This window comes from Methanoplanus endosymbiosus, assembly GCF_024662215.1.
Taxonomy (GTDB): domain Archaea; phylum Halobacteriota; class Methanomicrobia; order Methanomicrobiales; family Methanomicrobiaceae; genus Methanoplanus; species Methanoplanus endosymbiosus.
On record NZ_CP096115.1, the window covers coordinates 2360646 to 2418316 of the forward strand.

A 57671-nucleotide genomic window follows, 5' to 3' on the forward strand; every position below is an offset into this window, starting at 1 on the left:
GATCCTATCGCAATTCTAAAGATCCTTTATTTAATATTGTTGGAGATAAGTGAATGTTATTTTAAGTTGTGGGAAGTAATATTTTTCATTTAATCATTAAGTGTTTCGAGATATGCATTCATGGTTTCTTTTGCACATTTTTCCCAGCTGAATTGTTTTGCTCTCTCAAGACCCTTTAGGGCATAATCATTTCTGTAATTATCATCATTAAGTATCTCAGACATAGCTTCTGCTAATAATGCAGGATTGTTGGGATTGATTTGTAATCCAGCATTTCCTACTACTTCTGGCAGAGAAGATATATTGGATGTAATTACCGGACAGCCGCATGCCATAGCTTCCAATGGGGGCAGACCAAATCCCTCGTATTTAGAAGGATAAACAAAAAGATCTGCACAGTTATAACCTGGATTCCCGCCCACTCATAACGATGTGGGTGGTGTCACCCCCAGGTCCCGGTACAGCTGCTCCTGTTTATCGAGTATCTCACCCACTCTGAGAGATTTTCCTGGTTGTTCAAAACACTCGATGACATCCAGTTTGTCCAACATACCAGGCAATGTGTAATTCCTGAAAAGGTTATGATCCTGCATCTGCTTTTTGAGATAAGATAAGTAGATCAGTGCCACAAACTGCACAAACAGTTTCCCATCAAGGCTCTGTTCTGAAGAAACGAGTGTACGGCGCATATTCAGGCGTTCTTTGAGATTTCCAAAGGCCTTTTCAACCACATCTTTGTTGCGGTAGAGTTCAAGAGCAGTTACTGCATCCATCTTTTCATTAGTAATCAGAGCAAAAAACCCAAAATATCGCTTGGCTTTGATGACATTTTCATCAATAATCTGTGCCTTTGTTCCTCTCTTGGGTGTTGTTTTGGTAATGAAGTACTGCTTGTAAAGTTTAGCGTGTCCTGGAACACGCTCTCCTGACTCCAGTTCCTTTTTTAGTGCGATTAGCTTTCGGTCGAAGTTTTTCTCATCTTCGGCTGCCTGGTCAATATTGTAGAAATAGTGGATGTAAAGACGGCGTGATTCCTGAAGAGTATCTCCTTTGTAAGGACGCTCTTTTGTATAATTCCAGGTGGTCCGGACAGTCTGGTAATACAGTTCGTAATTCTCACTGTAACGTTCAAAGCTCCTAAAAGTGTCATAGACTGCATCAAGTTCTCCATAGACAAATTTCAGAGACATTCTGACACCTGCAAGGAACTTCACGTGATTCTTAAACAGGTTGTTGATATTGACCTCACTGTAAAAGCCCCGGTCAAGAACCAGTTTAACTCTTGAGTGATCAAGAATATCCAGCTCTTCAAGCAGGCGTGTAATGGTCTTTGAATCCGGGATATTACCTGCGAGTTTTCTGTAATAGAAAGGGAGATTGGACTCCTGTCCAAAGACCAGAGCAAGATTCAGCTGTGCCAGTTTGTCGTGCTCCTTGTTGCGACCATACTGTACCTGCCTGAGGGTTTCTGAATAGCTGGACAGAGATGTTGTATCATAAGCCCAGAATTCATTATCCATCCTTCTCTTTCCCTGAAGTCTGAAGAACTGTAGTTTATTTGCCTCGGTAATGCTGGAAAACAGTTCACTACTGCGTTGTGAGGTGATGTCTTTGCCATAAGGATGCTTATGCAGGAGTCCCCACTTCTCAAAACGGTATAGCGGAGTGCTGTCTTCAAGGATTAAATAGTACACAACGGATAAGATTTGCTCATATGTGTCGGGGAAACACTGTTTCAGATCCTGAATGAGACCTAATTTCTCACCAATAGCATCCAGTAGATATGTGGCTCCGTAGAATGAACGATGTGCTTCCTCAACCCTCTTTGTATTACGTTTCACAGGCGGATTACCTTCTTTTTTCTTCCTGTTGCGTCCATCGGTGGGGACTATTTTACCTGTCTCTTTGTCTACACGCCCAATAAGGGTACGTTTGGCACGTGACTGTTTCTTTTCCTTGTCCCAGTATGATACAGAGCGGTAAGCATAGGTTATCCCGGATCTTTTGTCTGTTTGGTGAACTATTGCGACCATGTAAACACCTAATCGTTATGTGTGTTATTTAACACATAACGATTATAAAACTATCGGTTTGATCTTGGGGAGTATTTTGGAATATTAAGAAAAATGTGGAGTTAGATTTCAGAGTGGGTTATGTGTTTCCGGGAATGCAGGTTATAAAGGCCTGGAAGATCTGCATATGGAATATAGTCGGTAAAGATAATAGATTTATGCAGATTTTTCTTTTGAATATATTCAAATATTTCCTTATATTTCCAACCTTTCTTACCGACTATAACCAACTTGTAATTAATATTCTTATTAATTATAATTTCGAATGCTTTTATGAGAGCAAATATATTTTTTCTTGGTTCAAGAGTGCCCACGTAAAGAATAAATGGATAATTTAGGTTATATTTATCTGCAATTGTCTGTTTATCCTCTTTATTTAATGGTTTAAAAATGCTATCAGCAGCTTCATAAATGACTGTGATTTTATCTTCTGGTAGATTAAAATATTTGATAAGTTCATATTTTGTATGTTTTGAAACTGCAATTATCTTATCTGCTGTCTTTAGTGTTTTAGGGAATAAGACCTTATGAAGGAGAACACGACTCATAGTATGGGTTTCCGGGTTAGTAAATACAGAGATGTCATGAACCGTGAGAATATACTTTTGTTTAAATTTGAAAAATGTGGGGGTCTGTGTAGGATTATGTACAATATCAATGTCAGATTTTCTGATTTTTCTTGTAACATAGGGGTACCAGGAATAAGTTTTTACTATGGGAAAGTAATTTGGAATAATTAAATCCTGAAATGGAGGAAAGGCAGTTTTATTGTGGTTTATAAGGTATATGCTGTCTTTTTTTGGTACAACATTCTTCAGGTCATTAATCAGATTTTTTGTGTAATTACCTATTCCGGTTGATGGTGTATTTAAAGTCTCTGCAATGATGCCTATTTTCATATTAATATCCTGGTATGTTTACTGTCTAAAAGTATTGTGATTGAAAGCTACAATAATTTCTGATAAATTAATTTGTACTCCATTGCCATTTTATCCAGAGTAAACTTTTTAGTAATACAATTTTGGTTGTATTCAGACATATCTTCCATAAGTTTCTCATCGTCAAAAATTGTTTTGATTTTTGATACAAAATCATCAATATTGTCCATTTCGCAAAGAAAACCCCCTTTTCCATCGACAATCAGCTCAGGCAAAGCTGAACCATTGGTAGTAATCACTGGTTTACCACAGGCCATTGCTTCAGCTACAGTAAGTCCAAATCCCTCGAGACGTGAAGGGAAAATAAGAGCGTCACAAAAATTGTATAAGATAACAAGTTTCTCCAAGCTGACTTTTCCAACGCAGATTATTTTTTTATTTCCGGAAAATAATCCTTCACGCAGTCCGGCGGTCATTAAAAGAACATAAGAGTCATCAAGACGATCCATTATCTTAGGCAACAGGTCTGCACCTTTCCTGTTACTTGGATTTCCGGCAAACAACAACACTTTCTCATTTCCTCTAAGTCCCAGCTGTTTATAGAAGGCTTCACGATTAATTTCAATCGGTCTGAAAATATTTTGATCTACACCATTATAGATGACCTGTGCATCAGAATACCCAAAAGTCTTCTCAAGCATTTTTTTTGTATATTCGCTGACACATGTTACTTTGTCCGCTGCATTGAGGCTTATTTTTTCATATTTATAAATTAATTTGTGAAATCTCTTTTGTCTTGCCGTCTTCATTGGTTCAAATGATGGATCATGAACAACATGGTGCTCTGTTAAAACAAGAGGATTCTCTCCCTTAAAAGCAAAGCCGTTCCATGTATTGCCATGAATAATTGTTCCGTAATCCTCTTTTTTATTTGTAAACCTAGCAAGATATGGCAGGTATCCAACATAATCAGGAAAGTATGAGAGATTTGTTTCTATGCCTTGTCTTTTTAATTCAGATGCAAGTGATTCTGTCCATACATCAACTCCGGAATAACCCCTGACCTGCTTAAAGACAACTTTCATGATTCAACCAGTTTTCTGTATATTTCTTCATTCTTTTTTAGGATGATATCCCAGGAAAAGTTTTCCTTAACGGTAGTATATCCATTTGTAATAAACTTCTCTCTAAGTTCATTATTATCAAGGATAATTTTTATCTTCCCTGCAATAGCTTCCGGATCTTTTTCCGGAACTAAAAAACCATTCCGGCCGTCTTTGATAATATCCGGAATTCCTCCGACATTGCTCCCAATAACAGGAGTTTTACAGGCCATGGCCTCCAGGAGAACAACTCCAAGACCTTCGGTCTGCCCATTCAGGTTAACTGAAGGAAGCACAAAAACATCTGAGAATTTATAATATTCAATTGCTAATTCATGAGATATGAAGCCTTTAAATACAACTTTTTCTGATAATTTAAGTTTCTGCACTAATTGTTCAAGTCTTTCTTTTTCAGGCCCTATTCCTGCAATAATTATAATTATTTCTGGGAAGGCTTTGGTTAAATATATTATAGACTGGATTAAATATTCGGTACCTTTTAAGCCAATCAGCCGACCAATACTTAGTATAACTGGTTTAGAACCCTTTGGCAAATAACTTAAATCATTATACTCTGAATATTGTTGAATATTTTCCCTGTGAATCAGAATATTTTTTTTGTCATTCTGGATATTTTCTATATTGGGATCAAATTTTGTCAAATCAACGCCCATCGGAATGATTTTGCATTTGCTCTCTGCTTGGGGGCATATTGACAATAATTTTTCTTTAGTATAACTGCTGTTTGCAATTACTATATCTGAATATTTTACAATAAATCCGGCAACCTTAATCAGGAATTTTGATTTTGATATTGTATTTATATCACTTCCATGAATATTTGCAACATGCTTAACTCCAATTAATTTTTTGCATATAGCACCTGCAAGACCCTGGGGGAGAAGCCAATGGGTGTGGATAATCTGTATTTTTTTATCCTTGCATAATTTCAGGGCAGATAATACTTCAGATATTAAAAATAAAGGAACCTGTATCTTTGCGAGATGATCTGTATGAAAATTCCCTGCAATTCCGGAGCCATATGCAAGTCTCTGCAATGATGGAATGAAATATCTGAACCTGTGAATTTCAACCCCGTCAAAAAAATCAATTCTTCTGCATTTATGGCAATGGGGTGTAAGTGAATATATAGTATATTGATCTTTATCAAGCCTTTTTGGAATTTCATGCAAAAACCAGCCCATGGTTTCATTATGAACTCTGGGATAATTGCTTGAAATAATCAATATTTTAATTGTCATGTTATCTTCATAAAATATAGAATTTCTTTCTTAAATCAAAAATATGTGGTGTTATTTATGGTCTCTTTCAATTTATACTGGATTAAATGATATTTTGTATTAATCATTTTTTGGTAATTATGTACCATGGACAACATATGTGTGTATAAATGTATGCTGTGTCGATTAATGGATAGTAAATTAATATTTTTTTGAAACTGTACTACAATTAATTATCTATCTTTTAGATAATAAATAATAACTAAGTGACTGCCCTGATTACATCTTCAAACAGTTTAAAGGCTCTTACAGTTATCCGGAGTTTAGGAAAAAAAGGAGTAAATGTAATGTCGGCTGAAAAAAAGAGCGGTTCCCTTGGTTCTTATTCCAAATACTCCGGGAATAATATTACTTATCCTGATCCTGCTATTAAAGAACAGGATTTTGTAAAGAAGTTAATATCTGAATTGAAAAAAAATCATATTGATGTTTTGCTCCCAGTTCATTCGGAAGATACTTATGTAGTTACAAAATATCTCGATAAATTCCGTGAGCATACAGCTGTTCCTTTTATGGATTATAAGACCATTGATTCCGTAAATAATAAGAGTATTTTCTTAAAAAATGCGTATGATATGGGATTTCCTGTTCCGAAAACTTATCATCCTGATGATTTAGAATCATTGAGGAAAATTTCCAAAGAGATTGATTATCCGGCTGTAATAAAACTCAGAAAATCGTCAAGCAGTATTGGTTTGTCGTATGCTAAAAGTCCTGAAGAATTAATACAAACATTTAAAGATACAATTACTAAATTTAATCTGAATAATAAGAATTATCCAATTATTCAGGAATATGTCAAAGGAGATGGCTATGGGGTATCACTTCTATTCAACCATGGTGATCTACGCGCTTTTTTTACCCATAAAAGATTAAGAGAATATCCAATTTCCGGAGGACCCAGTACCTGTCGAGTAAGCGTCAGAAACTCTGGGATGGAGAAAATTGCAGTTGATCTGCTCAAAAGCTATAACTGGCATGGTATAGCCATGGTTGAATTTAAACTAACAGAGGAGGGTAAGCCCGTTATAATGGAAGTAAATCCAAGATTCTGGGGTTCAGTAAATCAGGCAGTATTATCCGGAGTAGATTTTCCTTATCTGTTATATAGGATGTCAGTAGATGGAGATGTAAATCCAGTAATGAGTTATAAAACAGGAATTAAAACCAGAAATGCATTTATTGATATAATTGCCATCTTCCAGGAAATAAAGAGTACAAAAAATCCTGCCTTAATTAAAGAGTTTTTGACCTGCCCCTTCACTGATGATGTTTTGTCTCTGGATGATCCAATGCCTACACTAAACTTTATCAAAATGGGCTTAAAAGAGTTATATTGTAGCAGATATCATTAGCGCAGGCTATTCCATTTTTTGATGGCATAACTCGTTAACATAGCAGACTTTTGAATATAATGCGGAAAACAGGTTGATTCATTGCAAATATTGATATCTTTTCCTCTGAGTAAGAGATCTTTTATATACGCTTCGTCAAATCTGAATTCGACTGAAAATTCAGAATATAATCTGCCAATCTCAAAGGAAAAATGCGCATCTGAACCGGAAACGACTGTTTTATTCAGTTTATCAGCAAGAACCAATGCTTTATAATTTAATTCATATGATGTACGCCCGTTAATCCCTTCGATAATGTCTACTGATTTAAGAGCTATGTCATCTGGAAATTTTTTTCTTCTATATGGATGAGGAAGTAATGCAACACCTCCCTGTCCATGGATTTCATCAACAACTTCTCCGAAAATATTGGATTTAATTTCATCGGTTAAGAATAGGCCAATCAAATCGCCACACTCGGTTGAGATTTCAGAGCCAACTATTACCAGGATTTTATCCTGTGATATCTTCCTGCACTCAATTCCACCTTTTATGGTATCATGATCAGTTATTGCAATAACATTGAGGAAATTCTTTTCAGCTTGTTTCAAAATTTTTTCAGGGGGGAGCAATGAATCATTAGAATATTTGCTATGGATGTGCAGATCAAATTTAATCATTTATGATTTCCTGGCAACTTTGATGCATTTTTTCCCGGAATTAAATACTGAATCAGTAACTTTTGAAATAAATAAACTTCTAATATTATATGCCCATCTTTCAGGATGAACAGTTAAGTAAACATCTGAATCAAAATTATTTTGCAGGTATGAAATAAGATTGTCTGTGGATTTAAGCGAATCCTTATTTCTGAATTCCTGATAAGTCCCTGATAAATTATCTCTCAATGAATTCCTGCCATTCCAGTTTCTTCCTGTATCTGAAAAGTACCTGACGTTAGATATTGATAGATATGCATCTCCAATAACTCCATAATTCTTATAATCATACTTGTCCCAGAGATTCCGGTTATCATAAGGCGATAGGGGACTTCCGTGCATACAGATTGTTTTGATATCGCATATCTCCCTGAAGGCATTCAGCTCTTCCTCAAATAATGTTATTGCTTTATTATAATCTCCTCTTGTTTTACTCAGGGTTTCATAATGATATCCTACTTCATGACCAAGATTTTTAATTTTTATAATTTGATCTTTTTTGAATGTATAAGGGTATCTGAAATAATATGAAGAACGAATTCCCAGTTTGTGCTCGATATCTGCCATTTTAAGCGCACTTTTAACATTTCTGTCAACGTCATGTCTAAGAATACAGATTTTTTCGTCTGATAGTAAGTTTCTATTTTGGGAATTCTGATAATTTGTTACGTATTCAAAAAGAGTAATGATTGAATAATTCTTTTTTAAGGCCAAACATAGTTCACTATATTTTTTGAGGGTAAAATCATGGGCCATATTTCATTCCGTATTTTAAATTAATCTGATTTAGAATTTAATTGTTGTGGAATTTAGTACCATCCACCTGTTCTCTCCTGCTGCATGTCAAAAAGCATTGCAAAGAGAACAAACATCATTCCAAGCATGAATACAAGAAGCGCCAGACCACCATGAACAAAGAGTACATTATTCATAAGTATAAACTTTTCATACAGGCTTACAAGTCCTCCAAGGAATCCAAGAATAGTAAATACAGAACCGAAGAAATAAAAGAATACCAGAGGATGAAAACTCATCAGAACATATTTATTCTTCATCCTCCACAAAAATCCGGAGAAGAGTAGCCATGACACTTTTACAATGTAAGAACTGTATTTAATACCCGATTTTTCAAGCCCGTACCTCGCAGGATGCGGTACATTGATCACCCTGAAACCAAAGACATTCAGTTTAATCAGAAGGTCATTGCAGTAGCCATATCTGGTATATATCTGTGAAAGTGGTATCGTCTCGAGCGCCCTCTTTGATATTGCAGTATAACCATTCTGTGGGTCCATCATCTGCCAGTATCCGGATGCAATCTTTGTCAGAAGTGTCAGTGTTGCATTCCCGGCAAACCTCCACCTGCTCATATTGGCCCTGAATTTTTCATTGATGAGCCTGTTTCCTACAGTATAATCTGCTCTCTCAGTTACGATTGGGTTTAATAATTCCGGCAGAAATGTTGGATCCATCTGGTTGTCTCCGGCCATAACGGCAATAATGTCCATATCATCTGCAAGCGCGGCTTTATATCCGGTTATAATCGAAGCTCCCACTCCTGAATTGGTTTCGTGCCGGATGTTTAATATCCTTGAATCCTTTTGAGCACTCTCATCAATACACTCTGCTGTATTATCTGTAGAGCAGTCATCGACCACATAAATCCGGTCAACAAACTCCGGCATAGTTTCAAGCGTAGGGCCAATTAATAATTCCTCGTTGTATGCCGGAACAACAACTCCGATTTTTCTTTCTTTATACATATCTCTGGACTTATTTCCTTTGGTTCTGTTATATAATGTAATGATAGCGGGTTTATATATGTGTCCGTTCTGTGATTCATCATATTTCTGAGATTTATTTTATCCTTGACTCTTATTTATTGGTTCTATGTTCTGTACTTTATTTTTGTGCTGCTGATATTAATTATAGGCCAGTTCTGACTAAGTCTAATGCCGGATATATCTTATGTAACTTTAGTGAGTATTTGTAATAATAATACCATTTTGACAATATCTCGCTTAATCAGATGCCCTCTTGCTCAATGAAACAACTTATCACCTCCTCACATAAGCAGATATTTGCGATGGGCGGGCGGGTGACTTCTTACCTTTGGCGCATCTGGTCTTTTTTTCTATATCTCTGTATTTTGTTTATTATTTGGAAATTAAAGTCTAGATCGGTTTTTATGAAACCTGGGTTCATTTCATAATCAGGAATTTATATTTGCGATTTTGCGGTAATTCATATTGTCTCGCAGGAGGTATTATATATTGGTTGGCTATTGATTTACCGTAGGGATTATTTCAGCTTGCGTATGATCTGCGGGTGTCCCGCTGACTTGCCATTTGTGGAAATATGGTTTCTTAAATTTCCTTTAGGTCGAAATATTATTTCCCAACATTTGTTTTATTATGTTGATCACGTAAATTTCGGCTCACTATTTTTTTGTTCAATGAAATAAGTTTTTATGCTATGCCGTAATTAATAACTATTGATAGATATTGGAGGGATCCAATAGTCTCTCGAAATGGAATTATAATGGAGGAATAGTAATGTTAAAAATAAGAAATGATGAAGCATTTACCGGTCTTGAGGCCGCAATTGTGCTTATCGCATTCGTTGTCGTCGCCGCAGTATTCTCATATGTAGTGCTCGGCGCCGGTTTCTTCACAACCCAGAAATCACAGGAAGTTGTGTATACGAGTGTCGATCAGGCAAGTTCAAGTATCGAGATAATGGGTGATGTGTATGGTATTTCAGAAACTACTGAAAAAGGTATAGATACCGTTCGTTTTACTGTAGGACTCACTGCTGGCGGTTCACCTGTTGATTTCTCAGATTCAACTATGTCATTTACTACAAAGACGGAGGTCACAAGTCTTGGTAATCCCAGTAGTACAGTAAGTACAACACTGCCTACAGAAGAGGGTGATTGGAAAGTACTTACTGTTAATAACCGTGACTCTGATAAAGATCCAAGTAGTTTGATGCTTGAAGGTAGGGAACAGTTTGTTCTTGGTATAAGGCTTCCTTCTAAAGTAACTGCAAATAATGACTTTATTCTCAGTATTCGTCCTGCTGTAGGTACTGCATATTCAATTGACAGAACTGTGCCTGAGAGGGTAAAAGCTGTTAATGCTCTTTATTAAAGGTGATGTAAATGATGAAAAAAATAATAAAATCAGATGAAGGTTTTACCGGTCTTGAGGCTGCAATTGTTCTGATTGCATTCGTCGTAGTCGCTGCAGTATTCTCATATGTGGTTCTCGGTGCTGGTTTCTTCACAACCCAGAAGTCACAGGAAGTTGTCTATTCCAGTGTTGATATGGCATCTTCAAGTATGGAAGTATTAGGTGATGTTTATGGAATATCTGCTGATACTTCAACGACTAATAAAAGGATAAATGCTGTTCAGTTTATTCTTGGTTTGACCGCAGGTGGTACTCCTGTAGATCTTGCGAAAACTACTCTTGTATTTCAGAATGACAGAACAATTAAAGATTTAACCAGGCTTGGTCAAATTACCAGTACTTCCACGAATGTTGTTAGTGATAAAAGTTCTATTACTGCACTTAAATGGGGTATTATTGAAATAAACAATGCAGATGGTGATGGTGGTGCATTACTCGAAAACCAGAAGCAGTTTACCATTTATGCTCACATTAGTGATGGTCATTCGTCTGAAGATGAGAGAATTGTAGCGAATGAAAATTTCAACCTTGAAATTAAACCATCTGTTGGAGCATCATACGGAATTAAAAGGACTGCTCCGGCTGAAGTAAAAGCTGTAAATGTTCTTTATTAATCCTCTCAGGATTAATAAATAATAAATAACCAATTACTTTTTTTTAAAATTAAGTTTAATTTCTTAGTAGTTATCATTTCAATATTTAGAGGTATTTATGTCAAAACGAAAATCAAAATTGGTTGTCGGAAATAATATTAATCTATCTGAAAAGGATGTCAAGAAATTGGCTGATAATGTCAAAAAATTAGATGGTGATATGGGAGAATTGGATGTAAATACTAAAGTAAACAATTCTGATAAAACGTTTTTTGGCAGAATCTCAGATTTTCTTAATCAGAATATTGTTGTAATTATTGTATTTTTCCTGTCACTTTTCTTCATTATGTCTTTTTCAAATCCTGCTATTTTCATTAATGATGAATGGATTACAGTAAATCAGTTAAATCAGCTTGATGCAGGACAGCAGTTGATAGTGAATGAAGGAAAATATGGGACATATCTGAATGGAACTCCTGGGGCTTACTTTGATTCCAAAGATAACCTTCTTGGCTACACTTTAATGCTCCCAATCCTCTCCCTTCCGGCACTAAAACTCTTCAGCCTCTTTGGTGAACAATTCAGGTTTTTCATAGTTCTGCTCTGGAGTTTAATACCAATTGCAATGGTATTTCTGGTCGAGAAATACAGGCAAAAATGGCTCAGGGTAGGTGAACTGTCTCTAAAATGGCCGTTGATAATTACAGCATTTGCATTTATGCTCCTGAATATACTGCTCTATTATCCATTCAAATTTGGAACGTGGGATTCACCGCAGGAAGTTGCGGCAGTTGTATTTACTAATCACATTTTCTTTGCACTTACAGCGGTGGCAATATTTCTCATCTGCCGATATATGTTTAAAAATGACTGGTACTCAGTATTTGGAACAATTGCCTGCATGTCCTGCTCATCATATATGTTCTGGGCAGCTAATTGCAAGGATCATATGATTACCATTGCATTCACAGCATTTGTTATACTCTTTATGGTTAGATATATAAAATCGGAAAAGGGAATAGATGCATTCTGTGCATTCTTCTTCATGGGTATGCTCGCCTGGGCACGCCCGGAGGTGGGTGCGGCGGTATTTGTGTTCTCGCTGATATACTATCTTGGATATAATCTCTACAAAAAAGAGAACCGCTCTGAATTCTTCAGGCTGAAGATATTTGCACCTATGTTCACAGTTCTCGGTGCAGTTCCGTTCTTCATAAATAATCTCTACGTCACCGGAAACCCGCTTGTACCGACTTTTTACGTATATCTCCAGAAGCATCTCTCAGCAGTGGATGGCAATGGGAATGTAATCGGAAGCAATATTGTCAATAATGTTTCTTATTCAGTCCCGGCACCATCAGGTGGAATTGACAGTTTTGTAAATATCGTCCAGAATCAGATGGGATTTCAGGTTAATACAATTGTCTATGATATATTTGGAGTTCTTCTAAGGCCTGAATCCGGCAACGTCGGTGTTGGTATTGTCTGCCCGCTTCTGTTTATTGGGATTGTGATTCTTCCGGTGTTATACTTCAGGAATAAGTCCATATTCTCAGATACGGACATATCGCTCATAATATTCCTCCTTTTTGCAGTAGCGGCAATATGGGCAGCCTACTTCAATCAGATATATGGCATGAATCACAGCCACGGTGTAATCCCGGACATCCGTTACATGACTCCGGCATACATCCCAATGGGACTTCTTGGTATATTTGGTGTATTTTCGGTTTTCCACAAAAACAGAAATACTGAAACTATCAATGAGAGGAAAACTGCTCTTACAATGATTACATCTGCCCTTACCATAGTTCCGGCTATAATCCTTGCAATGATTTTCATCCAGCCATATGGCGGAGCGTATGCAGGATATACTACCTTCTTCATGCAGCTTGTCTATCTTATGGTGGTCGTAACCATAATTGTCTTCATCCTGGTGGAATTAAAAAAGATATCAGTGAACTGGTTTATTGTATCAGTAGTACTGCTCGTATCAATTCCTCTTGCGTGGCAGTTTGTGATGCTCTTTTTATATTCAACCGTAAAATTCAATGGATATTCATTCTGGATCCCGTTTGTGGAAAATCTCTATGACAACTTTATCATTGTCCATGATGTTTAATATCTATAATATATCTATCCTTTTTTCCGACTTGAAAACAATGTTATATTCAGAAAATAAATGGTTTCAATAATGACTAAGTGCACTACTGTACAACCATAAAGTCAATCTTATCGCCTGACCGGCATCTCATGTGAGAAATTATCTCGATATTAATCATTAATTATACTCTGATTATTTCTCTGTCCAAGAAAATTATCTTATATTATTTCCTCCGGCCACTAACAATAAAGCTTTAAACCATAATAGAAAAATATATTCCTTAGCATGGCAGTTAACCAGTCGCAGGTAGATCACATTCTAAACACAGCCTCGGCGGATGATCCTGAAGTAAAACTACAAAATCTCCAGGATGAGGTTGACCTCCTTAAAAAATCTGTAAAGAAGTTATTAATAGATTTAAGAGAGAGAATGAACGAGCTTGACAACCCCTTCATTCTCAGCAATTACTCTCAGAGTGCAATAGAAAGCCCCCCAAGGCAGAACGAACTCCCGGCAGCAGAAGAGGAAATCCCGGAAGAGACCCTCCCGGCAATCCCTGGTGACGAATTAGTCAGTCCTGCCAGACTTCCGGATAAAAATCTTACAGATTCCCTCTCAGCATCACTAAAAGATGATGATCTCCTCGCGGCACTGCACAGGCAGATAGATGACATTAAGCGGAATGCACCGGAAGTTTCAGAACAGGCAAAGGAGAAGCCGAAACTTCAGAAACTTCACGGAATATTTGAGTGGACTGCCCGCATGGTCAAAAAGTACGGCCATGACAGAATGGAAATAATGATGGAGTCGTACCGCTCAATGGGCTATGTCTCAGATGAATACTGTTCACAGATCAAAGACATTGCCCGCCTCATGCCGCAGTCAATAGGTGAATACCACGAGATCGGTTCTGAAGAATTTGTAGCCGAACTATACGTCTTAAACAGAATATTATATCCTGATGATTCATCCCTTGACAGAGAGATGATAGATGTCATGATGGACAACAAGAGCATTGAAGATCTCGTGAAAACCAAAGGCCGGTCGAAGGAAGAGGCAATTGAAGAGGACTGGATTGATATGCTTGAAGAGATTTAATATATCCGGATACATTAGTACCTGTATCTTCCGGTAGAGATAATGTCAAGCGAAACCTTTGCCACTGCAATATTTCTGATAACAGCAATAGTAGCTGCGGCAGTGCTTGTCAATGCATTCTTTCCGGTAATCTATCAGGCAACATCAACATTCAGTGACTCCTCACAGTCGGCAGATGAACGTATGCGAACCGAAATTAAGATAATCAATACATTTGGCGTAAATCCGACCGCTAAAATCTGGATAAAAAATATCGGTTCTGCAAGAGTGGCCAAATCAAACCTTGATATGTCAGATGTGTTTTTTGGAGAGGAGGGTGATTATGATATCCTCATATTTAATTCGGACGGAACACCTGCCGATGGTGAATGGAGCTATTCAGTTATCGAAACAACAGAGAACAACTACTGGGACCAGAGGGAAACCCTGGAAATAGAGATCAATTCTGCTTCAATTCCTGCCGGTGAAGGCAATTATCTCTACTTTCAGCTGGCCCTTCCAAACGGTGTAACAGTCTCCCGGACATATACCACCAGCGGGTAGATAACAATGGCAGATGTTTCACTTACTGCAGCGCCTTTGAGGCGATCTCTCATAAGATTACGGAGACGATAGATAACAATGGCAAGCGCTTCACTTATTGCAACTGCATTTGCTCTGATAATGCTGATAATTACTGCCTATTTCCTTGTAGGAGTAGTGCTTACCACAGCCCAGATCGTATCATATGCCCAGACAGATCAGGTGAACCAGCAGGAATTACGGCTGAGGACATCACTCTCAATAAATTCAGCCAATATTTCGGAAGGAAATCTCACAATGGAGATTGAAAATACCGGCAGCACAATAATTGAAGATTTTGATTACATTGACATGTACACAGTCAATTCAAGTACAAACCCTCCAATATACTACTCCATGGGCGCGGGCAGCTGGAGTATTGTCACCATAAATCCGGATATAATCAACCCCGGCCTTCTTGACCCGGATGAAGTGATGCAGGTAAACATAACATACACCGGCGATGCTCCCATATGGGCAAAAATGGCAACGCCAAACGGGATTTCAGTGTCAGCATACATATAATGAGGTGGCAGAGATGTTTGAAGATGAAGAAAGGGGATCACTTGGCGATATTATCGGAGGCAGTGACAGGCAGATTCTCTCAACCGGAAATCCGGAGCTTGACAAGAAACTTGCCGATGGTCTGCCGCTTGAATCCCTGACCCTGATTGAAGGTGAAAATGATACAGGAAAGAGCGTGATAACCCAGCAGATCATCTGGGGTGCAATGAAAGCCAGTCTGAGCGTGGACCTCTACACCTCAGAGAACACCTCCAAAAGTTTCCTGAACCAGATGAACTCCATGAGCCTTGACATATCTGACTATTATGCCTGGGGTTACCTGAGGATATATCCTATGCACACAATCGGGTTTGAATGGGGTGAGGAAGAGATGCAGGGAGTACTTAAGAGAATTATCCACAAAATCCAGAGCAGTGATGCAGATGTCATAGTCATTGATTCACTGACCCTCCTGACTGAGTCCACGTCCCAGACAGATCTCCTTGCATTCTTAACAAACTGCAAAAATCTTGTTGACCATGGAAAGACAATCCTGATCACCCTGCATACGTATGCCTTTGAAGAGGATACACTTGTAAGAATCAGGTCTATCTGTGATGCGCACCTGTTCATGAAAAAAGCCCTTGTGGGGGATAAGTATGTCATGGTTATGGAAGTTATTAAAGTCAGGGGTGCGAGAAAAACCACAGGAAATGTTGTATCGTTTGAAGTTCACCCCGGATATGGAATGAAGATAATTCCGATGTCAGTTGCAAGAGTATAAGGCATACATGAAAATAATATGCAAAGGACGGATCTGGAAACCGGAGACGGAGCAGGCATATAATGCATATATGTGGAGGTAATACATGAGTTCACTGAGTGCAAATATTAACCTTCCATTCAAACCGGAAGAAGTGGATGAGGATGATGACATCTATTCAGATTACGAATCATCAGCACTCTACCGGATGCTTCCTGCCAATGCGAAGGAATATGTTGCACAGAGTCCACACCTCCTTGAATATCTCCAGATATTTCCTGTAAATTTATTCGGCATCCCGCTCTTCTTCTCAGAACTAAAAAGAGAACTGAAGGGGATGGACAACCCGAATATCATCTATCCTGTGGATGAATTCACTTTTATTCATATATTTGCAGATCAGGATGATGTACGAAATTATTACATCCCAATTGAACCCTCTTTTATGCATTCAGTTGCCGAAGCAATGCCTCTCATTGAAAAGAAACTGGTTGATATAGTTGATGTCTTAGAAGAGGATCCTGTCACAGAGGAAGAGAGAATAGAGGTATTAACGAGGGTGCTTAAGGAAGTTACCTACATCAAATCTCCGGATGAAAACCTCTCTGCACTGACAGGCGGCGCTCATGGTGAAGCAGAAAGCCTTAAAGATAAGCTAATCGGATTTTTGAATAAAGACTTTTCATCCAAAGATGACATGGTTTCTCTTCTCAAAAGTAAAATTCCGGTAACATCAGACGGAAAGATAATTCTTTCACTTGCTGAGTACCGTTCAATAGAATACCTGATGATAAGGGACAAGATCCAGATGGGTATATTAAAACCATTTCTTTCTGACCCTTATATTGAGGATATCACCTGTGATGGTGTCGGCCCTATATTTATAGAACATAAAATATTTAACGGGCTTAAATCTGCTGTTGAATTCAAGTTTTCTGAGGAAATTGATGATTTTGTTATTAAGATGGCAGAGAGGATAAAAAGGCCGATCACCTACAGAAACCCCATCGTTGATGCCACACTTCCGGATGGCTCACGTATCAATATCGTCTATGGTACTGAAGTATCAAAGCATGGCAGTAATTTTACCATACGTAAATTCTCAGAAGAACCTGCAAGTATTGTTCAGTTAATTGACTGGAAGACGACTGATTACATGGTTGCCGGCTATCTCTGGATCTGCATTGAATTTGGGATGTCCCTCTTCATGAGCGGAGAGACTGCCAGCGGGAAGACGACAAGCCTGAACGCCCTTACCACCTTCATTGCGCCAGAATCCAAGATTGTAACAATTGAGGATACTCCTGAGCTTACGGTCCCGCATAAAAACTGGACCAGAGAAGTCTCCAAAGGAAAAGGAAAGGGCGAAGGGGCAAGCGGTGAGGTTACAATGTTTGACCTTCTGCGTGCAGCTCTTCGTCAGAGGCCTAATTACATCCTCGTCGGTGAGATTCGTGGTTCAGAAGGAGCTGTCGCTTTTGGTGCGATGCAGACCGGCCACCCTGTCATGAGCACTTTCCACGCTTCATCGGTTGAAAAGCTCATACAGCGTCTCTGCAGTGAACCGATAAGCATCCCTATGACGCATGTTGATAATCTTAATCTCGTTATTATTCAGAGTGCAGTCAGAAGATCTGATGGCAGTATGGTAAGGAGAATGCTGAGCGTAAACGAACTTGTGGGTTATGATCCTGAATCCGGTGGTTTCTCCTTTGTCTCAATGTTTATCTGGAACCCGGTAACGGATGAGTTTGAGTTTCCCGGAAAAGGCAGCAGTTATCTCCTTGAAAATAAGATTGCAACTCTTCTTGGAATTCCGGACAACAAAAAATCGGATATGTATTTTGAGGTTGAGAAGAGGGCAAGAATTCTTCAGAGACTAAATAAGGCGGGCTACACCAGATTCTGGGACCTTTATCATATGATGACAAAGGTAAAGAAGCAGGGATTAATTAAAATCGAGGTATAGCCGGCATTATGTTTGAAGATCTCTTTGCGAGCCTTAAGGAGAAGAACGGAGGCAACTTACCTTTTGAGGATACGATAAAGGAGATTAAAAAGAAGATCTCCGATATTGATGACAACAAGAGGATGAGTAATGACCTTCTCTTTATGGTTACATACATGGCCTCAATTACCCATGCAAATGTCTCCAGGCCTGAAATATTCGGATATACTTCCGAGAGGAAGGAGTACATCTCAACAAGGGCCATAAAGAGGGTTGAATGCTTTGTAAAAAGATGGAATTACAGCTATGCCGAAAGCCTCAGGCTGGTTGCGGAGAGGGTCAGAAATGAAATTCTTGAAAGCTTATTAAACCGTTTTGGAAACTCCATTGAGTCCGGAGTTCCGGATGAGGAGTTTCTCCGCTCAGAACTTGCCACAATCAGAAATGTGTACAGAAATAGTTTTGAGCAGGGCATTGAGATGCTTAAAAAATGGGGCGATGCTTATATTGCCCTTATGCTCTCAGCAACAGTTGTAAGCATAATTATCATGATTTCGGTGGCTATTTATGCCCCGGATAATCTTGAATCAACCCTTAACTCCTCCTATTTTCTGACTGTCGGTGTCTCTGCCTTTGGTATTATCACCATGTACAAATCTATTCCTGACGACCAGAAATGTCATGGACTTGAAGGTATGGGTAGTTATGAGCAGCAGATGATTGCCAGGCTTGAGAGGGTAATAGTCCCTATGGCTCTGGTTGCAGGAATTATACTCTATATTCTGGGTATAAATTTTGGCCTTATCTGCATGCTTGTCGGGATAATGCTTGCACCTCTTGGATATCTTGGATGGATCGATGATTCAAATATTATCTCAAGGGATGAGGATTTCACGACATTTATCAGGGGTCTTGGATCAATTATGGGTGGTATGGGGCTTACTGTTGGGCCGGCACTTGCCAGTGTTGACCGGAAATCCATCCATGTACTTGGCCCTTTTATTGATGCAGTGTACTCGAAGATGAATATCGGTCTTGATGAGACTCTGGTGTGGCGTAAATTTATCATGGAGACCGGAAGCAATCTTATTTATAAATATCTCGGAATTTTCAGGGATTCTATCAATCTTGGTGCCGGTGCAAACGAGGTGGCATATATTGTAAGCGGCTCTATGCTTGAACAGACCCTCCTGAGGCAGAAGAGGGAGATGCTCGCAACCGGATTTATTGTACTCCTGATTCCTATGCATGTGGCTATGATCGGAATTTTTGCCTTTTTGTACAATATCCTGATAACCATGTCACACGCCATAAGTTCAGTTCTTGAGACATTTCAGGAAACATCTGCGGCACTCAGTTCAAGTACATCATCTGTCGGAGGAAGCATGGCAGGTTCAATAAATATCTTTACAAATTTTCCGGAGGACAAGATGCAGACCTTCATCATTATCAGCATCATGATTGTGACGGTTTCAAACATCCTTGCCGGAAAAATCGTTAAAGGCGGCCACCGTTATATGTATTATTTTTTCGGTAGTGTTTTATTGACTCTTACAGGAATTATGTACATAGCAGCACCGATTATAGTTGAGATGCTCTTTACAATACCGGGATTTGAGGCAATATAGATGGCAGGTATGAGTGACAGCAGAAGAAGAATGATAATGATGCTGACCATTATCTTTGCCGGGTCAGCATTAACTTTTATTGACTTAAGTCCCCTCCTGGTTCTGGTTATAGCCGTGGTTATGGGCATTGTGATGCTCTTTGCACTCGGAATGGTGACCTTTGGGGAGATTAAGTCCGGTTTTAAGGCATTTGGACAGAGAATAAGGCATCCTCTCTCTTCCGGTAAGAAGAAGGGTGATAAAAAATCCGGAAGGGAAAAATCTCCTGATGAGCCAAAGAAGGATAAAGGGAAGAAAGGCGGTTTATTCTCCGGAAAAGAAAAAGGAGAGAAGGAATCTAAAGTTCCTTTTGCCGGCTTAATTGCAAAACTTCCATTCGGCAAAAAAAAGGGCAGTGAAGATAAAAAGAAGACTGTTCCTGATGATAAAGGCAAAAGTGAATCTACGGGCCTTTTTGCAGGATTTGGCGGATTATTTTCATCCCTGAAATCCGGAAAGAAGTCCAAAAATGATAAGACAAAGAAGATAGACGAACTTCTGGATCAGACTGTAAATGATGTGGTTCCCTCTGCTCCCAGGACTAAAGAGGAGATTTCAGAAGATGAGTCCTCAGCTGATAAATCGGAATCAGATGAGGATGAGGATGACTTTTCAGATTTTGACAGCCTTGATCTTGGAATAGAGGATGATTCGGATGAAGAGTTTGACTCATCTGCCGTAGGTGGTATGATTGGGGCAGAAGAGGAAATTCCTGAGTCAACCATTGCGGAGATTCTTGCAAAAGAGGGAATTGATCTTGAAATTGAGGATGATGAATTTTCCGGCATATCTGATCTTCAGGACGAAACTGCATCCACAGAAGATATTTCAGATGAATTTTCCGGGGCTGAAGAGATCTCCGGTCTTGATGAAGACATCTCCGGTCTTGAGTTTGAAGGCGGGGATGATTTTGATGAACTGGATGATCTCGACGATCTCGATCTCGATGAAATTGAGATCGATGAGGAAGATGAATTTGAACCTGAAGAAGAGATAAGCGTAGAGCTTGGTGATGAATCCGGAGATCAGTACTTTAAACTTAGACGATCATTAATATGTTTAAACCTACAATATTAAATTCAAAATACTCTCTTAAATTACCTAAATCGCAGTATTGGCCCTAAATTCTCCGTTTTTTTGCACCGAGGTCACAAGGCACGTTTTGTAAACCTATTTTGATTAACATCACTCATCCCCATTTAGGCCTCATTACATTCTTCCATTTCTCATCGAGATCAATCTGAAAAGAGTATCTTTGAATTGAAATTGTGTTGTTTCCAGTGAAAAAGTTACAAAATTATAGATAGCTACCGCTAAATCGGTCGCAGCTGCATATTCCGTTCATTGAGATGTCAGAATGTCAGCTTATAGCAATTTCATCAATCCTTAATATACGAAAATGAGTCATACTTTCTTCAAATATGATGGCAAGATAATGATTTAAGGGGAATTTGTCCCTGTATATTACTTTTGGTCCTCTCTGAATCTTTGCAAATCGCTTCCATTTTGTTAAAACCCAAAAATTCTGAATTATGCATGCAATTAGATAATAAAAAAATCTCACCACATGATCCTTGGTGGATGTTCTTACTTTGAATTTATTATTAATGACATATGTTGATTCAATGGCAAATCTATGCCTGTATCGCTCACTAATTGATTGTGGGGAAGTATTAATTTTGTACACAACAAAAGCACGATGAAGAGCACCTTTTTTACCCTTTTTACCTTTCATGTAAATGACACGATCAACAATTTTCACCTTACATTTTAGCTTATTCTTCGATTTGGCGTTTATAACATATTCAAATGATTTTGATTTCTTTCCCTTCAGCTGCCTTTTGAGTTCATCACTGTTCTTCTTAACAGGCACTATGTGAGGAATTTCAGATTCCTTAAGGTAACTGAAGATTTCAGCAGAGTAAAACTCACGGTCAAGCATCAGAGATTTGATCTTGAATCCATATCCATAAATTAAATCAACACAATTCTTTATTGCGGTGAGGTTAGTGGAATCTCTAAACAAAGGAATAACCTGAAGTATAAGGTGCTTATCCATATTTACAACCGAGAATGTCAGGTATCCAACAAAATAATTTGTCGATGCCTTTCTTTTTCCACCTACAATTGGAGATTTAGGATTTTTTTTATCCTTTTTCCCATAATATGGAATTAGCGTTATATCAATTGCAAAATCATACTTCTGACCTTTCTTAAGGATTCCTTTTCCCGCTTTTAAAAGCATTTTTGGAGTATTTAGTGTCAATTCCTCCATATTAAGGCCATGAAGTTTTTTTAGACAAGTCGTATGGGACGGTAGTCCTTCCGTCATTTTTGCAAAACCGGATATTGAGTTATTAGAACATGCCGTAGCGATAGCTCCCCGAATCAACGTTAGACTATCATAGTTTCTGCCACCTGTTAAGGTTACATTCCCCTCAACAAGAGCGCATATCGGTTCAAGGTTTCCAAGCTTATTTTCTTTATTAAGCTCTGATTTGCCTATATTTTGACAATTATTTGCCATATGAGGGGTTTTTGAGAGTATATAAACCCCACCATAAATCAGGCGTACGTCAAAAAAATAAGGTAAATTCGGGCTAAATTCTAAAAGAATTTGGCGATATTGGGGTAAACGCGCAGTATTACGCGCAGTAGTCCATGTGGTTTGTCATTAAAATAGAGAAGTACTTAACTTTCTCAAGTTGGGCAGAAATACTCTGAGCAAAAAATGGGGTTTTTCAGGAAATGTTTAAAGTACTGGAGATGGTGATTCTGTTTCTCCGGATATGTCTGATGAAGAAGAGGACATATTTGCCGCACCCCCAAAAGAGTGGGAGCAGGGCAGTTTTGGGCTGATGTCACAGGATTCGGAGGATGAGGAGTCCTTCACTGCTTCATTTGAAAGCGGTGGTGATGATGGTGATCTCTTTGCAATGCTCAAGTCAGATACCCAAAAGGCAGTAAATATTCAGGAGACCAGTCTTATCAGGGATATGAAAGATGTCCGGGTGTCAAGTGAGGAGCTTATCGAAGGACTTGAGTCATTGATGTTTTCCCTGGGAGGAGAGATCGAAAAGACAAATAGAGCAGGGAATAAAGAGAATAAAGAAGAGTTGTCTGCGGTGCTAAACCAGGGGTCAGAAGAAGAATGAAACAGGTGCCTGTAAAAATTGAATATGGGAATGGCTGGCATGCAATAAAGATCGGAATCTCCGAAAATGCTATCTCTTTTCCTGAACCGATAGGTAAAGAGATAAAGATCAAGGAAATAGATGATGTTGAAGAAAAAAGGAATATACTTATATTAAACACAAAGTCAGGAAATTCCTATAAAATTGCATCTATTCCAAAAGTTCTTCATATCCTGAAAAGAACTGTGATTATGGGCTGTACAGCGTACAGGCTTGTTGCATATTTTATGTCTCCGGCCGTAAGAGGCGGAGTTATGATAAGTTCTGCCAAATGGGATAAAGGTGCTATTGCAGTACTTAAGACATCTATCTGGTTTGTGGGTCGCGATAAGCAGCTCTCTATTCCTCTTGATGAAGTGTCAGGCATTGAAATTACAAAGAGGGAGGTTCAGGGAAAAGAGAGTGATGTTATACACATTGACCATATTGAGAACGGTGAGGTTGTAACCAGTTTTATTTTATGCCCTCTTACGACCCTGGAAATATTATATAATTATCTGAAGGATACAACCAAGGATCTCGATGTTTCAGCAGGTGAACTGGACTCTGTCTCAGGCCAGGTGGCTATGCTTGTGTATAGTGGAATGGATTCACATGCAATAGAGAAGATGGTGAATATCAGCCACAAACAGCTTGAATCGGTCTATGATAAACTGATCGAGAAGCAGATTGTTGATGTTGTACTTACAAGACGTGAGGTGAAACTGACTACCAAGGGAGTCAGGTTTGTGAATGAATCTGTTAAAACCTGATTTTTTCTCTTTTAAAAAATCCGGATATTAACTGTCACCCCGGTTATTTTAAATATATTGTTTCTGTAGTGTTATATGCAATTGTTTATCTGTATCGCTGCCGAGAAATAATCTTTCCTTATTTTGTATTTTATTTCTTATATCTTCACCTTTGTACTGGCTGTTTTTCATGACATTCGATACTCTTAATACCGATTGTAAGAGAATATTAAACGATTAACAATGGGAAGAATTCTTGTCGTGGACGATACGATGTTTATGAGAACATTATTAAAAAATATTCTTTTTTCAGGATCTCATGATATTGTAGGTGAGGCAGAAAACGGTGAGGAGGCCGTTGCTAAGTATAAGTCGCTGAAACCGGATCTTGTCACTATGGATGTCGTTATGCCCAAGATGAATGGAATTGAGGCTTTAAAGGCAATAATGGCAGAAGATCCAGGTGCCCGTGTCGTTATGTGCACTGCTGTCGGCCAGGAGCAGATGGTAAAGCTCGCCATAAAAACCGGTGCCAAGGGTTATATTGTAAAACCATTCCAGGCTCCAAAAGTTCTTGAAGAAGTAAATAATGTGCTAAGTTCCTGATTATATGATTAGAGTCCTTGTAATTGATGATTCCGTATTCATGCGTACAGTCTTATTAGACCTTTTAAAGCATGATTCCTCTATAGAGGTTGTAGGCACAGCAGAGGACGGGAAGGAGGCCCTCAAAAAGATTGAGGATCTGTCTCCTGATGTCATTACCCTTGATATTCAGATGCCGGTTATGAACGGTATAGAGGTTCTGGAAGAGCTTTCCTCTTATGAAAACCCGCCCAAAATACTGATGCTCAGTACCCTTACGTCAAGGGATGCAGAGCTGACAAAAAAAGGGCTTGATCTGGGAGCCGATGACTTCATGCTAAAGCCAAAGAATCTTGGAAAGGTCAGGGGCATTGAGCAGGAATTAATTACTAAAATAAAACATCTGATAACAATTCCTCCGGTCAGAAACAAACCTGTATCAAGGGGAATTCCGGCTGACAATATAGTACTTATCGGATCATCAGCGGGTGGCCCTCCAATGCTGGATTCCCTTGTCTCCTCATTAAAAGGTGACCTTAATGCGGCGGTTGTGATTACCCAGCATATGCCCGGAGGCTTTACAGCATCACTTGCAGAGAGGCTCAACAGGATCTCACAGCTCAATGTCAAGGAATCTGAGAATGGGGACATCCTGCATATCGGGAAGGTATATGTCTCAAAGGGTGGCTACCATACAATAATTTCTGCAAATCCGGATCACAGCGGCAGGATGAGTGGAAAGATTACACATTCAAAATCCCCTCCTGTACATGCGGTCCGGCCGGCTGTTGACAAAACCTTTGCCTCTGCGGCAAAGGTCTTTGGCTCAAGGACAGTCTCTGTTATACTCAGTGGTATGGGAAGTGACGGCGGAGAGGGCATGTCAGTCTTAAAAGAGAGCGGCGGCAGAACTGTTGTTGTAAAAGAGGAAGACTGCCTTGTTTACGGTATGGCAAGATCTGCACTTGAGAGGGACTGCGTTGACAGGGTTCTGCCTCTAAAATCAATACCACGCGAAATAATGAAATCAGTTGCCGCTCTGGAGTAATAATTATGACAGATGAAGAATCCTACAGAAAACTTTTTGTTGCAGAATCTCTTGAAAATCATGAGACTATAGTAAATAATATTCTTATTCTGGAAGAGGGTTCTGACGATACTGCAATAGATGAAATTTTCCGTTCTGCACATACTCTTAAGGGTATGTCTGCATCAATGGGATACTCTGAAATGGAACATCTCTGCCACAAAATGGAGGATGTCTTTCACTGTATAAGGTCCGGAGCTGTTGATATCTCCCCCGAACTCACTGATCTGCTTTTAGCATGTACTGACAGTATTGAGGAGATGATTGATGATGTTGAAAACGGCGGCGATACATCCACTTTTTCAACAGGTGATTTCATATCACAACTTGAGGATATCGAGAGCAGTGCTGAATCATGCAAACCGGAAGGTGTTTCAGCCGTAGGTCAGGGTTCTTTCTCTTCGGAGATTGATGCAATCCTTAACTCTGCCGGCCCCGGAGATTCTGATAAATCCGGTGATGAACCAAAAACTCCTGAACCTTCAGGAGAAAATGATTCTCCTGATGAATTTGACTCAGATCTTAAGGCAGATTATGATGAAGATTCATCCGTATCCAACAGGTACAGAATTGTTGCACGTCTGTCAGAAGACTGCAATATGATGGATGTCCGCTCGATGATAATCCTTCAGAATCTTGAGGATCTCGGCAGAATTATCTCAAGCAAACCAACAGCCGAAGAGCTGGATGAAGGTGTATGTAGTGACATATTTGAGATATGCATTGAGAGTGAGGACAGCGAAGAAGCGCTTTTAAGTGCGGCCAAAGTAACCGATGTCTCTGAAGTTGAGATATTTACCTCTGATAAGAACCCCGCAGCATCAAATCCGGTGTACAGGCTTGATATAATTATATCTCCTGAATGCACAATGAAGGACATCAGGGCAATGATAATCCTTCAGAACCTGGAGAAGGCAGGGGATATTATCTCTTCAAGGCCCACATATGAGGAGATCGATGCAGGCAGTATTGAGGATTTCTTCTCAGTCATAATAATGTCCGAAAAGCCCGGAGATGACCTGATACGGTTATCGTCCGGGCCGGATACCGCATCTGTAAAACTCTTCCGGACAGAAGGAACAGATTACTCTTTAGATAATTCCGGCTGGATTTTCGTATCCGAATCTCTATCCAAAACTCCGGAACAATCTAAAGAAGTCGTTTCTGGTAGTGAAGCTGCATCGGGCAGTGTACCGGATGCAGGCGGACCTGCTGAAGAGCCGGTAATGACTGATGTAACAGAGGATTCAAAGCCTGAACCGGATGTTAAAGTTCCGGATAAGAAAGAGAAGAACGGCAGGAAAAAGAAGGAAGTTAAAAATATCCGTGTTGATATCAGCCGCCTTGATCAGATGATGAATCTTGTTGAGGACCTTGTAATCAACGGCGGCCGCTTAAAGCAGATCTCAAAGGAGTATCAGATAAAAGAGATGGATGAAGCCCTGAGCATGGTCGGCAGGTCAATCTCAGATCTACAGAATCTGATGATGTATATCAGGATGATTCCTCTGAATCAGATATTCAACCGTTTTCCGAGGGTTGTAAGGGATGTGGCTCATCATGACGGAAAAGAGGTTGAGTTCATCATGACCGGCGGAGAGACTGAACTTGACCGCAGTGTCATTGACGGCCTTGGAGATCCTCTTCTTCATCTTATCAGGAACGGTGTCAACCACGGGATCGAAACTCCGGAGGAGAGGCTGAAAGCCGGAAAACCGGCAAAGGGTACTCTTACCCTGTCTGCCTGGCGTGATCAGGGCAATGTTATAATTGAGCTTGCTGATGACGGAGGCGGAATTCCGAGGGAGAAAGTCCTTAAAAAAGCAATAGAGAGAAACCTTATCTCACCTGAGGATGCAGAAGTGCTGCCTGATGAAGAAGTTCCCGGCTTTCTCTTTCAGGCAGGTTTTTCAACTGCGGAGCAGGTTACTGACATCAGTGGACGCGGTGTCGGCCTTGATGTTGTGAAGGGCGCAATAGAATCACTTAAAGGTTCGATAAAGGTCAGTTCAAAAGAGGGCAGGGGAACTTCATTCACACTTACGCTTCCGCCTACAATGGCTATTATTGAGGTTATGATGGTCAGAATCAATAAGAAGAGATGTGCCATACCAATAAATGCCGTTGTCGAGGTTGCGAAGATTGATCCCAGAAGAATTAACAGAATCGGCAGCACTGAGGCAGTACTTTTAAGGGATGAGGTGCTCCAGATAAGCCGCCTTAATGAGATGTTTGGTGTATGCGAAGATAGTGGTATAGTGGTTATTGTTCAGAATCATGGCACAAAGTCATGCATACCTGTTGATGTTGTTGAAGGGCAGCAGGAAGTAGTTGTTAAGCCTGTAAGCAATGTAATAGGTAACTGTCCGGGCGTTGGCGGAATTACTATCCCCGGAGATGGTGATGTGGTGCCGATTCTGGACGTGAATACAATGATAATAATGTAATTTGGAGAGATATTAATGCAGTTAACAGATAAACAGCTGGATGCAATGGCGGAACTTGGAAATATTGGTGCATCACATGCGGCGACATCACTCTCAACAATGTTGATGTCGCAGATAGATATGACAGTGCCTGAGGCAATTATGGTTGATATTGCCAATATTTCCGATTATTTCGGAGATGAGATATCCGCACTGGTTGTATTTGAGATTCAGGGCGAACTGCATCCCGGGGGATATGTGGTGCTTCACCTGCCAAGGGAGTCAGCAATACGTCTTACAAATACCATGCTTGGTTCTACCGATATGGAACGTGAACTGAATGAAATGGATGAGAGTGCCCTTCTTGAGGTGGGCAATATCATGGTTTCACAGTTCCTGGATGCAACAGCTACGCTTCTTGGAATTGTAATGCTTCCTTCCCCTCCGGCAATTGCCATTGATATGGCGCATGCAGCTTTTGCAAGCATAGTTGCACAGATTGCTGTCGATATAGATGAGATCATTCTCTTCAGAACCGAGTTGAAATCCGGGATGCATGATATTCAGAGTACAATAGTGATGCTTCCGGATACAAATACTCTCGATACCATCCTGAAATTACTGGATGAAGTGCTAAATCCACAGTTATAAATATCCAGGTTACAGTAATGACCGAACCTCGTAAACCTGAGATGAAGGGGCAGAATGTCGGTATTGGAGAATACTATACAGGTGATTTCGTAATGACCTCAATTGGTCTTGGATCGTGTGTAGCCTTAATTCTCCACGACAGAAGATGTAAGAAGGGAGCAGTAGCTCATGTCATGCTTCCGGAGAGCAACGGAAAGATGGAGAGACCCGGAAAGTTTGCCGATACAGCAGTGCCTGTTCTTTATGATGAACTGATTTCAGGCGGCAGCAATAAAAGGGATATTGTCGCAAAGATTGCCGGTGGTTCGAGCATGTTTAAGCATTTTAAAGGTAATCTTGATATTGGTTCAAGAAATGTTGCGGCTGTAAAATCTGCTCTCGAAAAGTATCATATTCCATTGGTTGAGGAAGATACAGGCGGTACTGTCGGGAGATCAGTAATTTATTATCCGGAAGATAACGGTAAGGTAATTATCCGAAAGGCAGATGGAAAATGCATAGAATTCTGAGTTCCCGTTCTTTATTTTACTGCATAATTATCTTAATATTATTTTTATCTGCTTCACCCGTCTCCGGTGAAGTTATTCAGTTCTGGCCCGGTTCTGATTCTGTAAGTACTGCTGACATCAGAGGTATGGCTGAAGACAGTAATCAGGTTCTTTATTTTGCAACTTCAAACGGACTTTCTGTATACGATAAGGCTGAATGGGAAATATTCCATGCAGAAAGGGTGCACGGTGGAGGAAACTCTGAGTCGGTGCCGTATGAGGATTATATCACTGATGTAGAATTTGATTCATCCGGAAATCTCTGGCTTGGATATTCTGATGCACTTCAGATATATGACGGATACAGCCGGCCGGTAACAATTTCCGCTCAGGATAAGTTTTTCGTCAGAAATGATGTCAATAAACTTGAATCAGCCGGAGAGGCTATTTTTGTTTCAACCGGAAGTTCGGGTCTGTACAGGTATTATGACGGTGGGTGGTTATGGTTTCAGCCGTACTCTGTGTCAGGGCCTGATGCGAACTTCATCATTGATATGGCGGCTGATTACAGGGATAATTCTCTGTATATTGTCTCACAGTACAGCGGAGCTTTTTTCCTTAACAATTCAACCGGAATAGCTCCCCACTTTGAAAAGACTGATGCCCGTCGTCTTCCGATGGGCTGCGAAGATGTGGTCTCAAATCCTCTGGGCGGAGTAATATTTTTTAACAGTTCTGAAGCAGTTGTGTGCTATGGAGGCGATGATGTCTATAATTATCTGGACCTTGGTATGCTGCCCTCCGGAGTAAGTAAGATTAATGACCTCGCAGTTCTTCATGACGGCAGGATCTCTGTCGCAACCGATTATGGCCTGGTTCTCCTCTATGACGGTGTCGTCGTGGATCATGTCACAAGGTCTGACGGCATTGCTGAGAATAATATAAAGAAAACTTTCCCGGATTCCTATGGGCGGGTCTGGTTTTCAACCAAGAGGACTGTGGGGTATTACTATTCGCCGATCTATACTGAAGTGTCATCGGCAGAACTGGTTCTTAACCGTGAGACTGATGCGGCACTGGCAGTGTCAGAGGAGAGAGATGTTTTTGTCAGTTCAGATGAATCAGACTCCGGAAATATGCCAAAAGGTTCAGATATGACAGATCCGGATGCTGTACGTATGCCGGAAACCAGTGATGTATATTCGGATAAGGGCATTATTGATATAATTATTGGGGTGTTATGGCCTTTTTAGCCGGGATTTTGATTGATTAACCTGTATTTGTAATGGTGTTTCTGCCCCATTGGGCACAGTCGTGTTTTTCGGTGATATGATGTCTGAAGCAGACAATGTCGGCTTAGATCTGATGAAAAACTAATCTATGCTTAAAAATGAGTGGCCATCATCACTTTTTCAGATAGTGCCGACCAGTGTCCACTGCTGTATCAGGGGTCTGATGGTCTTTAAAATGGTCATTTATGAACCTGCGGGTTCACAGATGGCAGATGAAACAAATGTTTCATAGGAGAGTTGTGACTGTTGTATATTGTCGAATAGGGAGGAAGTGTTACCACCTCCCCCCCTTCCAAGAACCAGTACTTGCAGCTTTCACCGCATACGGCTCACGCATTCCACTACCCGTTAGCGGGCGGCAGTGCAAAATAAGATAATTTAGTTTGGATCCATGGCGTTTGTCTTCTCATTCTCTCCTTTCTTTCGAGGAAATATTTCCTGTCAAGATAGGGATTAGCATTAAGCTTTGGGCAAGAATGTCTACGGATGGGAGCTTCCGAGAATTGTATTAACGTATTCTCTTCTGTTTTGAAAACCCATTTTCTTTTGCCTTCCACATGCCAATATTTACTTGCTACCCATTTGCGACCTTTGTTAGTGTGTCGACGTTTACCCCATTTCCAGGTTACTGTCCAGAGATAGTGATCTAATTTCTGGAAAGTTTCCTTGGCTGCATTATGACGATGATAATTTACCCAACCTCGTATGGTTGGATTTAATACCTTTATCAATTCCTCCTGAGACCATGCTCGGGCTTTTTTAACTTTAGTCCTAATTTTATCAGTAATTGACTTGATTGATTTCTCCGATGGTTTAATGAGGAGTTTTCCTTTATATTTCCGGAAATTGTACCCCAAAAAGTCAAAGCCATTGTTGATATGAGTAATCAACGTTTTCTCTTCCGATAATTCCAGGCCTCTTATTGCGAGGAATTCTTTTATTATCTCCTTTGCTTCTTTTGCGATTTCCTCTGTAGGTGCAGTGACCAGAAAGTCATCTGCATAGCGAATAAAGTGAACTTTCATATTTTGGAATTGTTCATCAAGAATATGTTCAATTCCATCGAGTGTCATATTCGCAAGAATTGGAGACACAAGGCCTCCTTGTGGAGTACCTTTATCTGTCGGAAAGAGAACATTATCAAAGACAAATCCCGATTTTAGGAACTGTGTAAGGATTGATTGATCCATAGGTATGTGTTCCTTAAGCCACACATGGTTAATATTATCAAAGCATCCCCGGATGTCTCCTTCCAGAATCCATATGGATGATGTCTTTCTTCCTAAGCACGTAAATGCATATTCTGATGCATCCTGTGCTGATCTGAAAAGTCTAAATCCAAATGAACGTGGGTCTGCTGTTGTTTCTGCGATTGGTTGTAGGGCCAATCCATAGAGAGCCTGCATTGCCCGATCATACATGGATGGAATTGAGATTGGTCGCTTTGTTTTCTTACCAGGTTTAGGGATATAAATACGTCGTAATGGTTTTGCACAGTAATTTTTGTCTGTGAGGCTCAGAACTGCCTGCATCTTTGCAGATGCTGAGTTCCAGATTTCTCCGTCTATGCCGGGTGTACGCTTACCTTTGTTCTGTGTAACAATTCGTACAGCCAGCAATTTTGCTGATCTTGAATGAGTTAACAGGTAAGAAAGACGTTTCACCAAATTCCAATTTTCTTCTTTTGTTGCCTTTGCAATCCGGATCTGTAGCCGGTTAACAGTGTCTCTTGTTTTGTCCCAGTCAATGGAGTTCCATTGCCGGGCAAGATCCCTGTCAGTATGTTTCTCGCAATTATGCGTCGTTGAATGACATACTTTCATAAGTTTACCTTCCTTCATTGCTTAGGAATACCTGTCCCACGTCAGCACCCTTTCAGGTCGAGGCAACAACCCCTATCCTGCCCGTTACGGCAGGCCTTAGCTTTTTAGGACATCCTGTTCCGTCTATACCATTTGTCGGTCTCACGACTTCCATACCCAAATTGGGAGTATATACGGATTACCAAGTTCCATAACATAGATAATATAGATGCTTTAGGAGCCATCTTTAGGCCGGGAACCATCTGTTCGTTTGTTATATTGTCAGCGTTTCCAACATAACCTGATTCCATACCATTTTGGTTCGGGCGTGTCAGTCTAAATACGCCTGTCTCAGTTTACGACCCATACGATGATTCAGCGTTTGCTTCTCCATGGCATCCTTTCTCTGGCAGATTGATCAGGTTAGACTCCTGATTTTCTCCACGTTGTCCCACAGGCTTCACACAATTCCGTTACCAGAAATGCATGCTGCGGTAGAGATATCCCAAACGAAATGGATAGCTTTACGCAATCTATGTTACAGCTTTTCTTGTCGCACACGCCTGAACTGAACACCTGTTCCGGTTAAGGCAGATTTACTGAATTACTCCTGAATTTTTATGACCTGCATTGAATAACGGTCAAGCGAATCAAAGAAGACGTTTTTTGCCGCTTTTTTTCTGTCATTGTCATCGGAGAAGATGTCCTTCATAAGATACTCAATAACTGCAAGGTAGAAATGCAGTGATTTAAATTTCTTTTTTATCAGTTTTAACTGCAAATCCGCTTCATTTTTCTCTTCTCTCATGATGTATATCGCAAGGTCATAGAGCTGAATTAAATAATGCGGTATCCCCTTTTCGAGTGCATCCTTCCTGTACTGGTTGTAGGTATTTTTGCTGTTTGAAAGCAGGGACAGTTTAATCCCGTAATATACAGGTTCAAGATTGTCCGGATTTTGCTGGATCATCTGCTTTACAATGCCTGAAGCACCCATTGCATCGCGTTTTTCCAGTTTGTAGTAGTAATATTCCCTCATGAAGTCAAGGTCATTGGTATATTTTTCAATGGCATATGATAATAGGTCTGATCTCTTTATCTCATTGCCGTCATTCTTTGCCTTGGCAATTCCGATCTTTAAAAACCATCTCTCTGAGGGAAACCATTCCAGAGCTTTATTTATCATAAGCCAGAATGCCTGGTCCATGATCTCGGTATCTCTTATATCGATCTGTTTTAATCTGTTTATCTCCGGCTGTGCCCTTGCAAGTTCAAGCAGAATCTCCCTTGATGCAAGTTCATACTGTGATGGCCTTCCTGCCGGATCGTTTATATTTTTTGATGATTTCTCTTCATCTTCGGAGAGTGCATAATAGCAGAATGCGATGTATATTCCTATTCTCGCATCGTACTTCCAGAGGTCCCCAAAATAACTGATAGCTTCCCAGTATTTTCCGACATCCATCAGTTTTATTCCGGAGAATACCTTTAGGGTTGATTTCTTTGTCTTTTTTCTCTTACAGCGGATTGCATTTCTTATAATCTTCTCAATAAACTCAGTTTTCTTTGCCTCTGCGCTCGATATCATTATCCTGTAGGCCACTGAATCTATAAAATCGTCATGGGTTGCATCATCAATGTCCGGAAAGGCATTTTCAAGTGCAGACATCACATGCCCAAAGAAAACAGGAAGGTTATTTGATATTTTTTCCGGATTGTTGTCAATGTAGAGGAAGAGATCTTTCTTTAGTGATTCAACTTTCTCATATCTGATAGCATCTGTAAGTTTCTCTCCCCTTGGCATAAATCAAAACCCTTTTCACTAAAAGTTTATTTTAACAGATAAAAAATTATGTTTTTGAGATTTCTGCGTAATAATACTCGCCGGCTGACCTCTGCTCACGGTCAAGGTAACTTCCGGGCTTGTTTATTCTTGGCCTTCCGGATTTGTCACGCCTGAATGTTACCTGCAATTCCTTCAGGAAGTGGTTCATTCCGTCTTTCATTGAGAAGGGGCCAAGTGCCCTGCCGTCAATGCCGGGGTTTCCGTCAAAGACTAACAGGCGTTCACTGATCATATCAATGACATAGATGTCGTGGTCAATTACTAATACACCTGACTCTGTGCTCTCGGCATGGCGCTTCAGCACTCTTGCAAGTTTCACACGCTGCTCTACGTCAAGGTGTGCACTCGGTTCGTCAAGGATATATATGTCAGCTTCCTGTGAGAGGCAGAGTGCAATTGCAACCCTCTGTAGTTCTCCGCCGGAGAGCTGATCAACACTATTCTGGAGGAGCGGCTCAAGGGTCAGCGGCTCTAAGATCTCATGTTTATAGAAGTTGGAATCAAACTTGCTGGTAGCTTTCCTAAGAAGCATCTCCACAGAATCTGTTGAGTCTGTCTTTACATACTGAGGTTTGTATGATACTTTTACTGTCTCTGAAATCTCTCCGGAATCAGGTTTTTCAGCACCGGCAAGCAGTTTTGCAAAGGTACTCTTTCCTATACCATTTGCGCCCACAACTCCGAGTACTTCACCATGCCGGATATCTCCGCCATTGATATTTAAGGTGAATTTGCCGTCATAACTCTTTTCCATTGCCGGAAATTTCATCAGAATCTCTCTTGGTGAGTCCCTTGTGTGTGACCTCGTCTCAAAGTCAACTGAGTACTGTCTGAATCTTACATTCTCCTCAGCAAGGAAACCTTCCAGATACTGGTTAATTCCGACCCTCACGCCCTTTGGCCTTGTGAGAATTCCAAATACGGATGGTTTACCATATCCTATGTGGATATTGTCAGCAAGCATGTCAAGTATCGCAAGGTCGTGCTCAACTATCATAACAGGTTTTTTCTCAGCAACTTCCCGTATGAGTTCCGCTGCCACCATTCTCTGATATATGTCAAGATAGGGAGTTATCTCATCAAGGAAGTAAAAATTTACATCCCTTGCGAGACATGCCGTAAGGGCAACTCTCTGCAGTTCTCCGCCGGAGAGCTGGGCAATCTCCCTGTCAAGTATTGGGTCAAGTTTCAGCCTGTCTGTCAGGTGATCCATTATGCCTCTCTCATCGGTGGATTTTAAGAGTTCGCTGACTTTTCCTTTGAATACTTTCGGGATAAAGTCAATGTACTGAGGTTTTACCGAGGCATTCACCTTTCCCTGTGATATGAGCTGAATATAGTCGAAGAGTTCAGTGCCTGCATAGTCGTCAAGGAATTTATCCCAGGTGGGTTCTTCATCAAAGGCTCCTCTGTTGGGGATTAGCTGACCTGACAGTATGCTTACAGCAGTACTCTTTCCTATACCATTGGCTCCGAGGATTCCCATGACCTTCCCCTCAGCCGGCATTGCCATACCATAAAGGGCAAAACCATTCTGCCCGTATCTGTGTGTCGGGTGTTCAAGCTCTTCAGGAAGTGTAATTATATCTATAGCTTCAAAGGGGCATTTTTTAACACATATTCCACACCCGACACAGAGTTCTTCGGATATTACTGCTTTGCCGTTTTCTCCGATAATTACTGTCTCATCGCCTGTTCTGACTCTTGGACAGTACAATATACATTCCTGTCCGCATTTTATAGGGTGGCACCTGTCTTTATGTACAACGGCAATTCGCATATTAATCAACTTGTAAATTTTTTATGAAAAATGTATTTTTAATTTATTGAGAGGAGAATTGTCCATGATATAAACCAGAAGGCAAATGCCATGAAACCCTGATAGAACCAGTCCTTTCCTCCAAGTTCAGAATAATCAATCTTTAATGCCATAAAGGCATGCTTCTGAAATACTATTCCTGCAAGAAGCAAAAGCCAGCCGAGTATTGCTTTTGGTTCACCTGCGGGTGATACAGGGTCACCTATGAATATATATGACAATACTCCGGTTATGATTCCCATGAAACATCCGACGCAGGTCCTTATCATGCGCTGCTGATGAGAAGCAACCTTCTCTTCGGCACTTTTGCTGCTTATTTTCTCTGTTATTGGGTCTGCAGAAATCTCCTCACTCATATAAACATCAGTCATTATTTTTTTGTCTTCAGACAATATGTAGTTTGGTATATAATGGCTGTTAAAAAAGGAATGAGCGGACTTGATCTCAAGGCTGTAATAAGCGAGCTGAATGATCTGATGCCGCTCTGGATTGGAAAGATATACCAATACAACCAGAATGCATTCGGATTCAGGCTTAACGGCGAGGAGAGGCAGAAATATAATTTCATTGCTGAGTCCGGAATCAGGGTTCATCTGACTGAAACACTTCCGAAATCACCGGAGAATCCTTCGGGGTATTCGATGTATCTCAGAAAATATCTCTCCGGCGGAAGAATACTTGAGATAAATCAGCCGGGAATCCAGAGGGTGCTTGATCTTACTATAGGTAAGAGTGAGAGCAGTTATCATCTCATCTTTGAATTTTTTGATGAGGGCAATGCAATACTCTGTGATTCTGAATATACGATTTTAAATGCGCTGAAGAGGCATAGGTTTAAGGATCGGGATATAATTGCGGGGGAGAAGTATGCTGTTACCGGAAAGGACATAACTGACTTTGACGTGGAATCTGCCGGAGCCGTTCTCGCTGAATCGGATAGGGATATTGTAAGAACGCTTGCTTCTTCATTCATGCTTGGGGGAAAGTATGCAGAGGAGATCTGCCGGATCTCCGGCATTCCCAAAGAAAGTCCTGCACCTGAGGCTGACCCTGCACAAATACTTGCGGCGTTTGACACTTTATCTGAAAATCTTGATTTAAGAAGAACTCCTGCCATCACAAAGAGTGGTTGCTGGCCGTTAATCTTTGAGGGCGAGATTCCGGACGATAAATTTGAGACCTACAACCAGGCACTGGACTCATATTTCGGCCTTTTGAAGATCTCTGAGGCTGAAGGGAAGAAAAAGCTTTCCAAGGCTGAAATTATCAGAAAAAGGCAGCAGGAAGCCATAGTTAAATTTGAGGAGAAAGTTGCCATTGCCAGTGATAAAGTTGAGATAATCTATGCAAATTACCAGACAATTGCAGATATAGTCAGGACCCTCTCAGATGCTTCAGAGAAGATGTCGTGGCAGGAGATTGAGAAGATACTGAAAAACGCCGATAATACAATGGCTAAGATGATAAAGCGGGTTTATCCTTCAGAGTCGGCTGTTGATATCCTCCTTGACGGAAAAACGATAAAACTCTATGCTGCTGAGAGTGTTGAGGGAAATGCCGGCAGGTACTACTCCGAGATTAAGAAGTTTAAGAAGAAGAAGGCCGGGGCACTCGTTGCTATGGAGAAATTTAAGCCACGGGAGAGGCCGGAGAAGAAGAGGACCGATATTAAATTCTTAAAGCCGAAGTGGTTTCATAAATTCAGGTGGTTTTACACATCTGACGATGTCCTTGTCATCGGCGGGCGTGATGCCGGTACAAATGAGGATATTGTGAAGAAATATCTTGAGGGTAAGGATACCTTCTTCCATGCTGACATCCACGGCGGAAGTGCAGTGGCCGTAAAGGGTGAGACTGGTTGTATGGATGAGGCGGCAGTATTTGCAGTCTCCTATTCCAATGCCTGGAAGTCCGGTTTTTACAGCGCTGATGTATATGCAGTGCCAAGGGATCAGGTGAGCAAGACTGCCGAGTCAGGTGAGTCATTAAAACGCGGTGCTTTTGTCATCAGAGGTGAGAGGAAATACTACAGAAATGTCTCACCCGGAATTTCAATCGGGCTTCAGACATCGCCGGAGTATGGTATTATTGGCGGGCCGTCTTCTGCCATTGAGAAGAGGAAAGGATATTTTGTGCGTATTCTCCCCGGCACGTACGAGCCGAATGATATCGCAAGGAAGATCCTTAAGGTCTTAAAGGAGAAGATTCCGGAGAGTGAACAGAAGAACCTGAAGAAGGTCTTAAACACCGAGAATATTGCGGCATTTGTCCCGCCCGGCGGGTCGGATATAGCGGAGTGATCAGTTGAAGTCTGAATTCTGCGGCCTTAAGAGAAATTTCGGGGAGATTAAACTCTTTCCGGAGACCCTTGACGACTTATGGCACTTAAAGCACCTGATAGCTCCGGGCGATCTCGTCTTTGCAACAACCTTCAGAAGTATTGACTCCGCCACTGACAAGGCACGGCCTGAGAAGACGGAGAAGAAGCCTGTGCGCCTTGGCATACGCATTGAGAAGGTTGAGTTCCATCAGAATTCCGGGCGGCTCAGAGCGGGCGGTTTGATTGAGCACGGCCCTGATACAGGCTTTCACCATTCCTTAAATCTGGAATCCGGGCATGAAATTTCGGTGATAAAAAACTGGACTTCCTATGATCTCGAAAGAATTGACAGGGCGGTTAAGGCATCCTCACTTGGTCTTATTCATATTCTGACAGTCGAGGAGGGTGAGGCAGAACTCTTCAGGCTGAGGCAGTTTGGCCCTGAGCAGGTTACTGCAATTCTTGGCGGGTCAGGCAAGCGTGAGGGTCTTGACAGCCGGAAGGAATTTTTCCTTGAGGTGTACGGTTTTCTGTCAGCAATTACCGGGCCGGTTGTTGTTGCAGGGCCCGGTTTTGTCAAGGATGATTTCATCTCCTTTCTGAAGTCAAAGGATGCTGAGCTTGCTGAGAGGTGCATCACTGCCGAGACGAGGCGTATAGGCAGGGGTGCCGTGCAGGAGGTTATCGGGCTTGGCATCACAGGCCGGATAAATGAGGACATTCAGCTTGCAAGGGAGGTTAAGGCCGTTGATGAGCTGTTAAAGAGGATTTCTACCGGAGGGGCCGTTGCGTACGGAGTATCTGAGGTCAGACAGGCTATTGACTACGGCGCTGTGGATGAGGTGCTTGTCTGCGACAGCCTGCTTCGGGACAATAACATATCGGCACTTCTTGAAACTGCTGAAAATATGAGGGCGGGTATAGTTGTTCTCTCGACTGAGTTTGAACCCGGAAGCCGTCTTGAAGCGCTTGGCGGCATTGCGGCTCTTCTAAGATTTAAAATATGAATCACTTTTTTCGCCGGAATTTCTGATATTTCCGGTGTAAAACATACCCGATATTCACTCTGTTCATTCACGATAAAAATCGGAAAAACTCTGATCAATTTCCTTAGAAGAGAACTTTTTTTACGAAAAAACCATGTGGTTTTTTGATAATTTGAATTTTGGTTTTAAAAAATATTTTTGCTGAAAATCCGGGTTTATTCTTCGGATGCTTCAGCTGTCTCTTCTTTAACTTCAGAAACTTCTGTTTCAGCTGCAACCTCTGTTGCCTCAGTTACTTCAGCAGTTTCTTCATTGTATATTTCTGGTTTCTTGAAGGACTCTTTGAGAATGACTTCCTCTACTCCTTCAACGTACTCAAAGATCTGGTATATTGCTGATCCCTTGCCGTACATGTAATTCTTGTCATATGTGGTTCCGGGCGGGAGTATTACTGTAAGAATTCCGTCTGCAAGGTCCATCTCCATATCTTTTCCGCAGAAGAGTTTGAAGAGTGCTGCTGCCTGATCCTTTGGCTCTTCGATTACACTCTCGATTGTGTAATTGTAAGTGATCGTTTTTCCGGCGAGCATGTGGTTGAAGTCAATCACTACGCGCTTTCCGACTACGTTTACAACAACTCCCTGTCTCTCTTCTGCCCGTACACGCATTCCGACTGTTGGTTTTTCCTTAAAGTCCTTTGTGAATGCTGAGCGGACGAGTTCCTGGTTTCTCTCTCCGTATGCTTTGTCAGGTGAGATTTCTATTGTGTACTCTGTTCCTGTCTCTTTGCCGATTAGATCTTCGTCAAGACCTGGGATGAGGTGGTTTCCGCCTACACGAACAACCATTGGCTCATAAATCTTCTCTTCTGAAAATGTTTTGTCTTCTTTTGCAACCTCTTCATAGGTTGTGTCAAAGATAATACCGTCGCTTTTGCCGGTATAACTGAGTCTGATGAAATCTCCTTCTTTGATTGTCATTTTACACCTGTCTATATTTATTAGCAACCGTACCTAATATAAGGTGACATAATGTTGTATGAGGTAGAGTCGAAAAACCGTGTGGAATCCATAGATGGCATTAAACAAATTCTTGAGATGAACAATGCAGGATATCTCGGTGTCAGCATGCAGGATGATATGTATTACAATTCCCTGATAAGGGACTATGCTAAGACTGATGAAGCTCTCAGGATTAGAAATACAGGTGAATCTGCGGAACTGACATACAAAGGGCCGAAGGTTAAAACTGCGGGTGTGAAAGCAAGGGAGGAGTATAATGTCACCATCTCGTCTGCCGTGGATATGGAGAAGATACTCACGAGAACCGGATTTTTCATATCAAGGGGTGTTCAGAAGAGAAGGGAGGAGTACTCATTCATGGGCGCGACTATTGCACTTGATATCGTTGAAGGGCTTGGACACTTTGTCGAGATAGAAATAATTTCGGAGGATAAGGACTCCGCTGCTTTGGAGATAAATAAAATCAAAGAATTTCTTGGAATTGACAGTGATAACATATCCACGTCATACCTTGAGATGATTATAAATAAAGAGGGTAATTTCTGAATATAGCCGGATATTTTTCAGTTATCTCCCGTGAAATATTCACATTCAATCACCTGAATGTTTCATCTGTTATCTGTGTGCAGGCAGAAATGCCGGTACATGGGTGACTTTTTTTGCAGAATATCTGCTTTTTTGTCCTTTAAAGGCTGTAGAGTTCAACCCTGATGTCTTTTGCATCCTCACCGAGTGTAATCATGGCGCATCTGCCGTCTGATGCAGGGCCTGGGTTTACAACGACGGTACCGTCAATCTCCTTAACGCCATGGTCATCATGGATATGCCCGCAGCATATCAGGTCATAATTTTTCATATGCTCTTTGAGAGCAGTACTTCCAACCGGATTTCCGCCTACATTATCCAGTGTACCAAAGGGCGGTGCGTGGGATATGAGAATATTGTGCACATTCTTTCTCATTCTCTTCTCGGCTGTAAAGAGAAGCTCCTCAATTTCCTCTTCCTGAAGTTCAAAGGGTGTGCAGAATGGTGTCGGGTTTGAACCTCCAAGGCCGACAAAAGTTATATTGCCGATATCAAGTGCATTGCCGTGCATTGAGACAGCAGAAGAATCCTCCAGCTGCTCCAGGATGTCTTTCGGGTCGCAGTTTCCGGGAACTACAAAACAGGGTACGTCAATTGATTCCAGCATGCCAATGGCCGGTTCTACAGGCCCCATCTCAGTCAGATCTCCTGAGATTAGGACAAAATCCGGGTCCAGTCCGAGGAATGCCTCCATCTTTCCGTAGTTGCCGTGCAGATCGGTCAATACGAGTATTTTCTTCATATTATCTGATCATTTCTCCTGATTAAAAAACCTTGACCCGCTCTCACTCCAGTACCCGGTGACTTTGCCGTTGAGAGAGAGTTTTCCGAGTGTTTTGTTTACATCCGGAATCAGAGGCGCAGGGTTTTTGTATTCAAAGGGCGTTCCTGCAAGAGGGGTGAAGTAGTGTGAATGAACCTTGCCGTATCTGCATACCCATTTTATCTGTTCAAGTGTTAGTACCTGATCCTCCTTCTCTTCGCCCGGAAGGCCAATTATGTAGTCCACAACCGGAGTAAACCCAAATTCACGGCATAGTTCAACTGCTGATATAACATCTTCGGCAGTATGTCCCCTCCTTATCTTCTTAAGCATTCTGTTGCTGCCCGACTGTGCGCCAAAATGGATCTTTTTATTGGAGCAGTAATCCGATATAAGTTCAAGAGACTTTTCTGTGACAAATTCCGGTCTCACCTCGCTTGGGAATGTTCCGAGATAGACATTCTGGTCCTTCCTGAATGAAGATAGGAGTTTTTCCAGTTTTTCATAGTCAGGTGATGTGCCGGTTTTTGAACCGTACGCAAGTGAGTTCGGGCTGATAAACCTGACATCCCTGTACCCTGATGCAGCTTTAACAATACAGCCAATGCTCCTGTGCCTGATGCTCTGCCCGAAGAGCCGTGGTGTCTGGCAGTAGGCGCAGCCATACGGACAGCCACGGCTTATCTCGACATAACCCTTAATCTTTGTAAAAGGTGGGTAGGCATCCGGAATTACACAGTAATCCTTCTCCCTGTAGCTGTCACCCGCTGCAACTCCTGCCGGCAGGGTTTTTGCCGGACTGTCGGGGTCAAGATACTTAAGCAGTGCCGGCAGGGAGTATTCTGCCTCTCCGACAACTACATAATCGGCAATCCCTGTGAATTTTTTATAGTCAGCACTCGGATGAGGGCCGCCGATGATGGTTATGCAGTCCGCATCCCGGATTTCACCTGAAAAATGGTCTGCATTTACAGAGTTTAAGCTGTACAGTGTTATATCATCTTCAGGTTTTTCAACCGGAATCAGATCATAACCTGCCAGTTCGCAGGCAGCATACAGTGCGGCATATGAATTTCCGGCCCATTTTATATTTCTCCAGTTGATCTTCATAACTTAAGCCTGATTTTTCCGGAATTAAGGAACAATTCTGTTTTAATTCAGTTATATAATAATATTCTGCATTTGTCAGTAATTTCCGGCATCCGGCAGACAATAATCTCCTATGAAACATTTGTTTCATCTGCCATCTATGAACCCGTAGGTTCGTGAATGACTATTTTAAAACCGGACTTATAACCGGACTGTACAGATAATTCTGATAACTCACGGAATTATCTCACAGCCGTTGTACTTCTCATAGTCAAAATCCCCCTCAGATATTATACCCTTCTCTGTCAGCTCTTTTATCTCCGGAATTTTGCTCTCAATACATTCTTTGAGATGTCTTACCGAACTTTTTACAATCTCTCTTCCCTCCACTGGCCAGGGTTTTATTATATTGGAATAGAGGCATCTTCCGCCGCAGAAATCCTTTATGTCACAGTCTGTACAGTCCCCTTTTATCTCTGATTTAAGAATGTCAGCGGGGTCTGTATCATAGATATTTCCGCAGTAATAGTCCTCAAGCCCGGCCATACAGGGACATGGTGCAATATTTCCGTCCGTTAAAATGGCGTAATTGTATATGCCGGCTCCGCATCTGATTGGATTTACCTGATTACCTTTCAGGATCTCCCCTGTTGTTGCAGCAAATGGGTACCACCTCATAAACTCGCCCTCTTTAAGTTTTCTGAGCCAGTAAGCGGTAAGTTTTGATATTCCCGGATTGTATGAATTGTCCATCCAGTCCTGAAATCCCGGTCTTAAACTGTAATCATACCAGAAATTTGCGTCAAGCTGCCAGTGGATGGAGTCAAACCTGAAGTTATCCTGGTTCTGAAGGTGAAGGACGGATTTGCAGATGTCTGTCCTTTCAGCAACCGTCATTCTTGCGATAATCTCTCCTTTAAATCCTCTCTCTCTTATATCCTTCAGATTTTCAGAGATCTTCCTGTACACTCCCCTGCCTCTGTATCCGTCTGTAGTCTCCTCATCGCCGTCTATTGATAGGAAGATGTATGATATTTTACTTAAATACTCATCTTTCAGCCGGTCAAGAAAGATTCCGTTTGTATAAATCAGAAAAGATGAATTTTCTGCCCTGTCCATAATCTCTTCAATCAGGTTTATCCTGAGAAGAGGCTCTCCTCCGTAGAAGAGAATACTGGCATTTTTGTCTTTGGACAGGAAATTACAGAGTGTCTCAATGCTGTATTCAATTTCCGGCGGCGTATCTGACATTTTAAAACTGTCATAGTCGCTGTCCGGAACAATGAATGCCTTATCCCTGCAGTATGTGCAGCAGAGGTTACACTCATCAGTTAAAATAAGATGATAATACAAGATAGCACCGCGAATTTTTTTACTCTTCGATAAAAATTATGCCTTTATCGCCGTCAACTTCTGCTGTCATGCCATCCTTTAGTACACTGATATCCTGTGAGGGTCTGTCCACCATCGGGATGTCGGCTATTATTGCACCTGTGGCAATTATCGTCTCTGCTTCGTTGTTTATGATTGCAGCCGGTGCTTTGCCATTTTTTTTCAGGGCATATACTATATATGATCCGACTGTGGAGCCTTTTCCGTAAGGGAAGATGAGCACTTTTCCGGCTATGGACCTGCCTTCAATTGCATGCCCTTTCTCCATAACCACTCCTGTCTCCGGATCAACCCCTGACAGGAATGAAATCGGGTCTTTACTTACAATAATCTCGCCTTTAGCTTTCCCTTTGGAAATACCCCTGCACTGGATTGTAAAAGACATATCTAATAAATGTTGTAAGATTAAGATATAAAGTAATCATGGATGAATCAGTCTGCAACAATTCCGGAGATAATTTTTCAAAACCGGGACTACAGGAACTAAATGAACAGTTGCAGGATTTAAGGGTTAAGCTTGATATCCTCAACAGGGAGATTAACAATCTCCAAAAGGAAAATACACTGCTGAAAAGGGAGAATGAGCAGTTAAAGCGCCCTCCCCTCTTTGTGGCAACTGTTATAGACATTCTTGACAGTGGTGAGGTTTATCTGCGCCAGCAGGGCAATAATCAGGAATATATTACGCAGGCCATTGATAGTCTAAATGGGCAGATAAAAGCCGGAATGAAGGTTGCTGTCAATAATGCGCTCTCTATTGTCAGGATTGTCGGCAATACCTTTGACACCCGCGTGCGTGTAATGGAGCTTGAAGAATCCCCGAATGTCAGTTTTGATATGATCGGGGGACTCAGGAATGAGATTGAGGAAGTCAGGGAGGCGGTGGAATACCCACTGACGCGCCCTGAAGTCTTTGAGAAGATAGGTGTTGAACCTCCGAAGGGAATTTTACTGTTCGGGCCTCCCGGAACAGGTAAGACAATGATTGCAAAGGCTGTGGCAAACCGTGCCAATGCCACCTTTATACGGATGTCCGGCAGTGAACTTGTCCATAAATTCATAGGTGAGGGTGCCCAGATGGTCAGGGATCTCTTCTTACTTGCAAGGGAGAGGTCGCCATCCATTGTATTCATAGATGAAATTGACTCCATCGGAAGCATGAGAACCCAGGACGGGACTTCAGGAAGTGCTGAGGTGCAGAGGACACTTATGCAGCTTTTAGCCGAGATGGACGGGTTTGACAACCGTGGCAATGTCAGGATAATGGCAGCCACCAACAGAGTGGATATGCTTGACCCGGCACTCCTCCGCCCCGGACGTTTTGACAGGATTCTTGAGGTGTCACTTCCGGATGAGACCGCCAGATATGACATCTTAAAGATCCACTCATCCAGAATGAATGTAAATGATGTATCACTTGACAAACTGGTTGACCTGACTGAGAATATGACCGGGGCTGAACTCCAGTCCATATGCCGTGAGGCAGGTATGAATGCTGTCAGGAACAATGCCGAATATGTAACATTTGATGACTTCATCTATTCCATTGACAAGGTCACTAAGAAGACCGGTTCAACGGATATAATGTATATGTGATTGGAATGAATCTTCTGCTCATTCAGAAGGAGGGTATAGATCTTTATCAGACCCTTCTTGCATCAGAGACGAGCAGGGACATTCTCAGATTTTACCGGCCGGAACGGGTGGATTGCGGTGTTATTATCCCAAACTCCACTCTTGGCGGCTCTTTATCCTTATTAGCTGAGATCAGGTGGTATATCCGGCGCTATGTCGTCTCTGTTCTCTTTGAAGTATCTCCTGATATATACTGCTCTGAAATTTTTGCAGGGGAGTTATATGGCAGAAATTTAAAGCTCAGTGATGCCAGTGAAAATGCAGGGCTTATAGGGATTAAGGACGGTTTTATCTATAGGAAAATGAGGATGGAAACTAATTCCAAAAAAGAGGACTACCCTGATTTCTGTGGGGGCTGTGACCGCGTTCTTGAGGTCAGATACAGCAGATCAGAGGATTAGTTTTGGACTTTTCAGGCGGAAGATCGTCTGCATCGTCAGTTGCCGGATTTCAGGCAAACATCACTCCGTCATTGGTGCTCTTCATGTGGTTCTTTATCTCGCTTCCCACTTTATCTGTCGCCTGGATGAAATCGTCCATTCCCACATGATCCTTCTCATTTCTCAGAGCAAACATACCGGCTTCAGTGCATATGGCTCTCAGTTCTGAACCGTTCATCCCCTCTGTAAGTTTTGATATATTTTCAAGCGACAGTTTATTTGATATATTCATCCCGTCTGTATGAATTTTTAGGATTGAAAGCCTTCCTTCGTAGTCAGGCAGGGGTATCTCAATAATCCGGTCAAAACGTCCGGGACGGAGGAGTGCCGGGTCAAGTATGTCAATCCTGTTGGTTGCACCGATAATTTTGACATCCCCTCTTGCCTCAAAGCCGTCAAGGTCAGCTAAGAGCTGCATGAGTGTTCTCTGGACTTCCCGGTCACCTGATGTTATTCCTTCTGTTCTGTGTGCGCCTACTGCGTCTATCTCATCTATGAATATTATTGACGGTGCTGATTTTCTTGCAAGTTCAAAAAGCTCCCTTACAAGCCTTGCGCCCTCTCCGATATATTTCTGGACCAGTTCAGAACCGACAACCCTCAGGAATTTTGCCTCGGTATGGTGTGCCACAGCCTTTGCAAGAAGGGTTTTTCCGGTCCCCGGAGGGCCGTACAGCAGCACACCTTTGGGCGGAGTAATTCCGATTCTGGCAAATATTTCCGGTTTTGTCAGAGGAAGTTCAACAGCTTCCCTAATCTCGGTTATCTGATATTCAAGTCCTCCCACGTCATCGTAGGTCTCCTCCGGAATATTACTTATTTCCATTCCATAGACCTGATTGTCAAAGGATTCCGGCAGAATATCAACTATTGTTAATGACTGCTGGTTTAGTGTACATCGTACACCCTGTTTTAAGTCCTTACTGTCTATAAAACCAGATGCACGCACCATGAATTTAGGCCCTGCGCTTGACTGGACGACATATCTGTTGTCGCCCGCAATGTCGGTAATTGTGCCGATTATCAGCGGCGGGCTTCTTAATTTTTCGACCTCCCCTTTCAGTTTCCGGATCTCGCGTTCAAACCTGATCTTCTGCGTCTCAATAAAGCGCTTCTCTGACTCAAGCTGCCTTAATTCCTCGCGAATTTCAAGGTTTCTCTTCTCAAGACCGGAAATCCTGTCAAGAAGGTACCTTGTTACATCCTCCTCATTCAGTGATTCAGATTTTTTTGTCTGGCTGTCTGCCATCCGTTTCCTCAAATAGGTATATAGGTTTTGTTTGATATATAGATGTTTAGATTTTTATGACAGAGTGTGAGGTTTGCGGAGAAACGATCCGGGGAAAACCCGTTCTCGTCCAGATTGGCGGTGCCAGAATGCGTGTGTGCAGTAAATGCTCTAAGCTTGGCACAGTTCTGGAGAGGCCTGGTGCAGAAGCACTGGCAAAGCAGGCCGGCAAAATTAAGTCTATAAGGCCGGGTGCTTCTTCAGGCACGTCAGCACCAAGGAGACGTCCCAGAGATGTCTTCGACATGATGGATGGTGATATTGTGGATGATTTCTCTTCAAGAGTCAGAGAGGGAAGGGAGGCGCTCGGCCTCTCTCAGAAGGAACTTGCCCTGAATATTAAAGAGAAGGAGGGCCTGATAAAGAAGATTGAGAAGGGAATGATTCCGGAAGACGGTGTCAGAAAGAAGATTGAGAATGCCCTTAATATTAAGCTCATTGAGTCCTCAGATACGGATGTCAGGTCTGAGAAATCCGGCCCTGTTACCCCGACTCTTGGCGATATGATGAAGCTTAAGAGATCAAAATAAGGGGGAAGGATATTATGGCAAAGAGATTTCCTGAGATAATTATTAATTTCAAGATCTATACTGAAGGATTTGGCAAAGCAGGACACAGCATTGCCAAAGCGGCTGAGATGGTGATGAATGAGACCGGAGTTATCATCGGTATTGCTCCGGGCTACATGGATCTCCACCCGATGTCAGTGCACTACTCCCTGCCTGTATATGCACAGCATATAGATCCTGTAAAACCCGGCGCGGGCACAGGTCATATACTTGCGGATGCTGTTGTCTCAGCCGGTGCATGCGGCACTCTAATCAACCATTCGGAAAAGAGGCTTACACTTGCTGATGTCTCGCTTGCTGTGGAGATTGCAAAGTCTGTTCATCTTGAGACAATTGTCTGTACCAATGATGTATTTACAAGTGCTGCGGCAGCAGCGTTCTCTCCGGAATTCATTGCAATCGAGCCGCCTGAGCTGATAGGGTCAGGTGTTTCAGTATCGACAGCTGATCCCGGAATAATTAACAATTCTGTCTCTGCTGTAAAGAATATCAGCGGGGATACAAAGGTTCTTGCAGGTGCGGGCATCCATTCCGGAAACTGTGTTAAGACAGCTATGGAACTTGGTGCAGACGGAGTTCTGCTGGCATCCGGGGTTGTAAAGGCAAAGGACCCCTATGCAGTCCTCACCGATCTTGCAGGCGGGGTTATCTGACCGGAATTTTAAAATAATTGTATTATATTCTTTTTTTAATGTTTTTTCATGGTCTCTTTGCTATAAGGTCATGCTTTGTAATGACACCTTTGACAGTGCCCTTTTCAAGGACAAGCACTGCGTGATGGCTGTGCAGAAGGTGCATAATGGTATCCGGATCGGTTGAGGGGCCGACAACCGGGAAACAGTCCTCCATCAGGTCTTTAGCCAGGTGTTTTCCAATCTCCTTTATGCGCCCGTCTTCCATTGCATTGATGATGGCGGACTCAGATATGCAGCCTATCGGCACACCATTGTCAATTACCGGTAGTTGTGAGATCCCTTTATCTCCCATAATTGAGACCGCCTTTGCAAGACTTTCACCGGATTCAACAGATATGACCGGTGAAAACATCAGGTCAACTGCTGTGAGTGCTGACTTCTCTGCATCCTGAAGTACAGACAGAATCTTTCTGAGTGTGCTCACTCTCGGATCGACACTTCCGGATTCTATTCTGGCGATCATCGACTGGCTAAGCCCTGATTTGCGGGCAGTCTCTGACTGTGTCATGCCGAGTTTAACCCTTTTTTCCCTGATTTCCCCCGGTGTAGGAATTATCATGATTATTATTGTGGGTCATCATAGGGTATAATGATTACTGTCAGTAATTGTGATCTGTTAAATGACAGCCATGAAAAAGTCTATAAAAGTGTGCGAGTGGGAGGAGTAAGCCCCATTATGTTTCTGCGGCATTCAGCTGTGCGCCGTACCCGGGACCAGTCCGAAAATACTGTTGATGTCCCTGTTCGGCTTGCTCCTGAAGGGATTCACCGTTCCATCGTTTCCCTCTCCCTCAAAGCGCCTCAGCAGTTTGTTCCTGCCTCATAAGCTAAGCAGAAGGCCGTATCGTTTCTGTGCCAGAGCCATGACTCTCGCCACCTGCACTTGCATGCAGCATCATTTCCGGTCGGAGTGGGGACTTTCCTCAGCAGTAAATAGATACTGCCGTCGGCCGCACTCTCCCTCTCTTCTTATTATTACCTGCCACCAATATATTTAGGTAATGGAACTGCTGGATGAGGATGAAGGAAAAACCGCACTCTGCATTGCAAGAAGTGTGATAAATGAAGTGGTGTCCGGAAAAAAAAGCACCTTTCCGGAGCTTACTCCGGTTTTTAATGATAAGCGCGGAGTTTTTGTAACCCTGAACAAATACGGAGATCTAAGGGGATGTATCGGCATTCCTTACCCTGTGATGCCACTTAAGGATGCGCTCAGGGAGGCCGCAGCTTCATCCGCAACAGCAGATCCACGTTTTGAAAGGTTAAAACCAGACGAGCTGAGTGAAGTTACGATAGATATTACAGTCCTTACTCCGCCTGAGACCGTCTCCGGAGATCCGCTTAAAAGGCCGGAAAAGATAGAGGTCGGTAAGCATGGTCTGATAATTTCCGGATTTGGAAGAAGTGGTCTTCTTCTCCCACAGGTTGCGACTGAATATGAATGGGATGCAGAAGAATTTCTGGACCATACATGCCGGAAGGCTGGTTTTATTCCGGGATTCTGGAAGAACCCGGAGATAGAACTGAAGAGATTTGAAGGACAGATATTTTCAGAAATCGGAGTGATTTAGGTGTCAATTAGTTTTGAGGTAATTCATAAGGATATAATGGGCAGGACCGGGAAACTGAAGGTTGGTGACAAGACAGCAAAGACACCACTCCTTCTTCCGGTGATAAACCCGCATATACAGATAATAAAACCTGAAGAGATGGAAAAACTCGGAGTTGAGGCACTCATTACAAATGCCTACATCTTCAGCAAGAGCGAGGAGTTCAGGGAGAGGGCGCTTAAGGAGGGCCTGCATGAAATCCTGAACTTTTCAGGTATAATCATGACAGATTCCGGTGCTTTTCAGCAGTCTGTCTATGGTGATGTGAGCTTTACCAATACTGAGACTGTAAGGTTTCAGAGAGCTATTGGAAGTGAGATAATAGTCCCGATGGACATTGCGACATCACCTGACAGAGATCATGATGAGGCTGATGAGGAGCTGTCTGTGACAACCGAAAGGATACGTGAGGCTCTCACAGTCATTGACGACGGTCATCTTGCCGCGCCGGTTCAGGGCGGCATTCATGAGGATCTGAGGCTTAAAGCCGCAGAGTCTGTCCGTGATATGGGCGTTGTATTCTGCCCTGTCGGTGCGGTTGTGCCGCTGATGGAGAATTACCGTTACAGAGATCTGGTCCGTGTCGTTATGGCGGCAAAGGAGGGACTGTCACCGTCATCCTGTATCCATCTCTTCGGTGCCGGACATCCGTCCATGTTTGCACTTGCAACTGCAATGGGGTGTGATGTCTTTGACTCCGCTGCCTATGCCCTCTATGCCCGTGAGGGGCGTTACATGACTGCAAGGGGCAGTATGAAACTGGATGAACTGAACGAACTTCCATGCGCCTGTGATGTCTGCCGGAAACATACTGCGGCTGAACTGAAAAAATCACCTGACAGGGAGAAGCTCCTTGCGCTTCACAATCTCTATGTGACACTTGCGGAGATCTCAACGATCAGGCAGGCTATCCTTGACGGAACATTATGGGAGCTTGTGGATGAGAGATGCAGAGGCCATCCACGCCTGCTTGAAGGCTACCGCGAACTGTTAAAGTATAAAGAGAGGCTTGAGGAGTCGGATAATGCTGTCAAGAGGAGATTCTTCTACAGGGGTTCTGAGTCCTGTGAGAGAACCGAGGTGCTGAGATATCACAGAATGGTGAACCGGTTTGAAGCAGGGGATATATCCCTGATTAAGATCTCAGGCACTGTGCCTGCTGACCTCCCTCATTTTGATTCTGTATTTCTTTTCAGGCCACCCTTCGGGCCGTACCCGCCTGAGCTGTCAGAGACGTTTCCTGTCGGGCAGGCTGAAGTTCCCGGATGGGACGATGATATGATGAAGTCCGGATTTAAAGGTCTGTATGAACTTATCAGATCAAACCCTGCGACCGAATTTTATATCTGCATGGACAGGGAATTTGAGAATATAGCAGCAGTTTGCCTGAAAGATTTTGAGGAGAGAATCAGATATGTTTGAAGTTAAAATTAGGGATGGGCCGGCAAGAACCGGTATTTTTATCGAAGGTGAACTGAAATCAGAGACACCTCTTGTAGCAGATTCAGAATTTATAGGTAACCTGATTCCGGGACTTGAGAGATCCCGGCATTCAAATGTTCCATTATTTGCGGGAGCTGAATTTACTGAAAAGTATCTGAAAAACCCTGAAGGGGCAGTCTCTGTTCACCCTGCATCAGAAAATAAGGCGGAGTCCGGTGATGTGGTGCTGGTGTCAAACTGGCATACGGTCATCGAAAATCCGGTTTACTGCGCCAGGTGGATTATGCAGATGAAGAGGAATAATCCCGGTGATACTCTCTGGTATGCACCTGCGTCTGCCCTGCCGTCAAATGCCGGCACACTCATTGCCTCAGGTTTTGATCTCTTCGACTACACCGCAGTGGATCTGAAGGCAGTCAAAGGTATATTCTGCACATCTGACGGTGAATATCCTGCTGATGAATGGATGAACTCTGGTGCATGTACCTGTGAGGGCTGCCGGACAGGTGATCTTAAACTGCATAACCGCCTTGCCCTTCAGGCTGAAATTTCGGTTGTGAAAAACCACATAAAAGCCGGAATCTTACGTGAACACCTTGAGAAGAGATGCAGGAATTCCGCATGGCAGGTCTCTCTCCTGAGGCTTTTTGACAGTGAATATAAGTTTACTGAAGAGAGTATTCCGGTTGTAAGAAGCATAACTCTCTCTGCAAATTCCGGTGAATCCTTAAAGCGCCCTGAAGTAATCAGGTTTGAGAAGCGTGTCATTGAGAGATTTGTTCCGAAGAGGTCTGATGTGGCCGTTCTTCTGCCATGTTCGGCAAGAAAGCCCTATTCTCAGTCCCAGTCACATAAGAAATTCCAGAATGCGATTCAGAACCGTGCCCATGAGATCATCATCACATCGCCTCTTGGCGTTGTGCCAAGAGAGCTTGAGAGGATCTACCCTGCCGGCCATTATGATGTGCCGGTAACGGGCTACTGGGACGGGGAGGAGAGAAAGATAATCGGATCACTCATCGAGAGGTATTTTGCCAAAAACCATTATGACAGGATTATTCTGCACCTTGACGGTGATGCACTTGATATTGCAAAGGAGTCGCTTGAAAGGCTTGGAATTGATTATGAGATAACTGTCGCTGAAGATCGCCCCACTTCATACGATTCGCTTAAAAAACTTGATGAGGCACTATCGGGCTGTAGAAAGAAGAGGCCGGATATCATCTCCGGAACTATAAACTGGCAGTTTGGAAAGGATGCCGATACCTCCGGACTTATTATCAAGGGAAGATTCGGACGCGAAAAAGTTCTGAAAGGAAAGACTCAGTTCTTCAGCATTGATAATGACACCGGTCTTTTCCGTCCTACATTCAACGGCTGGCAGCTTCTTGGCGGCATTTACCGGATCAGAATTGACAATTTCATTCCTCAGGGGGATATTCTCGCACCCGGAGTTATATCCTGTGATCCTGAGATCCGTCCCGGTGATGAGGTTTTAGTCTCCGGAGAGAGCGCCCTTGCAACCGGAAGAGCGGTTATGGGGCCGGCTGAGATGGAAAATTCCCGGCGCGGAGTTGCTGTCAGGGTGCGTAAGGTAAAGAAGCTAAGCGAATAAATAATATACACAAATTTTTACTCCGGAGTGAATCTATTGGGATATACAATTGAGAAGGCGACTGAGATCGCAGATAATATTTTTGAGTTCTGGATAAATGCGCCTCATGTTACGAAAAATGCGCAGGCAGGACAGTTTGTAGTAATAAGAATAAATGATTTGGGTGAGAGAATACCTCTTACAATTTCAGAGACTGACGGCAGTCTTGTAAGAATTGTCTTTATGGCAGTCGGAAAGACGACAACATATCTCTCAACCCTTAAAGCCGGAGATGAGATCAGGGATATTGCAGGCCCTCTCGGGCATCCGAGTGAGATGGGCAGTTTTGGAAACTGTGTGGTAATAGGCGGCGGAGTCGGTATTGCCTGCCTGCCTATTCTTGCAAGGGCGCTCAAAGCAGCTGGGAATAATGTTACGGGAATTATCGGTGCAAGAAATGAATCCCTTCTGCTCTTAAAGGACGAACTGGCAACTCACTGTGATGAACTTGTTGTCTGCACCGATGACGGCAGTTTTGGTTTCCACGGATTTCCGGCTGACATCCTCAAGAAGAAGCTTGGAGACGGTGAGAAGATTGACTGCGTATGGATAATCGGCCCCGGCATTATGATGAAGATCACATCAATGGCAACCATTCCGTACAAGGTCAGAACCTATGTCAGCCTCAATCCTATCATGGTGGACGGCACAGGCATGTGCGGTTCATGCCGTGTTACAGTCGGCGGTGAGACTAAATTTGCCTGTGTTGACGGTCCTGAATTTGATGCCCACCTTGTGGACTGGGATGAACTGATGGCCAGGCAGAGGACATACACTGATCAGGAGAGGGAGTCGCTTAAACTTTTCCGGGATCACCAGTGCTCATGCGGAGGAGACCACCATGAGTAAGAGATCAGGCGATGAGAGAATTGCTGATTTTAAAGAGGTCAATGAGGGTATCTCTGAGCAGAATGCCGTACTTGAAGCACTCAGGTGTATGGACTGTGTGCGTCCTCAGTGCACAAAGGGATGTCCGGTAAATATTGATATTCCTGCATTTATCAGGGCAATTGCTGAAGAGGATTTTAAAGGCGCTGCTGCGATTATAAAAAAGGACAATATGCTTCCTGCAATATGCGGAAGGGTATGTCCGCAGGAGAACCAGTGCGAGGGTCTCTGTGTTCTTGGCAATAAGGAGAAGCCTGTCAGAATAGGTGCACTTGAGAGATTTGTTGCTGACAGGGAGAGGAAAGCCGGAACTACTCTTCCGGAAATTATGCCGCCAACCGGAAAGAGGGTTGCAGTTGTCGGTTCAGGGCCTGCCGGAATTACGGCAGCAGCCGAACTTGCAAGGTACGGCCATTCTGTGACTGTTTTTGAATCCCTGCACGAGGCCGGCGGTGTGCTGACATATGGTATCCCTGAATTCCGCCTGCCAAAGGAGATTGTTAAGGCTGAGATCCAGCAGATTCTGGATATGGGTGTTGAACTGAAGCTCAATCACATCGCCGGAAGGACAGTATCTGTAGAGGAACTCCTGGAATTTGATGCAGTATTCCTCGGAACCGGAGCAGGACTTCCTTCCTTCATGGGCATTGAGGGCGAGAATTTCAATGGTGTCTATTCTGCAAATGAATTCCTGACCCGTGTCAATCTCATGCATGCCAATGCCTTCCCGGAGTATGATACTCCGGTGATGAAGGGCAGCCGTGTTGCAGTTGTCGGCGGCGGAAATGTTGCAATGGACTCTGCAAGGGTATCAAGAAGGATGGGTGCGGAGGTATATCTCATCTATCGCAGGCGTGAGGAAGATCTTCCTGCAAGGGACGAAGAGGTACGCAATGCAGTTGAGGAGGGTGTTGAATTTCTCTGCTGTGCAAACCCTGTGAAAATTCTCGGCGGGCCTGTCGTAACCGGTATTGAGTGCGTCAGAATGGAGATGTGCAAACCCGATGAGAGCGGAAGGCCATGCCCTGTTCCTCTGAAAGGTGATGATGCAGTGTTTACGCTTGATGTGGACGTTGTTATCGAAGCAATAGGGCAGAGTCCCAATCCACTGCTTGTATCCCTTATAGAGGGGCTTGAGAGAGGCAGGAGGGGCAATGTGGTTGTGGATGGGTCCGGCCTTACATCAGTTGACAGGATCTATGCCGGCGGGGATATCGCCACCGGAGCGGCAACTGTCATTGAGGCGATGGGTACTGCCAGAAAAGCTGCACAAAGCATCAATGAGATGCTGATGAAAGAATAGGGTTATCCCAGTCTATTTTTTATTTTTCTCATGAAACATTCACATTAAATCACCTGAATGTTTCATCTATTATCTGTGTGCAGGCAGAAATGCTGGCACATGAGTGACTTTTTTTATTGAGTATTGCCAAAATAAATTCGTAAAAAAAGATTATTTCTGATGAGGAGATTATTTTTATCTCCCTTTAAATAAAGTATAGCCGGATGGGTTGTATGAAATAAAATACTTTTAAATTTTTAAAATTATGTATTTAATTATCCAAGCTCATCCCATGATGAATATCTTCTGTATATCAGAATGCCTGCCACACCAATTATTACCACAGCAATAATTACAAATATTATCGTCAGACCGCCAAGGTCCGGAACAAAGCCTTTTGAAACCTCTGCATAGACTTCTTTTGCGGATGTCAGGGCTTCCTGTGACTTGCTTCTTGATGTCTCTGCAATGGTATATGCCTGAGCGTAGTTCTGGTCATTCATCAGTGACTTTGCAGAGTTCAGTGATGACTGTGCGGATTCAATCTTGGTCTCAATGTTGATGACGCGGGCATCATTTGTCATGGACCTGTTGACCTTAAAGTCAGTCAGATAGAAGTCAATGGCTGTAATTGAACTCTGTGCATCATCTATTGCCTTCTGTGCCCATGCACGGTTGAGTTCAACCTCAGCTTCATCAATAAGTTTGAGGGCATCATTTAACATTGTGTTTGCATTGGAGTATGATGCAGTGACTGAAGCCTCATATTTGTCCTGAGCCTGGGTAAAGAGGTTCTGAGCACCTGTAACGTCCACACCGGAGTTCTGTTTGGTCTGGATCTGGTTTTCAAGGGTGTCAAGCTCTTCTTTGACAATGCCTCTCAGTTTTGAGATGTCTTCGGGATTTAAAATTGTCCTTTTAACAATACGATTGTCCTCATCCATACCTGGCACCAGTCCTCCGCTTGCATCGATCTGGCTGAGATCAAAGAATGTCTTTTCGCCGGTTGTCGGTACCTCCGGAATGTCAGCCTCAAGTCTGTACCGGACTGTAACTTCATTATCATCTGCCGGGTATTCCAGAATATATCCGGATATTATCAGGTTCTTCTTTGTTGACTCCTGCTCCTCTCCATGGCCATTGATCAGAATTGTGTAATACCATTTTGGATCGTCAAGCTCAGTATATGCCTCAAGTGAATGAGCCTGAGGAAATGTTGAATCACTTGTACTTGAAAGTTTCACTTCCGCAGCTACCGAGATGCTGTCCCCCGGAGTATAGGCTGCCTGATCAGGCTTAAGGGTAATTACCGGTTCGTCAAAACTTACTGCTGCTGATGCTGCCGGCACTGAGATAATAAGTGCCAGTATAAGTGCCAGAAAAATAAAGATTTTTGTTCTCATATAATCATCACTCAAATAGCGGATCAACCGAGTCGTCATCAAACATGGTAACACGTCTCTCCTTTGATCTGATAACGTCCTCTTTTGTCTCCTTTGCAATCTCAAGAAGTTCGCGTATGCGTGGCGCGTCTCCGATAGATGCAAGGACAACCACTGCTGCAATTTTTGAACTCTCAAGCGGATAGTCACCACCACGGACCTCAACGCCCGCGATGTTCTCCTCAACCCATGACTTGGACTTCTCAACACCTTTTCTGTCCATCTCATCAGAAGGTCCGGCTATGAGAACAAGCGCCCTTTCAGCGGTTGTATAGTCACACGGCAGAGTCAGGCGGCCAAGCATTGCTCTTCTGACAAGGCCGATGATCTTGGCGGATTTGTCCTCCCCTGTGAGTACTTCTTCGGCGTTATCCTTCTTCTTAACCGAAAATCCACCCAGAAAGCCTTTCTTCTGCTTTGCGCTCTTGGTTACCTTCTCGCTGATTGCATATCCTATTGAACTGACTCCTCCGCCACGAAGTGTGTTGATGATCTCACTTGAGTCAACAACCATCTCACCGACACCTGTCTTGCCGACTTCTCCGGCGCGGAACAGAACACCAAAACGTCTGACTATCTCATCATTGAGGCGTTCATATGCCATCCTTACGCTCTCTCCCTCGTTCTTCCAGGCGCTGTTATCAAAGATAAAAGTATTATCGGCCTCGTTGACAAGGGTTGAAAGACTTCTTGCTGCATTGTAGGAGTAAAGTCTGCCCTCTTCAGGAGCAGGGAGTATTCCTACTGCATATACAGGCTCACGGTAAATTCTCTTTAAGTGGCGGCAGAGTACCGGAGTTCCTCCGGA

General features: G+C 42.3%; 55 protein-coding genes and 1 other RNA gene (2 of these 56 cut by a window edge). 33 read left to right on the forward strand and 23 right to left on the reverse strand.

Annotated elements, in window-relative coordinates:
• Positions 1 to 53, forward strand: partial view of a glycosyltransferase family 2 protein gene (locus L6E24_RS10640; RefSeq protein WP_257741956.1) — the 3' portion only. Its footprint begins 970 nt before the window's first position; only the last 53 of its 1023 coding nucleotides appear in the window; the start codon falls outside the window, past its left edge; its stop codon occupies positions 51 to 53.
• Between the two features lie 36 nt (positions 54 to 89).
• On the opposite strand, the gene L6E24_RS10645 is transcribed toward L6E24_RS10640, so the two are convergent.
• From L6E24_RS10645 to L6E24_RS10665, 5 genes are all read right to left on the reverse strand, one after another.
• Positions 90 to 422, reverse strand: a complete 333-nt coding sequence (locus L6E24_RS10645) for a glycosyltransferase family 4 protein (protein ID WP_308219121.1) — start codon at positions 420 to 422, stop codon at positions 90 to 92.
• On the reverse strand, positions 423 to 2033 hold the full coding sequence (locus L6E24_RS10650) for an IS1634 family transposase (protein WP_257741957.1): 1611 nt from the start codon (positions 2031 to 2033) through the stop codon (positions 423 to 425).
• Between the two features lie 101 nt (positions 2034 to 2134).
• Entirely contained in the window at positions 2135 to 2971 is an 837-nt protein-coding gene (locus L6E24_RS10655; protein ID WP_257741958.1) for a glycosyltransferase family 4 protein, read from the reverse strand.
• 47 nt (positions 2972 to 3018) lie between these two features.
• A complete protein-coding gene (locus L6E24_RS10660) occupies positions 3019 to 4035 on the reverse strand; it encodes a glycosyltransferase family 4 protein (RefSeq protein ID WP_257741959.1) in 1017 nt (338 codons plus the stop codon).
• Complete coding sequence (locus L6E24_RS10665) at positions 4032 to 5315, reverse strand: glycosyltransferase (RefSeq protein ID WP_257741960.1); 1284 nt, start codon at positions 5313 to 5315, stop codon at positions 4032 to 4034. The genes L6E24_RS10660 and L6E24_RS10665 overlap by 4 nt, the downstream gene beginning before the upstream one ends.
• Positions 5316 to 5641: 326 nt before the next feature.
• Between L6E24_RS10665 and L6E24_RS10670 the strand changes: the two genes are divergently transcribed.
• Positions 5642 to 6709, forward strand: a complete 1068-nt coding sequence (locus L6E24_RS10670; RefSeq protein ID WP_257741961.1) for a carboxylate--amine ligase — start codon at positions 5642 to 5644, stop codon at positions 6707 to 6709.
• On the opposite strand, the gene L6E24_RS10675 is transcribed toward L6E24_RS10670, so the two are convergent.
• From L6E24_RS10675 to L6E24_RS10685, 3 genes are read right to left on the reverse strand one after another with little or no spacing between them, the layout of a single operon-like run.
• Positions 6706 to 7368 (reverse strand): PHP domain-containing protein, encoded by a 663-nt coding sequence (locus L6E24_RS10675; RefSeq protein ID WP_257741962.1) that lies wholly within the window; start codon positions 7366 to 7368, stop codon positions 6706 to 6708. The genes L6E24_RS10670 and L6E24_RS10675 overlap by 4 nt on opposite strands.
• Positions 7369 to 8163 carry a hypothetical protein gene (locus L6E24_RS10680; RefSeq protein WP_257741963.1) on the reverse strand — a complete coding sequence of 265 codons (795 nt, stop codon included), beginning with the start codon at positions 8161 to 8163 and terminating at the stop codon, positions 7369 to 7371.
• A gap of 53 nt (positions 8164 to 8216) precedes the next feature.
• Positions 8217 to 9170, reverse strand: coding sequence for a glycosyltransferase family 2 protein (locus L6E24_RS10685; protein WP_257741964.1), 954 nt, complete (start codon positions 9168 to 9170; stop codon positions 8217 to 8219).
• A 792-nt stretch (positions 9171 to 9962) separates the two neighbouring features.
• Here L6E24_RS10685 and L6E24_RS10690 point away from each other — a divergent pair.
• From L6E24_RS10690 to L6E24_RS10735, 10 genes are all read left to right on the forward strand, one after another.
• On the forward strand, positions 9963 to 10559 hold the full coding sequence (locus L6E24_RS10690; protein ID WP_257741965.1) for a flagellin: 597 nt from the start codon (positions 9963 to 9965) through the stop codon (positions 10557 to 10559).
• An 11-nt stretch (positions 10560 to 10570) separates the two neighbouring features.
• Positions 10571 to 11215 (forward strand): flagellin, encoded by a 645-nt coding sequence (locus tag L6E24_RS10695; RefSeq protein ID WP_308219122.1) that lies wholly within the window; start codon positions 10571 to 10573, stop codon positions 11213 to 11215.
• 97 nt (positions 11216 to 11312) lie between these two features.
• Complete coding sequence (locus L6E24_RS10700) at positions 11313 to 13316, forward strand: hypothetical protein (RefSeq protein WP_257741966.1); 2004 nt, start codon at positions 11313 to 11315, stop codon at positions 13314 to 13316.
• 267 nt (positions 13317 to 13583) lie between these two features.
• On the forward strand, positions 13584 to 14396 hold the full coding sequence (locus tag L6E24_RS10705) for a hypothetical protein (RefSeq protein WP_257741967.1): 813 nt from the start codon (positions 13584 to 13586) through the stop codon (positions 14394 to 14396).
• 42 nt (positions 14397 to 14438) lie between these two features.
• Positions 14439 to 14939, forward strand: coding sequence for an archaellin family protein (locus L6E24_RS10710; RefSeq protein WP_257741968.1), 501 nt, complete (start codon positions 14439 to 14441; stop codon positions 14937 to 14939).
• 78 nt (positions 14940 to 15017) lie between these two features.
• Positions 15018 to 15482 (forward strand): hypothetical protein, encoded by a 465-nt coding sequence (locus L6E24_RS10715; RefSeq protein WP_257741969.1) that lies wholly within the window; start codon positions 15018 to 15020, stop codon positions 15480 to 15482.
• Positions 15483 to 15495: 13 nt separating this feature from the next.
• Positions 15496 to 16245, forward strand: coding sequence for an archaellum protein ArlH (gene arlH / locus L6E24_RS10720; RefSeq protein ID WP_257741970.1), 750 nt, complete (start codon positions 15496 to 15498; stop codon positions 16243 to 16245).
• A gap of 85 nt (positions 16246 to 16330) precedes the next feature.
• Positions 16331 to 18193, forward strand: a complete 1863-nt coding sequence (flaI, locus tag L6E24_RS10725) for an archaellum flagellar ATPase motor FlaI (protein WP_257741971.1) — start codon at positions 16331 to 16333, stop codon at positions 18191 to 18193.
• A gap of 8 nt (positions 18194 to 18201) precedes the next feature.
• Positions 18202 to 19800 (forward strand): archaellar assembly protein ArlJ/FlaJ, encoded by a 1599-nt coding sequence (gene arlJ, locus L6E24_RS10730; protein ID WP_257741972.1) that lies wholly within the window; start codon positions 18202 to 18204, stop codon positions 19798 to 19800.
• Positions 19801 to 20916 (forward strand): hypothetical protein, encoded by a 1116-nt coding sequence (locus tag L6E24_RS10735; protein ID WP_257741973.1) that lies wholly within the window; start codon positions 19801 to 19803, stop codon positions 20914 to 20916. It begins immediately after the preceding gene.
• Between the two features lie 283 nt (positions 20917 to 21199).
• Here the strand turns inward: L6E24_RS10735 and L6E24_RS10740 are convergent, their stop codons facing one another.
• Positions 21200 to 22366 (reverse strand): transposase, encoded by a 1167-nt coding sequence (locus tag L6E24_RS10740; RefSeq protein WP_257741974.1) that lies wholly within the window; start codon positions 22364 to 22366, stop codon positions 21200 to 21202.
• 262 nt (positions 22367 to 22628) lie between these two features.
• Here L6E24_RS10740 and L6E24_RS10745 point away from each other — a divergent pair, with 262 nt between their 5' ends.
• The 9 genes from L6E24_RS10745 to L6E24_RS10785 all read left to right on the forward strand — a co-directional run bounded on the left by L6E24_RS10745 (position 22629) and on the right by L6E24_RS10785 (position 30525).
• Positions 22629 to 22994, forward strand: a complete 366-nt coding sequence (locus L6E24_RS10745) for a hypothetical protein (protein ID WP_257741975.1) — start codon at positions 22629 to 22631, stop codon at positions 22992 to 22994.
• Positions 22991 to 23785, forward strand: a complete 795-nt coding sequence (locus tag L6E24_RS10750) for a DUF8579 domain-containing protein (RefSeq protein ID WP_257741976.1) — start codon at positions 22991 to 22993, stop codon at positions 23783 to 23785. The genes L6E24_RS10745 and L6E24_RS10750 overlap by 4 nt, the downstream gene beginning before the upstream one ends.
• A gap of 222 nt (positions 23786 to 24007) precedes the next feature.
• Positions 24008 to 24370: a response regulator gene (locus L6E24_RS10755; protein ID WP_257741977.1), complete on the forward strand. Its 363-nt coding sequence runs from the start codon at positions 24008 to 24010 to the stop codon at positions 24368 to 24370.
• Between the two features lie 4 nt (positions 24371 to 24374).
• Positions 24375 to 25397, forward strand: a complete 1023-nt coding sequence (cheB, locus tag L6E24_RS10760; RefSeq protein WP_257741978.1) for a chemotaxis-specific protein-glutamate methyltransferase CheB — start codon at positions 24375 to 24377, stop codon at positions 25395 to 25397.
• 5 nt (positions 25398 to 25402) lie between these two features.
• A complete protein-coding gene (locus L6E24_RS10765; protein ID WP_257741979.1) occupies positions 25403 to 27883 on the forward strand; it encodes a chemotaxis protein CheA in 2481 nt (826 codons plus the stop codon).
• A gap of 15 nt (positions 27884 to 27898) precedes the next feature.
• Positions 27899 to 28513, forward strand: a complete 615-nt coding sequence (locus tag L6E24_RS10770; RefSeq protein ID WP_257741980.1) for a chemotaxis protein CheC — start codon at positions 27899 to 27901, stop codon at positions 28511 to 28513.
• 17 nt (positions 28514 to 28530) lie between these two features.
• Positions 28531 to 29022 carry a chemotaxis protein CheD gene (locus L6E24_RS10775; protein WP_257741981.1) on the forward strand — a complete coding sequence of 164 codons (492 nt, stop codon included), beginning with the start codon at positions 28531 to 28533 and terminating at the stop codon, positions 29020 to 29022.
• Positions 29023 to 29147: 125 nt separating this feature from the next.
• Complete coding sequence (locus L6E24_RS10780) at positions 29148 to 30254, forward strand: ligand-binding sensor domain-containing protein (RefSeq protein WP_257741982.1); 1107 nt, start codon at positions 29148 to 29150, stop codon at positions 30252 to 30254.
• 127 nt (positions 30255 to 30381) lie between these two features.
• Entirely contained in the window at positions 30382 to 30525 is a 144-nt protein-coding gene (locus L6E24_RS10785; protein WP_257741983.1) for a hypothetical protein, read from the forward strand.
• 109 nt (positions 30526 to 30634) lie between these two features.
• Here the strand turns inward: L6E24_RS10785 and ltrA are convergent, their stop codons facing one another.
• From ltrA to L6E24_RS10805, 4 genes are all read right to left on the reverse strand, one after another.
• Positions 30635 to 32134, reverse strand: a complete 1500-nt coding sequence (ltrA, locus tag L6E24_RS10790; protein WP_257741984.1) for a group II intron reverse transcriptase/maturase — start codon at positions 32132 to 32134, stop codon at positions 30635 to 30637.
• A 565-nt stretch (positions 32135 to 32699) separates the two neighbouring features.
• Entirely contained in the window at positions 32700 to 33899 is a 1200-nt protein-coding gene (locus L6E24_RS10795) for a hypothetical protein (RefSeq protein WP_257741985.1), read from the reverse strand.
• Positions 33900 to 33945: 46 nt separating this feature from the next.
• Positions 33946 to 35721, reverse strand: coding sequence for a ribosome biogenesis/translation initiation ATPase RLI (locus L6E24_RS10800; RefSeq protein WP_257741986.1), 1776 nt, complete (start codon positions 35719 to 35721; stop codon positions 33946 to 33948).
• A gap of 38 nt (positions 35722 to 35759) precedes the next feature.
• Positions 35760 to 36131 (reverse strand): EMC6-like membrane protein, encoded by a 372-nt coding sequence (locus L6E24_RS10805; protein WP_257741987.1) that lies wholly within the window; start codon positions 36129 to 36131, stop codon positions 35760 to 35762.
• Positions 36132 to 36170: 39 nt separating this feature from the next.
• On the opposite strand from L6E24_RS10805, the gene rqcH reads away from it, so the two are divergent.
• Both rqcH and L6E24_RS10815 read left to right on the forward strand, forming a co-directional pair.
• Complete coding sequence (rqcH, locus tag L6E24_RS10810) at positions 36171 to 38060, forward strand: ribosome rescue protein RqcH (RefSeq protein ID WP_257741988.1); 1890 nt, start codon at positions 36171 to 36173, stop codon at positions 38058 to 38060.
• Between the two features lie 4 nt (positions 38061 to 38064).
• Positions 38065 to 39087, forward strand: a complete 1023-nt coding sequence (locus tag L6E24_RS10815) for an mRNA surveillance protein pelota (protein ID WP_257741989.1) — start codon at positions 38065 to 38067, stop codon at positions 39085 to 39087.
• Positions 39088 to 39281: 194 nt separating this feature from the next.
• Here L6E24_RS10815 and L6E24_RS10820 read toward each other — a convergent pair whose 3' ends face one another.
• Positions 39282 to 40046: an FKBP-type peptidyl-prolyl cis-trans isomerase gene (locus L6E24_RS10820; protein ID WP_257741990.1), complete on the reverse strand. Its 765-nt coding sequence runs from the start codon at positions 40044 to 40046 to the stop codon at positions 39282 to 39284.
• Positions 40047 to 40097: 51 nt separating this feature from the next.
• On the opposite strand from L6E24_RS10820, the gene cyaB reads away from it, so the two are divergent.
• Complete coding sequence (gene cyaB / locus L6E24_RS10825) at positions 40098 to 40634, forward strand: class IV adenylate cyclase (RefSeq protein WP_257741991.1); 537 nt, start codon at positions 40098 to 40100, stop codon at positions 40632 to 40634.
• Positions 40635 to 40773: 139 nt separating this feature from the next.
• Here the strand turns inward: cyaB and L6E24_RS10830 are convergent, their stop codons facing one another.
• The 4 genes from L6E24_RS10830 to L6E24_RS10845 all read right to left on the reverse strand — a co-directional run bounded on the left by L6E24_RS10830 (position 40774) and on the right by L6E24_RS10845 (position 44302).
• Complete coding sequence (locus L6E24_RS10830; protein ID WP_257741992.1) at positions 40774 to 41415, reverse strand: metallophosphoesterase family protein; 642 nt, start codon at positions 41413 to 41415, stop codon at positions 40774 to 40776.
• A gap of 9 nt (positions 41416 to 41424) precedes the next feature.
• Positions 41425 to 42546: a TIGR04013 family B12-binding domain/radical SAM domain-containing protein gene (locus tag L6E24_RS10835; RefSeq protein WP_257741993.1), complete on the reverse strand. Its 1122-nt coding sequence runs from the start codon at positions 42544 to 42546 to the stop codon at positions 41425 to 41427.
• Between the two features lie 213 nt (positions 42547 to 42759).
• Complete coding sequence (locus tag L6E24_RS10840) at positions 42760 to 43878, reverse strand: TIGR04084 family radical SAM/SPASM domain-containing protein (RefSeq protein ID WP_257741994.1); 1119 nt, start codon at positions 43876 to 43878, stop codon at positions 42760 to 42762.
• A gap of 19 nt (positions 43879 to 43897) precedes the next feature.
• Positions 43898 to 44302: a DUF126 domain-containing protein gene (locus tag L6E24_RS10845; protein WP_257741995.1), complete on the reverse strand. Its 405-nt coding sequence runs from the start codon at positions 44300 to 44302 to the stop codon at positions 43898 to 43900.
• Between the two features lie 38 nt (positions 44303 to 44340).
• On the opposite strand from L6E24_RS10845, the gene L6E24_RS10850 reads away from it, so the two are divergent.
• Together L6E24_RS10850 and L6E24_RS10855 are read left to right on the forward strand one after the other, a co-directional pair.
• Positions 44341 to 45513 carry a proteasome-activating nucleotidase gene (locus tag L6E24_RS10850; RefSeq protein WP_257741996.1) on the forward strand — a complete coding sequence of 391 codons (1173 nt, stop codon included), beginning with the start codon at positions 44341 to 44343 and terminating at the stop codon, positions 45511 to 45513.
• A gap of 5 nt (positions 45514 to 45518) precedes the next feature.
• Positions 45519 to 45953, forward strand: coding sequence for a DUF5804 family protein (locus L6E24_RS10855; protein WP_257744020.1), 435 nt, complete (start codon positions 45519 to 45521; stop codon positions 45951 to 45953).
• A 49-nt stretch (positions 45954 to 46002) separates the two neighbouring features.
• Here L6E24_RS10855 and L6E24_RS10860 read toward each other — a convergent pair whose 3' ends face one another.
• Positions 46003 to 47241, reverse strand: coding sequence for a proteasome-activating nucleotidase (locus L6E24_RS10860; RefSeq protein WP_257741997.1), 1239 nt, complete (start codon positions 47239 to 47241; stop codon positions 46003 to 46005).
• Positions 47242 to 47297: 56 nt separating this feature from the next.
• Here L6E24_RS10860 and L6E24_RS10865 point away from each other — a divergent pair, with 56 nt between their 5' ends.
• Positions 47298 to 47810, forward strand: coding sequence for a multiprotein bridging factor aMBF1 (locus L6E24_RS10865; protein ID WP_257741998.1), 513 nt, complete (start codon positions 47298 to 47300; stop codon positions 47808 to 47810).
• 14 nt (positions 47811 to 47824) lie between these two features.
• Complete coding sequence (tpiA, locus tag L6E24_RS10870) at positions 47825 to 48502, forward strand: triose-phosphate isomerase (protein ID WP_257741999.1); 678 nt, start codon at positions 47825 to 47827, stop codon at positions 48500 to 48502.
• A 46-nt stretch (positions 48503 to 48548) separates the two neighbouring features.
• Here the strand turns inward: tpiA and L6E24_RS10875 are convergent, their stop codons facing one another.
• Both L6E24_RS10875 and rnpB read right to left on the reverse strand, forming a co-directional pair.
• Entirely contained in the window at positions 48549 to 49103 is a 555-nt protein-coding gene (locus tag L6E24_RS10875; protein WP_257742000.1) for a CBS domain-containing protein, read from the reverse strand.
• Between the two features lie 94 nt (positions 49104 to 49197).
• Positions 49198 to 49510: RNase P RNA component (rnpB, locus tag L6E24_RS10880), an RNA gene on the reverse strand.
• Between the two features lie 35 nt (positions 49511 to 49545).
• On the opposite strand from rnpB, the gene L6E24_RS10885 reads away from it, so the two are divergent.
• The 5 genes from L6E24_RS10885 to gltA are packed head-to-tail and all read left to right on the forward strand — an operon-like array spanning position 49546 to position 55442.
• Entirely contained in the window at positions 49546 to 50115 is a 570-nt protein-coding gene (locus tag L6E24_RS10885; protein WP_257742001.1) for a TIGR00296 family protein, read from the forward strand.
• Entirely contained in the window at positions 50116 to 51576 is a 1461-nt protein-coding gene (gene tgtA, locus L6E24_RS10890) for a tRNA guanosine(15) transglycosylase TgtA (RefSeq protein WP_257742002.1), read from the forward strand.
• Complete coding sequence (gene arcS / locus L6E24_RS10895) at positions 51569 to 53212, forward strand: archaeosine synthase subunit alpha (protein WP_257742003.1); 1644 nt, start codon at positions 51569 to 51571, stop codon at positions 53210 to 53212. The genes tgtA and arcS overlap by 8 nt, the downstream gene beginning before the upstream one ends.
• A gap of 36 nt (positions 53213 to 53248) precedes the next feature.
• Positions 53249 to 54100: a sulfide/dihydroorotate dehydrogenase-like FAD/NAD-binding protein gene (locus tag L6E24_RS10900; protein ID WP_257742004.1), complete on the forward strand. Its 852-nt coding sequence runs from the start codon at positions 53249 to 53251 to the stop codon at positions 54098 to 54100.
• A complete protein-coding gene (gene gltA, locus L6E24_RS10905) occupies positions 54093 to 55442 on the forward strand; it encodes an NADPH-dependent glutamate synthase (RefSeq protein ID WP_257742005.1) in 1350 nt (449 codons plus the stop codon). Before L6E24_RS10900 ends, gltA begins: the two co-directional genes overlap by 8 nt.
• Positions 55443 to 55696: 254 nt before the next feature.
• Here gltA and L6E24_RS10910 read toward each other — a convergent pair whose 3' ends face one another.
• Together L6E24_RS10910 and L6E24_RS10915 are read right to left on the reverse strand one after the other, a co-directional pair.
• Positions 55697 to 56824: a hypothetical protein gene (locus L6E24_RS10910; RefSeq protein WP_257742006.1), complete on the reverse strand. Its 1128-nt coding sequence runs from the start codon at positions 56822 to 56824 to the stop codon at positions 55697 to 55699.
• 7 nt (positions 56825 to 56831) lie between these two features.
• Positions 56832 to 57671 carry the 3' portion of a tubulin/FtsZ family protein gene (locus tag L6E24_RS10915; RefSeq protein ID WP_257742007.1) on the reverse strand. The gene runs 333 nt beyond the window's last position, so the window shows 840 of its 1173 coding nt (coding positions 334–1173); its start codon lies beyond the right edge, outside the window; the stop codon is at positions 56832 to 56834.

Excerpts from the sequence above, each read along its gene's own strand:
- L6E24_RS10650 (WP_257741957.1), bottom strand. The coding sequence starts at position 2,033 with ATGGTCGCAATAGTTCACCAAACAGACAAAAGATCCGGGATAACCTAT.
- L6E24_RS10655 (WP_257741958.1), bottom strand. The coding sequence starts at position 2,971 with ATGAAAATAGGCATCATTGCAGAGACTTTAAATACACCATCAACCGGA.
- L6E24_RS10660 (WP_257741959.1), bottom strand. The coding sequence starts at position 4,035 with ATGAAAGTTGTCTTTAAGCAGGTCAGGGGTTATTCCGGAGTTGATGTA.
- L6E24_RS10665 (WP_257741960.1), bottom strand. The coding sequence starts at position 5,315 with ATGACAATTAAAATATTGATTATTTCAAGCAATTATCCCAGAGTTCAT.
- L6E24_RS10670 (WP_257741961.1), top strand. The coding sequence starts at position 5,642 with ATGTCGGCTGAAAAAAAGAGCGGTTCCCTTGGTTCTTATTCCAAATAC.
- L6E24_RS10675 (WP_257741962.1), bottom strand. The coding sequence starts at position 7,368 with ATGATTAAATTTGATCTGCACATCCATAGCAAATATTCTAATGATTCA.
- L6E24_RS10680 (WP_257741963.1), bottom strand. The coding sequence starts at position 8,163 with ATGGCCCATGATTTTACCCTCAAAAAATATAGTGAACTATGTTTGGCC.
- L6E24_RS10685 (WP_257741964.1), bottom strand. The coding sequence starts at position 9,170 with ATGTATAAAGAAAGAAAAATCGGAGTTGTTGTTCCGGCATACAACGAG.
- L6E24_RS10690 (WP_257741965.1), top strand. The coding sequence starts at position 9,963 with ATGTTAAAAATAAGAAATGATGAAGCATTTACCGGTCTTGAGGCCGCA.
- L6E24_RS10695 (WP_308219122.1), top strand. The coding sequence starts at position 10,571 with ATGATGAAAAAAATAATAAAATCAGATGAAGGTTTTACCGGTCTTGAG.
- L6E24_RS10700 (WP_257741966.1), top strand. The coding sequence starts at position 11,313 with ATGTCAAAACGAAAATCAAAATTGGTTGTCGGAAATAATATTAATCTA.
- L6E24_RS10705 (WP_257741967.1), top strand. The coding sequence starts at position 13,584 with ATGGCAGTTAACCAGTCGCAGGTAGATCACATTCTAAACACAGCCTCG.
- L6E24_RS10710 (WP_257741968.1), top strand. The coding sequence starts at position 14,439 with ATGTCAAGCGAAACCTTTGCCACTGCAATATTTCTGATAACAGCAATA.
- L6E24_RS10715 (WP_257741969.1), top strand. The coding sequence starts at position 15,018 with ATGGCAAGCGCTTCACTTATTGCAACTGCATTTGCTCTGATAATGCTG.
- arlH (WP_257741970.1), top strand. The coding sequence starts at position 15,496 with ATGTTTGAAGATGAAGAAAGGGGATCACTTGGCGATATTATCGGAGGC.
- flaI (WP_257741971.1), top strand. The coding sequence starts at position 16,331 with ATGAGTTCACTGAGTGCAAATATTAACCTTCCATTCAAACCGGAAGAA.
- arlJ (WP_257741972.1), top strand. The coding sequence starts at position 18,202 with ATGTTTGAAGATCTCTTTGCGAGCCTTAAGGAGAAGAACGGAGGCAAC.
- L6E24_RS10735 (WP_257741973.1), top strand. The coding sequence starts at position 19,801 with ATGGCAGGTATGAGTGACAGCAGAAGAAGAATGATAATGATGCTGACC.
- L6E24_RS10740 (WP_257741974.1), bottom strand. The coding sequence starts at position 22,366 with ATGGCAAATAATTGTCAAAATATAGGCAAATCAGAGCTTAATAAAGAA.
- L6E24_RS10745 (WP_257741975.1), top strand. The coding sequence starts at position 22,629 with ATGTCTGATGAAGAAGAGGACATATTTGCCGCACCCCCAAAAGAGTGG.
- L6E24_RS10750 (WP_257741976.1), top strand. The coding sequence starts at position 22,991 with ATGAAACAGGTGCCTGTAAAAATTGAATATGGGAATGGCTGGCATGCA.
- L6E24_RS10755 (WP_257741977.1), top strand. The coding sequence starts at position 24,008 with ATGGGAAGAATTCTTGTCGTGGACGATACGATGTTTATGAGAACATTA.
- cheB (WP_257741978.1), top strand. The coding sequence starts at position 24,375 with ATGATTAGAGTCCTTGTAATTGATGATTCCGTATTCATGCGTACAGTC.
- L6E24_RS10765 (WP_257741979.1), top strand. The coding sequence starts at position 25,403 with ATGACAGATGAAGAATCCTACAGAAAACTTTTTGTTGCAGAATCTCTT.
- L6E24_RS10770 (WP_257741980.1), top strand. The coding sequence starts at position 27,899 with ATGCAGTTAACAGATAAACAGCTGGATGCAATGGCGGAACTTGGAAAT.
- L6E24_RS10775 (WP_257741981.1), top strand. The coding sequence starts at position 28,531 with ATGACCGAACCTCGTAAACCTGAGATGAAGGGGCAGAATGTCGGTATT.
- L6E24_RS10780 (WP_257741982.1), top strand. The coding sequence starts at position 29,148 with ATGGCTGAAGACAGTAATCAGGTTCTTTATTTTGCAACTTCAAACGGA.
- L6E24_RS10785 (WP_257741983.1), top strand. The coding sequence starts at position 30,382 with ATGCTTAAAAATGAGTGGCCATCATCACTTTTTCAGATAGTGCCGACC.
- ltrA (WP_257741984.1), bottom strand. The coding sequence starts at position 32,134 with ATGAAGGAAGGTAAACTTATGAAAGTATGTCATTCAACGACGCATAAT.
- L6E24_RS10795 (WP_257741985.1), bottom strand. The coding sequence starts at position 33,899 with ATGCCAAGGGGAGAGAAACTTACAGATGCTATCAGATATGAGAAAGTT.
- L6E24_RS10800 (WP_257741986.1), bottom strand. The coding sequence starts at position 35,721 with ATGCGAATTGCCGTTGTACATAAAGACAGGTGCCACCCTATAAAATGC.
- L6E24_RS10805 (WP_257741987.1), bottom strand. The coding sequence starts at position 36,131 with ATGACTGATGTTTATATGAGTGAGGAGATTTCTGCAGACCCAATAACA.
- rqcH (WP_257741988.1), top strand. The coding sequence starts at position 36,171 with ATGGCTGTTAAAAAAGGAATGAGCGGACTTGATCTCAAGGCTGTAATA.
- L6E24_RS10820 (WP_257741990.1), bottom strand. The coding sequence starts at position 40,046 with ATGACAATCAAAGAAGGAGATTTCATCAGACTCAGTTATACCGGCAAA.
- cyaB (WP_257741991.1), top strand. The coding sequence starts at position 40,098 with ATGTTGTATGAGGTAGAGTCGAAAAACCGTGTGGAATCCATAGATGGC.
- L6E24_RS10830 (WP_257741992.1), bottom strand. The coding sequence starts at position 41,415 with ATGAAGAAAATACTCGTATTGACCGATCTGCACGGCAACTACGGAAAG.
- L6E24_RS10835 (WP_257741993.1), bottom strand. The coding sequence starts at position 42,546 with ATGAAGATCAACTGGAGAAATATAAAATGGGCCGGAAATTCATATGCC.
- L6E24_RS10845 (WP_257741995.1), bottom strand. The coding sequence starts at position 44,302 with ATGTCTTTTACAATCCAGTGCAGGGGTATTTCCAAAGGGAAAGCTAAA.
- L6E24_RS10850 (WP_257741996.1), top strand. The coding sequence starts at position 44,341 with ATGGATGAATCAGTCTGCAACAATTCCGGAGATAATTTTTCAAAACCG.
- L6E24_RS10855 (WP_257744020.1), top strand. The coding sequence starts at position 45,519 with ATGAATCTTCTGCTCATTCAGAAGGAGGGTATAGATCTTTATCAGACC.
- L6E24_RS10860 (WP_257741997.1), bottom strand. The coding sequence starts at position 47,241 with ATGGCAGACAGCCAGACAAAAAAATCTGAATCACTGAATGAGGAGGAT.
- L6E24_RS10865 (WP_257741998.1), top strand. The coding sequence starts at position 47,298 with ATGACAGAGTGTGAGGTTTGCGGAGAAACGATCCGGGGAAAACCCGTT.
- tpiA (WP_257741999.1), top strand. The coding sequence starts at position 47,825 with ATGGCAAAGAGATTTCCTGAGATAATTATTAATTTCAAGATCTATACT.
- L6E24_RS10875 (WP_257742000.1), bottom strand. The coding sequence starts at position 49,103 with ATGATAATTCCTACACCGGGGGAAATCAGGGAAAAAAGGGTTAAACTC.
- L6E24_RS10885 (WP_257742001.1), top strand. The coding sequence starts at position 49,546 with ATGGAACTGCTGGATGAGGATGAAGGAAAAACCGCACTCTGCATTGCA.
- arcS (WP_257742003.1), top strand. The coding sequence starts at position 51,569 with ATGTTTGAAGTTAAAATTAGGGATGGGCCGGCAAGAACCGGTATTTTT.
- gltA (WP_257742005.1), top strand. The coding sequence starts at position 54,093 with ATGAGTAAGAGATCAGGCGATGAGAGAATTGCTGATTTTAAAGAGGTC.
- L6E24_RS10910 (WP_257742006.1), bottom strand. The coding sequence starts at position 56,824 with ATGAGAACAAAAATCTTTATTTTTCTGGCACTTATACTGGCACTTATT.